The organism is Streptomyces sp. NPDC059909 (assembly GCF_042730885.1).
GTDB lineage: Bacteria > Actinomycetota > Actinomycetes > Streptomycetales > Streptomycetaceae > Streptomyces.
The window spans coordinates 48,140-104,353 of record NZ_JBHWKX010000024.1 but is presented as its reverse complement, the minus strand read 5'-3'; the positions used below and the strand labels follow the sequence as shown (position 1 = coordinate 104,353).

General features: G+C 69.8%; 58 protein-coding genes, 1 tRNA gene and 1 pseudogene (1 of these 60 running past the window's edge). 49 read left to right on the top strand and 11 right to left on the bottom strand.

Going from position 1 to position 56,214, the window contains the following annotated elements; genetic code table 11:
- On the bottom strand, window positions 1–613 hold the 5' portion of the coding sequence (locus ACFV9O_RS18590; protein WP_385418984.1) for an AAA family ATPase. The gene continues 401 nt to the left of window position 1, outside the view; only the first 613 of its 1,014 coding nucleotides appear in the window; the start codon lies at window positions 611–613; its stop codon lies beyond the left edge, outside the window.
- 233 nt (window positions 614–846) lie between these two features.
- Window positions 847–1,230 (bottom strand): GntR family transcriptional regulator, encoded by a 384-nt coding sequence (locus tag ACFV9O_RS18585; RefSeq protein ID WP_385418981.1) that lies wholly within the window; start codon window positions 1,228–1,230, stop codon window positions 847–849.
- 444 nt (window positions 1,231–1,674) lie between these two features.
- On the opposite strand from ACFV9O_RS18585, the gene ACFV9O_RS18580 reads away from it, so the two are divergent.
- From ACFV9O_RS18580 to ACFV9O_RS18505, 16 genes are all read left to right on the top strand, one after another.
- A complete protein-coding gene (locus ACFV9O_RS18580; protein ID WP_385418979.1) occupies window positions 1,675–1,974 on the top strand; it encodes a hypothetical protein in 300 nt (99 codons plus the stop codon).
- A complete protein-coding gene (locus ACFV9O_RS18575; protein WP_385418976.1) occupies window positions 1,971–2,297 on the top strand; it encodes a DUF6303 family protein in 327 nt (108 codons plus the stop codon). The genes ACFV9O_RS18580 and ACFV9O_RS18575 overlap by 4 nt, the downstream gene beginning before the upstream one ends.
- Window positions 2,294–3,253: a DUF2637 domain-containing protein gene (locus ACFV9O_RS18570; protein WP_385418974.1), complete on the top strand. Its 960-nt coding sequence runs from the start codon at window positions 2,294–2,296 to the stop codon at window positions 3,251–3,253. The genes ACFV9O_RS18575 and ACFV9O_RS18570 overlap by 4 nt, the downstream gene beginning before the upstream one ends.
- Complete coding sequence (locus ACFV9O_RS18565) at window positions 3,250–3,903, top strand: GGDEF domain-containing protein (protein ID WP_385418973.1); 654 nt, start codon at window positions 3,250–3,252, stop codon at window positions 3,901–3,903. Before ACFV9O_RS18570 ends, ACFV9O_RS18565 begins: the two co-directional genes overlap by 4 nt.
- Window positions 3,903–4,289, top strand: a complete 387-nt coding sequence (locus tag ACFV9O_RS18560) for an RRQRL motif-containing zinc-binding protein (protein ID WP_385418971.1) — start codon at window positions 3,903–3,905, stop codon at window positions 4,287–4,289. The genes ACFV9O_RS18565 and ACFV9O_RS18560 overlap by 1 nt, the downstream gene beginning before the upstream one ends.
- Window positions 4,290–4,382: 93 nt before the next feature.
- Window positions 4,383–6,581, top strand: coding sequence for a cell division protein FtsK (locus tag ACFV9O_RS18555; protein ID WP_385418969.1), 2,199 nt, complete (start codon window positions 4,383–4,385; stop codon window positions 6,579–6,581).
- 141 nt (window positions 6,582–6,722) lie between these two features.
- A complete protein-coding gene (locus ACFV9O_RS18550) occupies window positions 6,723–6,974 on the top strand; it encodes a hypothetical protein (RefSeq protein WP_385418967.1) in 252 nt (83 codons plus the stop codon).
- 163 nt (window positions 6,975–7,137) lie between these two features.
- Window positions 7,138–7,326 (top strand): hypothetical protein, encoded by a 189-nt coding sequence (locus ACFV9O_RS18545; RefSeq protein ID WP_385418964.1) that lies wholly within the window; start codon window positions 7,138–7,140, stop codon window positions 7,324–7,326.
- A 14-nt stretch (window positions 7,327–7,340) separates the two neighbouring features.
- Entirely contained in the window at window positions 7,341–7,541 is a 201-nt protein-coding gene (locus ACFV9O_RS18540; RefSeq protein WP_385418961.1) for a hypothetical protein, read from the top strand.
- Window positions 7,538–7,795, top strand: a complete 258-nt coding sequence (locus ACFV9O_RS18535; RefSeq protein ID WP_385418959.1) for a hypothetical protein — start codon at window positions 7,538–7,540, stop codon at window positions 7,793–7,795. Before ACFV9O_RS18540 ends, ACFV9O_RS18535 begins: the two co-directional genes overlap by 4 nt.
- Window positions 7,796–7,883: 88 nt before the next feature.
- Window positions 7,884–8,615 carry a DNA methylase gene (locus tag ACFV9O_RS18530; protein WP_385418956.1) on the top strand — a complete coding sequence of 244 codons (732 nt, stop codon included), beginning with the start codon at window positions 7,884–7,886 and terminating at the stop codon, window positions 8,613–8,615.
- Window positions 8,612–9,508, top strand: coding sequence for a bifunctional DNA primase/polymerase (locus tag ACFV9O_RS18525; protein WP_385418953.1), 897 nt, complete (start codon window positions 8,612–8,614; stop codon window positions 9,506–9,508). The genes ACFV9O_RS18530 and ACFV9O_RS18525 overlap by 4 nt, the downstream gene beginning before the upstream one ends.
- The gene (locus ACFV9O_RS18520; protein ID WP_385418950.1) at window positions 9,505–9,864 is read left to right on the top strand and encodes a hypothetical protein; all 360 of its coding nucleotides are present in this window, start codon (window positions 9,505–9,507) and stop codon (window positions 9,862–9,864) included. The genes ACFV9O_RS18525 and ACFV9O_RS18520 overlap by 4 nt, the downstream gene beginning before the upstream one ends.
- Window positions 9,861–11,039, top strand: coding sequence for a DUF3631 domain-containing protein (locus ACFV9O_RS18515; RefSeq protein WP_385418948.1), 1,179 nt, complete (start codon window positions 9,861–9,863; stop codon window positions 11,037–11,039). Before ACFV9O_RS18520 ends, ACFV9O_RS18515 begins: the two co-directional genes overlap by 4 nt.
- 217 nt (window positions 11,040–11,256) lie before the next feature.
- The gene (locus ACFV9O_RS18510; protein WP_385418945.1) at window positions 11,257–11,448 is read left to right on the top strand and encodes a helix-turn-helix transcriptional regulator; all 192 of its coding nucleotides are present in this window, start codon (window positions 11,257–11,259) and stop codon (window positions 11,446–11,448) included.
- On the top strand, window positions 11,445–12,878 hold the full coding sequence (locus ACFV9O_RS18505; RefSeq protein WP_385418942.1) for a tyrosine-type recombinase/integrase: 1,434 nt from the start codon (window positions 11,445–11,447) through the stop codon (window positions 12,876–12,878). The genes ACFV9O_RS18510 and ACFV9O_RS18505 overlap by 4 nt, the downstream gene beginning before the upstream one ends.
- Window positions 12,879–12,940: 62 nt before the next feature.
- Here ACFV9O_RS18505 and ACFV9O_RS18500 read toward each other — a convergent pair whose 3' ends face one another.
- Both ACFV9O_RS18500 and ACFV9O_RS18495 read right to left on the bottom strand, forming a co-directional pair.
- On the bottom strand, window positions 12,941–13,597 hold the full coding sequence (locus tag ACFV9O_RS18500; RefSeq protein ID WP_385418940.1) for a DUF4145 domain-containing protein: 657 nt from the start codon (window positions 13,595–13,597) through the stop codon (window positions 12,941–12,943).
- Between the two features lie 188 nt (window positions 13,598–13,785).
- A tRNA-Arg gene (locus ACFV9O_RS18495) sits at window positions 13,786–13,857 on the bottom strand.
- A 340-nt stretch (window positions 13,858–14,197) separates the two neighbouring features.
- Here ACFV9O_RS18495 and ACFV9O_RS18490 point away from each other — a divergent pair.
- The 27 genes from ACFV9O_RS18490 (at window position 14,198) to ACFV9O_RS18360 (ending at window position 42,827) form a co-directional block, all read left to right on the top strand.
- On the top strand, window positions 14,198–14,641 hold the full coding sequence (locus ACFV9O_RS18490; RefSeq protein ID WP_385419013.1) for a response regulator: 444 nt from the start codon (window positions 14,198–14,200) through the stop codon (window positions 14,639–14,641).
- Between the two features lie 93 nt (window positions 14,642–14,734).
- Window positions 14,735–15,715 (top strand): ArgS-related anticodon-binding protein NrtL, encoded by a 981-nt coding sequence (gene nrtL / locus ACFV9O_RS18485; RefSeq protein ID WP_385418937.1) that lies wholly within the window; start codon window positions 14,735–14,737, stop codon window positions 15,713–15,715.
- Window positions 15,716–15,734: 19 nt separating this feature from the next.
- Window positions 15,735–17,126 carry a diaminopimelate decarboxylase gene (gene lysA / locus ACFV9O_RS18480; RefSeq protein WP_385418934.1) on the top strand — a complete coding sequence of 464 codons (1,392 nt, stop codon included), beginning with the start codon at window positions 15,735–15,737 and terminating at the stop codon, window positions 17,124–17,126.
- A gap of 98 nt (window positions 17,127–17,224) precedes the next feature.
- Entirely contained in the window at window positions 17,225–18,514 is a 1,290-nt protein-coding gene (locus tag ACFV9O_RS18475; RefSeq protein WP_385419011.1) for a homoserine dehydrogenase, read from the top strand.
- Between the two features lie 6 nt (window positions 18,515–18,520).
- Window positions 18,521–19,588 carry a threonine synthase gene (gene thrC, locus ACFV9O_RS18470; RefSeq protein WP_385418932.1) on the top strand — a complete coding sequence of 356 codons (1,068 nt, stop codon included), beginning with the start codon at window positions 18,521–18,523 and terminating at the stop codon, window positions 19,586–19,588.
- Window positions 19,589–19,903: 315 nt separating this feature from the next.
- Window positions 19,904–20,821 (top strand): homoserine kinase, encoded by a 918-nt coding sequence (gene thrB / locus ACFV9O_RS18465; protein ID WP_385418929.1) that lies wholly within the window; start codon window positions 19,904–19,906, stop codon window positions 20,819–20,821.
- A gap of 391 nt (window positions 20,822–21,212) precedes the next feature.
- A complete protein-coding gene (gene rho / locus ACFV9O_RS18460) occupies window positions 21,213–23,231 on the top strand; it encodes a transcription termination factor Rho (RefSeq protein WP_385418926.1) in 2,019 nt (672 codons plus the stop codon).
- A 230-nt stretch (window positions 23,232–23,461) separates the two neighbouring features.
- A complete protein-coding gene (locus tag ACFV9O_RS18455) occupies window positions 23,462–25,126 on the top strand; it encodes a trypsin-like serine protease (RefSeq protein WP_385418923.1) in 1,665 nt (554 codons plus the stop codon).
- 281 nt (window positions 25,127–25,407) lie between these two features.
- Window positions 25,408–26,499: an LCP family protein gene (locus ACFV9O_RS18450; RefSeq protein ID WP_385418921.1), complete on the top strand. Its 1,092-nt coding sequence runs from the start codon at window positions 25,408–25,410 to the stop codon at window positions 26,497–26,499.
- 186 nt (window positions 26,500–26,685) lie between these two features.
- Window positions 26,686–26,910, top strand: a complete 225-nt coding sequence (gene rpmE, locus ACFV9O_RS18445) for a 50S ribosomal protein L31 (RefSeq protein WP_385418918.1) — start codon at window positions 26,686–26,688, stop codon at window positions 26,908–26,910.
- A gap of 97 nt (window positions 26,911–27,007) precedes the next feature.
- A complete protein-coding gene (gene prfA, locus ACFV9O_RS18440; RefSeq protein WP_385418915.1) occupies window positions 27,008–28,084 on the top strand; it encodes a peptide chain release factor 1 in 1,077 nt (358 codons plus the stop codon).
- Window positions 28,085–28,141: 57 nt separating this feature from the next.
- Complete coding sequence (gene prmC / locus ACFV9O_RS18435) at window positions 28,142–29,023, top strand: peptide chain release factor N(5)-glutamine methyltransferase (protein WP_385418913.1); 882 nt, start codon at window positions 28,142–28,144, stop codon at window positions 29,021–29,023.
- Window positions 29,024–29,054: 31 nt separating this feature from the next.
- Window positions 29,055–29,702, top strand: a complete 648-nt coding sequence (locus ACFV9O_RS18430) for an L-threonylcarbamoyladenylate synthase (protein WP_385418910.1) — start codon at window positions 29,055–29,057, stop codon at window positions 29,700–29,702.
- A complete protein-coding gene (locus tag ACFV9O_RS18425; protein WP_385418908.1) occupies window positions 29,699–30,367 on the top strand; it encodes a protein-tyrosine-phosphatase in 669 nt (222 codons plus the stop codon). Before ACFV9O_RS18430 ends, ACFV9O_RS18425 begins: the two co-directional genes overlap by 4 nt.
- Window positions 30,368–30,539: 172 nt before the next feature.
- Complete coding sequence (gene glyA / locus ACFV9O_RS18420; RefSeq protein WP_385418905.1) at window positions 30,540–31,802, top strand: serine hydroxymethyltransferase; 1,263 nt, start codon at window positions 30,540–30,542, stop codon at window positions 31,800–31,802.
- A 113-nt stretch (window positions 31,803–31,915) separates the two neighbouring features.
- Entirely contained in the window at window positions 31,916–33,265 is a 1,350-nt protein-coding gene (locus ACFV9O_RS18415; RefSeq protein WP_385418903.1) for an MraY family glycosyltransferase, read from the top strand.
- 277 nt (window positions 33,266–33,542) lie between these two features.
- Window positions 33,543–33,980 carry a hypothetical protein gene (locus ACFV9O_RS18410; protein WP_385418901.1) on the top strand — a complete coding sequence of 146 codons (438 nt, stop codon included), beginning with the start codon at window positions 33,543–33,545 and terminating at the stop codon, window positions 33,978–33,980.
- A 274-nt stretch (window positions 33,981–34,254) separates the two neighbouring features.
- On the top strand, window positions 34,255–35,025 hold the full coding sequence (atpB, locus tag ACFV9O_RS18405; RefSeq protein ID WP_385419008.1) for a F0F1 ATP synthase subunit A: 771 nt from the start codon (window positions 34,255–34,257) through the stop codon (window positions 35,023–35,025).
- Window positions 35,026–35,102: 77 nt separating this feature from the next.
- Complete coding sequence (gene atpE, locus ACFV9O_RS18400; RefSeq protein ID WP_109295689.1) at window positions 35,103–35,339, top strand: ATP synthase F0 subunit C; 237 nt, start codon at window positions 35,103–35,105, stop codon at window positions 35,337–35,339.
- A gap of 40 nt (window positions 35,340–35,379) precedes the next feature.
- The gene (locus ACFV9O_RS18395) at window positions 35,380–35,928 is read left to right on the top strand and encodes a F0F1 ATP synthase subunit B (RefSeq protein WP_385418897.1); all 549 of its coding nucleotides are present in this window, start codon (window positions 35,380–35,382) and stop codon (window positions 35,926–35,928) included.
- A complete protein-coding gene (locus tag ACFV9O_RS18390; RefSeq protein ID WP_385418895.1) occupies window positions 35,925–36,740 on the top strand; it encodes a F0F1 ATP synthase subunit delta in 816 nt (271 codons plus the stop codon). Before ACFV9O_RS18395 ends, ACFV9O_RS18390 begins: the two co-directional genes overlap by 4 nt.
- A 130-nt stretch (window positions 36,741–36,870) precedes the next feature.
- Window positions 36,871–38,469, top strand: coding sequence for a F0F1 ATP synthase subunit alpha (gene atpA / locus ACFV9O_RS18385; RefSeq protein ID WP_385418892.1), 1,599 nt, complete (start codon window positions 36,871–36,873; stop codon window positions 38,467–38,469).
- Window positions 38,470–38,489: 20 nt separating this feature from the next.
- The gene (locus ACFV9O_RS18380) at window positions 38,490–39,407 is read left to right on the top strand and encodes a F0F1 ATP synthase subunit gamma (protein ID WP_385418888.1); all 918 of its coding nucleotides are present in this window, start codon (window positions 38,490–38,492) and stop codon (window positions 39,405–39,407) included.
- Window positions 39,407–40,849, top strand: coding sequence for a F0F1 ATP synthase subunit beta (gene atpD / locus ACFV9O_RS18375; RefSeq protein WP_385418886.1), 1,443 nt, complete (start codon window positions 39,407–39,409; stop codon window positions 40,847–40,849). Before ACFV9O_RS18380 ends, atpD begins: the two co-directional genes overlap by 1 nt.
- Window positions 40,850–41,119: 270 nt before the next feature.
- Window positions 41,120–41,491: a F0F1 ATP synthase subunit epsilon gene (locus tag ACFV9O_RS18370; RefSeq protein ID WP_385418883.1), complete on the top strand. Its 372-nt coding sequence runs from the start codon at window positions 41,120–41,122 to the stop codon at window positions 41,489–41,491.
- Between the two features lie 134 nt (window positions 41,492–41,625).
- Window positions 41,626–42,072: a DUF2550 domain-containing protein gene (locus ACFV9O_RS18365; RefSeq protein ID WP_385418880.1), complete on the top strand. Its 447-nt coding sequence runs from the start codon at window positions 41,626–41,628 to the stop codon at window positions 42,070–42,072.
- Between the two features lie 5 nt (window positions 42,073–42,077).
- Complete coding sequence (locus ACFV9O_RS18360; RefSeq protein WP_385418878.1) at window positions 42,078–42,827, top strand: 4'-phosphopantetheinyl transferase family protein; 750 nt, start codon at window positions 42,078–42,080, stop codon at window positions 42,825–42,827.
- Window positions 42,828–42,830: 3 nt separating this feature from the next.
- Here ACFV9O_RS18360 and ACFV9O_RS18355 read toward each other — a convergent pair whose 3' ends face one another.
- The 3 genes from ACFV9O_RS18355 to ACFV9O_RS18345 all read right to left on the bottom strand — a co-directional run bounded on the left by ACFV9O_RS18355 (window position 42,831) and on the right by ACFV9O_RS18345 (window position 46,714).
- Window positions 42,831–44,672, bottom strand: coding sequence for a glycosyl hydrolase family 18 protein (locus tag ACFV9O_RS18355; RefSeq protein ID WP_385418876.1), 1,842 nt, complete (start codon window positions 44,670–44,672; stop codon window positions 42,831–42,833).
- 159 nt (window positions 44,673–44,831) lie between these two features.
- Window positions 44,832–45,488 (bottom strand): response regulator, encoded by a 657-nt coding sequence (locus ACFV9O_RS18350; protein WP_385418873.1) that lies wholly within the window; start codon window positions 45,486–45,488, stop codon window positions 44,832–44,834.
- Window positions 45,485–46,714, bottom strand: coding sequence for a sensor histidine kinase (locus ACFV9O_RS18345; RefSeq protein WP_385418868.1), 1,230 nt, complete (start codon window positions 46,712–46,714; stop codon window positions 45,485–45,487). The genes ACFV9O_RS18350 and ACFV9O_RS18345 overlap by 4 nt, the downstream gene beginning before the upstream one ends.
- A 150-nt stretch (window positions 46,715–46,864) precedes the next feature.
- Here ACFV9O_RS18345 and ACFV9O_RS18340 point away from each other — a divergent pair.
- Window positions 46,865–47,458, top strand: a pseudogene (locus tag ACFV9O_RS18340) (hypothetical protein); the annotation flags it as partial.
- Window positions 47,459–47,527: 69 nt separating this feature from the next.
- On the opposite strand, the gene ACFV9O_RS18335 reads toward ACFV9O_RS18340, so the two are convergent.
- The 3 genes from ACFV9O_RS18335 to ACFV9O_RS18325 are packed head-to-tail and all read right to left on the bottom strand — an operon-like array spanning window position 47,528 to window position 49,671.
- Window positions 47,528–48,100 (bottom strand): cob(I)yrinic acid a,c-diamide adenosyltransferase, encoded by a 573-nt coding sequence (locus tag ACFV9O_RS18335; RefSeq protein ID WP_385418866.1) that lies wholly within the window; start codon window positions 48,098–48,100, stop codon window positions 47,528–47,530.
- A 29-nt stretch (window positions 48,101–48,129) separates the two neighbouring features.
- Window positions 48,130–48,879, bottom strand: coding sequence for an ABC transporter permease (locus tag ACFV9O_RS18330; protein ID WP_385418864.1), 750 nt, complete (start codon window positions 48,877–48,879; stop codon window positions 48,130–48,132).
- A 9-nt stretch (window positions 48,880–48,888) separates the two neighbouring features.
- Window positions 48,889–49,671 (bottom strand): ABC transporter ATP-binding protein, encoded by a 783-nt coding sequence (locus ACFV9O_RS18325; RefSeq protein WP_385418861.1) that lies wholly within the window; start codon window positions 49,669–49,671, stop codon window positions 48,889–48,891.
- A gap of 80 nt (window positions 49,672–49,751) precedes the next feature.
- Here ACFV9O_RS18325 and ACFV9O_RS18320 point away from each other — a divergent pair, with 80 nt between their 5' ends.
- The 4 genes from ACFV9O_RS18320 (at window position 49,752) to ACFV9O_RS18305 (ending at window position 54,578) form a co-directional block, all read left to right on the top strand.
- Complete coding sequence (locus ACFV9O_RS18320; RefSeq protein ID WP_385418859.1) at window positions 49,752–50,390, top strand: TetR/AcrR family transcriptional regulator; 639 nt, start codon at window positions 49,752–49,754, stop codon at window positions 50,388–50,390.
- Between the two features lie 128 nt (window positions 50,391–50,518).
- Window positions 50,519–51,367 carry a 3-hydroxyacyl-CoA dehydrogenase family protein gene (locus ACFV9O_RS18315; protein WP_385418857.1) on the top strand — a complete coding sequence of 283 codons (849 nt, stop codon included), beginning with the start codon at window positions 50,519–50,521 and terminating at the stop codon, window positions 51,365–51,367.
- A 225-nt stretch (window positions 51,368–51,592) separates the two neighbouring features.
- Complete coding sequence (locus tag ACFV9O_RS18310; RefSeq protein ID WP_041984301.1) at window positions 51,593–51,916, top strand: STAS domain-containing protein; 324 nt, start codon at window positions 51,593–51,595, stop codon at window positions 51,914–51,916.
- A 220-nt stretch (window positions 51,917–52,136) separates the two neighbouring features.
- Entirely contained in the window at window positions 52,137–54,578 is a 2,442-nt protein-coding gene (locus tag ACFV9O_RS18305) for an ATP-binding protein (protein ID WP_385418855.1), read from the top strand.
- Between the two features lie 84 nt (window positions 54,579–54,662).
- Here ACFV9O_RS18305 and nucS read toward each other — a convergent pair whose 3' ends face one another.
- Window positions 54,663–55,325 carry an endonuclease NucS gene (nucS, locus tag ACFV9O_RS18300; protein WP_385418852.1) on the bottom strand — a complete coding sequence of 221 codons (663 nt, stop codon included), beginning with the start codon at window positions 55,323–55,325 and terminating at the stop codon, window positions 54,663–54,665.
- A 283-nt stretch (window positions 55,326–55,608) separates the two neighbouring features.
- Between nucS and ACFV9O_RS18295 the strand changes: the two genes are divergently transcribed.
- Window positions 55,609–56,001, top strand: coding sequence for an SCO5389 family protein (locus ACFV9O_RS18295; protein WP_385418850.1), 393 nt, complete (start codon window positions 55,609–55,611; stop codon window positions 55,999–56,001).
- The last annotated feature ends 213 nt before the right edge of the window (window positions 56,002–56,214 follow it).

Here is a 56,214-nt window from a genome sequence, read left to right as displayed (position 1 = left end):
CGGAGCTTCGGTCGTGCGCTTCGCCGCCGAGTGCAATCAAGAGCTGGTCCACCAGGGGGCGTGTCAATGAGTCCTTGTCGAGAATGGGCCAGCCTGTAAGACCGCCGAGAAATTTGGCGAACTCTGACTTACCTGACCCGGCGAATCCGCCGACCAGGACGACGGACGGGCCATCGAGACTCCCTCCCGTGCTGCGACGGCTCCACGCGTCAATGACGCGATTGCGCAGAGCTTCGCTGTCCACGTCGTCAGTACCTTCGCGGATGCTGCTAAGTGCCTGTCGCACTGCTTGCGGTTGGTCAGGGAGCTTTCGCGTTGTGGAAGCGGGCGCCGGGACGGACACGGGGGCATCCTCTCCGGGCAGAGCTCGACGGAAGCCGAGTTCGGCTTCGTTGCGCCGATAGAGGCGGCAATACGCCCGGCGGTAATGCGGACCGGGGTAGACCGAACCCTTCTCGTGGCCCCAGATTGTCTGGAAGTTCGCGGCGATATTGAAGCCGTGACGCTCAGCGATTTCGCGGAGCTTTTCCCCTGTGTCTTCCAGAGTGAGCCCTATCTCTTCCCTGTGCTTTCGAAGAAGATCGGGCTGCCAATCCGGGTGCTTCCGAGCCATCTGCCCCTCCTAGATAGCTAGTCAGAGCCGCGAGTGTAGCGGTCCGAGTAGTCCCATGGAAATCCGTGATAGCGCATGTGTAAGCGGATGTATAAAACCGCCGGAGAAATCTCAGGTAGCGAAACGTGATACTGGTTTTCCGGCCGTAGCGGTGAACTGGAGCACATCCGAACGGGAGGGTGCTCATGCGTCACTACGCGGCCACGATGGTCCGGTTCAGGCTCGCCGGCGCCTCACTCGCCAGCACGCGGCGTGAGGGATACGCGCTCCGCCTCAAGCTGCGCAAGCCGCTCCGAGAGGTCATCCAGTCGGGCCGTGGCGTGCCGCATCTGCTCTTGGAGGTCGCGGAGGCTCGCGGCTGCTTGCTGAACCGACGGTTCGCCTTCCTTTACGTCGACCACGTAGGTCCCGCTGCCGGGACGTCCTTCGACCAATCCGTCTTCAGCAAGCTGGCGGTACGCGCTCTGGACCGTCATGAGCGCTACCCCCAGCTTCTTGGCGAGGCCCTGCGCGCCGGGCAGTCGTGCGCCTGGGCCGTAGGCGCCGACCGCGATCTCGGTTCTGTAGTGGGCCGCAATGTCCTTCGCGGTCGGGGGTGTCTCCGACTTCCAGTCCATGACTAGAGCGTATCCAACCTAGGTCGCTTTGAGACCGACGCACGCCCCCCTTGACGCTCCAAAGCTACCTAGGTAGTTTCTGGACCAGCCAAACAACCTAGGTTGTTTGATGGTGGTGCTGACGAGTCCCGTGCAGACGGGAGCCCTGACCAGGGGCTACCGCACTCGTCAGGAGCCGCCGTTCCTTGACAACTGAATGGGGATCACGCCGCCTCTCCTCGGCCAAGTAGGCGGCCACGCGGTCTCCGCGTGATGCACAGCGCAACCCCGACCATTCGCGGCGCCTGCCGCGGCCGGTTGCCTCCTCCGCCCGTCCGGCACGTCGTGCTGCGCGGGCGGGGCTGAGGGGAGCCGGAATCCCTGGTTTCCAACGGCGCGCGGCCCCGGTGCTCGAACACCGGGGCCGCTGTTCGGGCCGTTCCCACCTGATGAGGAGCACGACCCATGAAGAACATCGTTGCTGGTCATGTGGCTGTTACGGCCACCGAGTTCGTTGAACTCGCCCTCGGTACCCCGGTTGAGCTGTGGCTGGGTGTGGAGGGCGAGAGCGAGATGGAGCGCGCGGCCCGGCTGGACGCGGCGCGAGACATCCTCGCCGACCACCCGAGCCTGCCCGACGACGTGTCCCGGGTCGCCGCTGAGGCGATCGAGGCGTTCGCGCCGGAACTGTTCAACGTCGCCCCGCTGGTGCGCCGCCCCATAGCCCGGCGCCGGACGCGTGGTCGCAAGGCGGTGGCGGCGTGAGCGGGCCGGTGCTGCGGGCGCAGATGAGTCTGCGCTGCTGCGGGACGACGGTCCCGGCCCGGACTGCCGGGCCGTGCTGGCAGTTGTTCGTGGCCCTGCCCGGGCTGGTGAGCGAGTGGCCCACCTTCACGTGGCCGACGTTGACGGAGATCCCGAGCGTGGGGGAGCGGGCGGAGGTCCTGGCCTCGCTCGGCTACGTCCTCGAGGACGGTGCGGACTGGGAGTGGACCGAGGACACCGGTCCGGGATACCACCCGCATCCGGTGCGGGTGACCGTGACGGCCGCGGCGAAGATCCGGCCGCTGGACGAGGGGGCGGCATGACGACCACGACAAGCACAGAGTGGCCGGCGGTTCCGCCGCTGACGCGCCCGGAGATGGGGCTTGCCGGTGTCGGCGCGCTTGCCGCGGCTGGCGTTGGCGCCCTGGGGCTGGTCGCGTCGTTCGACGCCGTGTCCGAGGCTGCGGCCCGGTGGGGGTTCAGTTCGCCGTGGATGCTGCCAGTCGGGATCGACGTGGCGATCCCGGTGTTCACAGTGGCCAACCTGCTGCTGATCCGGATGGACATGGCGCTCGCGTGGGTGCGGTTCGTGCCCTGGGTCCTGACGCTGGTGACTTGCGGGCTGAACGTCGCCGCCGGGCACGGCATGTGGGCGAAGGTCGCCCACGGCACGATGCCGCTGCTGTGGGTCGTGTTCTCCGAGATCGGCGCCCACATCTACGCCGTCCGCATCGGGGCTGCGACCGGCCGACGGATGGACAAGATCCGGTTCGGCCGGTGGCTGCTCGCCTTCCCCTCCACGTTCGCGCTGTGGCGGCGGATGACGCTGTGGGAGATCACCTCATACACCGAGGCGCTGGAGCGGGAGAAGGAACGGCAGCTTGCCCGCGCCGAGCTGCGCGAGACGTACGGGCGCCGGTGGCGCAAGCACACCCCGCACCGCACCCGCGTCCTGCTCAAGCTCGGGGACCTCACCCCGGCCGCGGTCGACGCCGACCCGACCACGGAGCCGCAGCCCGAGGCGTCGAACGACGTGGCGCCCAAGCCGCGCCGGAGCCGGAAGCCGAGCACCAAGGCGAAGGCCACACGCACGGCGGCTGAACTGCTGACCGCGGCGCGGGAGGCCACCGCCACATGGCCGGATGAGGCGATCAACGCCGAGAAGATCCGGACCGCGCTGCGCTGCTCGGCTGCCAACTCCCGCACCGTGCGGGATGCGCTCCTCGCCGAGCGGACAGAGGCGCGGCGCCCCGTCGAGTTCGAGGGGGCGGCGGCATGAGCAGCACCCTCTTAACCGTTCTTGCTGCTGCCGGGCCGCTCGCGGCTGGGTGGACCGTGCACGCCCGGTGGCTGCGCCGGAGCCTGCACACCGCTCGCCGTGACCCGCTCACCGGGCTGCGGACCCGCGAGGGCTTCACTCGCCGCGCCACCGTCCTGCTGCGCGATCCGCGGGCGGTGGTCGTCCTCGCGGACGTCGACCGCTTCAAGCAAATCAACGACACCCACGGCCACGCCGCCGGAGACGCGCTCCTTCGAGCGACCGCGGAACGGCTGGCCCACTACGTCGGCACGGATGGTGTGGTGGGGAGGCTCGGGGGCGATGAGTTCGCCGCGGTCGTCATCGACCGGCACGGCACCGTGGGCGACCTTCTCGCGGTCCTGCACGGCGTGCTCGCCCGCCCCGTCGACGGCCAGGACCCCGCGGCGCGCACCACGGTGTCGCTGGGCTGGGTGCGGGCTGCGGACTTCCCGGGCGAGGACCTGTCCGCGCTGCTCGGGCGGGCGGATGAGGCCATGTATGCGGCGAAGCAGGGTCGTGCCGGCGTCCGCCGGGCGGGGCTCGGCAGGCTGTTCGCCACCGTCACCGGTCGGCGTTCGGGACGTCGGGGCGCCCGCACCACCCCGCCGCTGGTGGGGAGGGCCGCCTGATGTCCCCGGCCTACGGTCCGTGCTACGACCCGACCGGCGCCCGCTACGGCATCCCCACCTACCCGTGGCGACTCGCCCCCGAGGGCTACGCCACCCGCCGCCAGCTCCGCGCCCGCGGGCTGCGGCCCGGCGGACAGCCCGTCGCCGCGCAGCTCATGCGCCGCTCGACTCGGCGCAAGACCGGGGTGATGGTCGCTCACCTGTACCGGGTCGACCTGGCGAAGCCGGTGCGGCCGATGACGTCGCGCAAGTGGGGTGCGCTCGCCCTGGCGATGCTCGCCCGCCGCACCTGCCCGGCCTGCCGCCGGGATGCCGGATACGTCATCCCGCCCACGCTCGGCATCTGCGTCCCGTGTGCCTATCCCGAGGAACAGCGCGCCGCTTGACCCCGCACAACGTCGCGAGTCGGGCCCGGATGCCTGCCGTCCAAAGCGCCGTCCGGGCCCGCCCCAACCCCTTGTCCCAGGGAGGGACGTTCAGTGAATCACGACGATGAGAACGAACTCTTCAACCGACTCGAAGCCGACATGGCCGCCGACCGGTCGGCCGACTCGGGGGCGGATGTGGTCGACCTGAGCAAGGCGCGGTCGGCCCGTGCGGGGTCGGTCGACTCCGACCCCGACCCGACCGCGGACTCGTCGGGTGACCCGACTGCGCGGGTGATGGTCGACGAGCCGACTGCGGTCGCGGCTGGTCCGGGGTATCTGGGTCGGCTGATGGGCGCCCGCCGTCGGGACGTCGTTCCGGTGTGGCTGCGGTCGAGGGCGGAGCTGAAGACTGCGGCTGGGTGGGTAGCCCGGCACTACGCGCACGCGGCCGGGTATCACGCGCTGCGCGCTCCCATCTATGCCGCCCGCCTCGCGCTCCAGTCGCCGGCCGGTGTCGCCCGGTTCATCGGGGGGACGATGCGGTGGGTGGCCGACCGCGAGGGCGAGCCGGTCCGACTGGCCGCCGTCCGTCGCGAGGACGCGGCCGAGTACCTGAAGCTGTCGCGGCAGCGTGACGGCCGGGTGCGGCTGCGGACCCTGATCACGGTGCTGTCCTTGTTCGTCGGTCTCGGGGCGGCGCTCGCCATCTACGTGCTCGCCCCCGGCTGGCTTCAAGCCCTGTCGGTCAGCGCGCTGGTGATGGCGCTCGGGTTCAACGGCCGGCAGGCGGATGCTCCGGTCATCCACCGGGCCGTGGACATGCCCAAGGCCACCAAGCTGACCAGTGACATCGTGCTGCGCGCGCTCGGCGCGCTCGGCATCCCCGCCATCAACCAGGCACAGTCCAAGGGGCGGGACGGGTTCGAGTTCACCGCGCCGATCACCCGGGACGGGCCCGGCTGGCGCGCGGAGGGCAACCTCCCCTACGGCGTAACGGTCACGGACATCATCGAACGCCGCGAGCGGCTCGCCTCGGGTCTGCGCCGTCCGTTGGGCTGCGTGTGGCCGGAGGCGGTACCGGATGAGCACACAGGGCACCTGGTGCTGTGGGTCGGCGACCAGGACATGTCCCGCGCCAAGCAGCCCAAGTGGCCCCTGCTCAAGTCGGGTTCGGTGGACCTGTTCAAGCCGGTCGCCTACGGCACCGACCAGCGCGGACGCTGGGTCGAAGCCACGCTCATATACATCGCGGGCGTCATCGGCGCCATCCCGCGCATGGGTAAGACGTTCCTGCTCCGCCTGCTGCTGCTGATCGCGGCCTTGGATCCGCGGGCGGAGCTTCACACCTACGACATGAAGGGCACCGGCGACCTTGACCCGGTCGGGGATGCCGTCTCGCACCGGCATGCCGCGGGCGACGACGACGAGTCCATCGGGTACTGCCTGAACGACTTCCGGGCTCTGCGCGAGGAGCTGCGCCGCCGTACTAAGGTGATCCGCTCCCTGCCGAGGGACATCTGCCCGGAGTCCAAGGTCACCTCAGCTCTTGCGGACAAGCGGTCGCTGGGGCTGCACCCGATCGTGATCGGTGTGGATGAGTGCCAGGTCCTGTTCGAGCACCCTGAGCACGCCAAGGAGTTCGAGGAGATCGCCACCGACCTGGTCAAGCGCGGTCCGGCCACCGGCATCGTGCTGCTGCTCGCCACACAGCGGCCGGACGCCAAGGCCCTGCCGACCGGCATCTCGGCGAACGCGTCGGCCCGTTGGTGCCTGAAGGTCATGGGCCAGCTGGAGAACGACATGGTGCTTGGCACCTCCGCGTACAAGCGCGGGGTCCGGGCGACCATGTTCGCCTGGGGCGACAAGGGCATCCACTACTTCGTCGGTGAAGGCTCCGATGCCCGGATCGTGCGCGCCATCTACATCGACGGCCGCGACGCCGAAGCCGTCGGCGCCCGCGCCCGGCGACTGCGCGAGGAAGCAGGCACCCTGTCCGGCCACGCGCTCGGGGAAGCCCCCGAGCCCGCCGGGCCCGCCTACGACCTGCTCGCCGACATCCTCGCCGTCGTCCCCGCCAAAGAGGCCAAGGTGTGGTCCGAGACCGTCGTCGCGCGGCTCGCGGAGCTGCGGCCCGAGGTCTACGACGGCTGGGAGCCCGACGCGCTCGCCGCCGCGCTGAAGCCGCACGGCATCACCACCATCCAGGTCGGCCGCCGCGTGGACGGGAAAGTGGTCAACCGGCGCGGCATCGACCGCTCCCACATCACCACGACGATTGCGGAGCGTGACGGAAAGCGGGACGCGGGCTGAGGCTCCGGGGCCGCTAGCGCTAGCGGCACACCCCGCTAACGTTAGCGGCTCCGCTAGCACCCCAAACCGCACCTGATCAGGTCGCTAGCGGATAGCGGCCCACCTGCGAAAACCTCTGGAAACCGCCTGGGAGGGCCCCTCATGACCCCTGCCCTGTTCGCTATCGCCTGCCTGTTTGCCGTCACTGTCGGTTACGGCGGGCTGTGTGCGGCCGCGCCGTTCGGTGACTGCCGCAAGTGCCGCGGCTTCGGCCACGCGATCAAGCACGACCGCAAGGGCCGCATGAAGCGCGGCAAGGACTGCCGCCGCTGCCGCGCGACCGGCAAACGCATACGCGTCGGCCGCCACCTCTACAACGTCGCCGCCCGCATCCACCGCGACGGCACCCGCTGACCCGGACACAAAGCGGCCGACGGTGCCCGTCATGAGACGTACCCCGCTCCGAGCAGGAGTTAGGCGGGCGCAACCGTCGGCCAAACCCCCGAGCTTGCCAGCACCCGAGGGTGCCCGCAGCTTAGCCAGCCCTCCCGACACACCGTCAAAGGAGTTCCCTGTCGTGGTCGTCACCGTCTCGCTCGTCGCCCTGTTCGGGCTTGTCCTGTTCTTCCTTCTGCGCTCCAACTCCCTCGGCTACGGCAGCGCGTTCACCGCCGTCGGATTCGGCTTCTTCCTCGCCTCTACTGGCGCCTCCGGACCCATCAACGAACTCGCCACCGCCGTCATCAATGCCCTCGGCAACCTGTAAGGGAGGTACCGACCATGGCCGATCGCATCGCGCTCATGGCCGCCGGCGAACTGCGCACCGCGCTGGAGGCCACCGCCCGCGGGGACCTCGCCACGGCCGCCGCCGCGCTCATGAGTATCGATCCCGCCTCCTGGCAGGCGATCGAACACCGCCTCACCGTCCTCGGCGGCTCGCTCCCCGAGCTGCTCGCCACCGTCGGAGGCGATGCCGCGTGAACGGTGAATTCATCACTGCAGCCGTCCTGTTCACCCCGGCCGCCGCCACCGTCTCGGTCTGCCTGGCAGGCCACCTGCGCGCCCGGCGGGCCGATGACGCGTTGGCCGCCGCGTTCGCTGAGTTCCGGGTCACCGAGCCCAGCGGCACCGAGCCCCCGCCGAACGGACGCGAAGCGGCCCCGCAGCCTACGCCCGAGCCGGTGCGGCTGGCCACGGTCATCGACTTCCCGGTCCGGCGCCGCGACGCGGCCTAGAGACGCCCGGGGCGACCGCCCCTTCTCGCCAAAGAAACGCGGTCGCCCCGGCAATCCAGCTCAACCCAAGGAACTGGAGACATCCAGCATGACCCAACCCATCCACATCCGGCGAGCAGGCGGCCCGCGGCCGTTACTGCTCGACGTCTACTCCTGCGCCGGCGGCGCAGGCATGGGCTACCACCACGCCGGGTTCGACGTGCACGGCGTCGACATCGCGGAGCGTCCGAACTACCCCTTCCCGATGCACCGGGGCGACGCGCTCGAACGCCTCGCCATCCTCATCACCTCGGGGGAGATCGAGAAGTACGCGTTCGTGCACGCCTCCCCGCCCTGCCAGGACAAGTGCGCGCTCACCGTGGGCACGAACCAATCCCAGGGCTGGGGCGGTGCACACGAAGACCTCGTGGCACCCACCCGCGAACTGCTCGACAAGACCGGTCTGCCGTACGTGATCGAGCAGCCCAACGGGCGCGCACAGATCCGTAAGGACCTGACCCTGTGCGGCGAGATGTTCGGGCTCGGAGTGATCCGTCACCGCAACTTCGAGCTGGGCGGCTGGACCGCTTTGCGGCCGGTGCACGTGGCCCATCGCGGCCGGGTGCGCGGCTACCGGCACGGCCGGTACTACGCCGGCCCCTACGTTGCCGCCTACGGCAACGGCGGCGGCAAGCCCACCATCGGCGAGCTGCAGGAGGCCATGGGCATCACGTGGACCGACGTCCGCGAGGAGCTGACCGAGGCCATCCCGCCCGCCTACAGCGAGTGGATCGGCCGCGCCTTCCTCGCCGGCGCCCGCACCCTGGGGGTGGCGGCATGAACCGTCACCTCCTGTTCGCCGCGCTGGACGCGGCCGAGCGCGGCTGGCACGTTCTCCCGCTCCGTCCCGGCGACAAGCGGCCTGCCCTGCACGGGGAGGCGGTCTGCCCCGGCATCGGGGACTGTGCGGGCGGGCACCGCAAGTGGGAGGAGCGTGCCACCATCGACCCGGACCGCATCCGCCGGGCCTGGGGTGACCTCCCCTTCAACATCGGCATCGCCACCGGACCCTCCCGGCTGCTGGTGGTGGATCTCGACATGCCCAAGCGCAAGAGCAAGGGCAGTGCGGACACGCCTTGCGGCGTGGCGACCTTCAGGGCGCTCTGCGAGCGCGCCGGGCAGGCCGTGCCCAGCACCCACATGGTGCGGACCGCGAGCGGGGGAGTGCATCTGTACTTCACCGCCCCCCGTGGTGCGCGGCTGGCGAACACCGCGGGCAGGCTCGGCAGGCTGATCGACACCCGCGCATGGGGCGGCTACGTCGTCGCCGGCGGAAGCACCACATCCGCCGGTCACTACACGGTCGTGGACCCCACCCCGCCCGCGCCACTGCCGGATTGGCTGCAAGCGCTTCTGACGCCCCGTCGGGGTTCGCGGGGACTGATGGCTGTGCCGTCGTCGTCCCGGGCCTCCCGCTACGCCGCAGCGGCACTCCGGGCGGAAACGGCGAGCGTGCGGGACGCGCCGCAGGGCGAGCGCAACGCCACGCTGCTCGCGGCGGCCAGGGCGCTCGGGCGGTTCATCGCGTGGGGCGACCTTCCGCGCGATGTGGTGGAGGAGGCTCTTCAGTCGGCAGGGGAGTGCGCCGGCCTGTCGGAGCGCCAGTGCCGCTCGACCGTGCGCAGCGGTCTGAACTGGTCCATCGCCCACAACCCGCAGCGGAGGGCGGCATGACCACCCGCCCGCATCCCCCAATGAAGAGCCTCCCCGGCACCACCGACCAGCCGTCCGCCGCCACACAGGGCAAGGCCCCGACGGCCGTGGGCGCCCCGAAGGGCGCCGCCCGCAAGGGCGTCCCTTCTGCTCTTCGCACTGACCCGCACCCGAGCGACGGCCGCCACATCGTGGCGTGGCTCCACATCACCGCACCCGGCCGCAGCACGGTGCCCACCGCCACCTCGACATGCGCCTGCGGCAGGGACCGCAGCGCCGTCGGACACCGCCGGGCGCTCGCCCTGATCCAAGACCACGAGCAGCACCGGGACGTGTGCCCGCTCCGCACCTCTCAGGAAGGGAGGAACGCAGCATGACCAACACCACCACGGAGCAGACCAGTCAGCCCGGCACGGACGGGGCGACGCTGCTCGATGAGGTCGAAGCCTTCCACCGCAGGTTCAACGTGTTCCCCATCAACGCGGCCTACGTCGCGGTGACGCTGTGGGACGCGCACGCGCACCTGCTGGACTGCTTCGACGCCACCCCGCGCATCGCGTTCCTCTCCCCGGAACCGGGCTCGGGGAAGTCCAGGGCGCTGGAGATCGTGGAAACCCTCGTCCCGAAGCCGCTGGTGGCCGCGAACGCGTCCGCCTCGGTGCTCTTCCGCGCGGTGTCCACGCTGGAGACCAGGCCCACGATCCTCTTCGACGAGGTGGACACCGTCTTCGGCCCCAAAGCGGGCGACAACGAACCCCTGCGGGGATTCCTGAACGCCGGGCACCGCCGCGGGGTCGGCATGTGGCGCTGCGTCGGCGACGGGGCCAATCAGCAGGTGCAGGAGTTCCCCTCCTATTGCGCCGTGGCCATGGCCGGACTCGGCTCCCTCCCGGACACGATCCTCACCCGCTCGGTCATCATCCGCATGCGCCGCCGCGCGAGGAACGAACGCGTGGAGCCCTACCGGCAGCGCATCCACGAGAAGGAAGGCAACGCGCTGCGCGATCGGCTCGCGAACTGGGCCATCAGCGTCAGCCACCTCGTGGACGGGGTCTTCCCCCTGCTGCCGCCGGAGGTGACCGACCGGCCGGCCGACGTGTGGGAACCGCTCATCGCCGTCGCCGACGCGGCAGGAGGCCACTGGCCCAAGCGGGCTCGGGCCGCGTGCGTCGAGCTGGTCAACGCAGCCAAGGAGGGCGACAAGGGCAGCATCGGCATCCGGCTGCTGATCGATCTGCGGGACTACGTCTTCAACGGCATCGACCGCCTGCCCACCGTCGCCGTCCTCGACCGGCTTCACAGTCTCGAGGAGGCGCCGTGGGCGGACATGAGCGGCAAGCCGCTCGATGCCCGGGGGTTGTCGCGGATGCTGCGGGAGTACATGACCGAGGACAACAAGCCCATCGCGGCCCGGAACATCAAGAGCGGCACCAGCGTGATGAAGGGCTACTACGCGGCCGATCTCCACGACGCGTGGGCGCGCTACTGCCCCCCTCCCCCTGAGAGTCCGCTACTTCCGCTACCTCCGCTACCGCGCAGGTCAGAGCCCTGAAAACGGTAGCGGCAAGCGCGGATTCATCCGCTACCTGACCGCCACATCCGCTACCGGCCCGCCTGCCCACGGCCGGGCCGGTAGCGCACCTATCCGCTACCGCTACCCCTAGCCGCTACCACGATCATGCCCCTGACCAGGGCGGTAGCGGAGGTAGCGGAAGTAGCGGACCTGACAGGAAGGGGCAACGAGGCCCCACCCCGGCCGAGGAGACATCGTGGCCAAGCCCCGCGACGAGATGTTGACCATCCCTGACGTCATAGAAGAGATCGGCGTGCCGCGAGCGACGTTCTACCGCTGGCGCGCCTGCAAGAAGGGTCCGAAGTCCATCAAGCTCCCGAATGGTGCCGTCCGAATCCGCAGGTCCGAGCTGAGCCGGTGGCTTGAGTCGTTGGAGGAAAGCGCGTGACGAAAGGCGCTAACCCGGGGGCCGGGCACAACCGCCCGGCCCCGGAGGGGTTCTCCTTGGACGTACGCCTCTGGAAGGTGACCAAGGCGCAGAGCAAGACCCGCCCGCATCAACTCCGTTGGAAGGTCGGCGGCAAGGTCAGCAGCGCCACTTTTTCCACGGTGGCACTCGCCGAGAGTCGTAGGTCTGAGCTGTGGCAGGCCATGCGCCGTGGCGAGGCATTCCGGATCATCGACGGCCTACCTGAGTCCGAGGTCAGAACTGCAGAGGCAGTGGCTCGGGAAGAGTTGTCCTGGTTCGCCTTCTGTCGCGAGTACATGGGGCTCCGTTGGCCGACCGCGGCAGCCAAGACCCGAGAGGGAATCGCCGACGGGTTGGCTGCCGTGACGCTGGCCATGGTGGAGCAGGAACAGCGGATGCCTTCCTCGGAAGATCTGCGTCTTGCGCTCCGTTGGGCAGTCATTCCCAAGAACGCTGGCCAAGAGCCGCCGGCGGACATCGAAGACGCTTACGGGTGGATTTCCAAGAAGTCCCTCCCTGTCTCATCCCTGGAAGACCCGAAGATCCTGAGAGATGTGCAGTACCGGATCTACTTCAAGCTGGACGGCGCACCTGCAGCGGGGGAGACCTCTCGCCGTCGGCGCCGCGCCCTCAACACCGCTGTGGAATACGCCGTTGAACGAAAGCTCCTAACGGAGAATCCGCTAGCTGCCATCAAGAATGTGAAGAGTTCCGCTTCGGATCGCGTGGACCCGCGGGTTCTCGTGAACAAGGTCCAAGCGGCTCAGTTGCTTGCCGCGGTCTCGTACGTCGGGACATGGCATCGGCGGAAAGGGCGTCGCCTCGTGGCGTTCTACGCGGTCATGTACTTCGCGGGGCTCCGCCCGAGTGAGGCGGTGGGCCTCAGGAAGTCTGACTGCTATCTCCCAGAGCAGGGGTGGGGTGTTCTGACGCTTCACGACACGCACCCCGTGTCGGGCAAGCAGTGGACAGACAGCGGAGAGCGCCATGACAAGCGGGGCCTGAAGTCGAGGGAGGCCAAGGAAGACCGGCCGGTCCCGATCCCCCCGCCACTCGTGGCCGTGCTCCGCGCCCACTTGGAGGAGTTCGGCGCGGCCAAGGACGGACGGCTCTTCACAAACGAGCGTGGCGGTCTCGTGGGTAGCAGTACCTATTGGCGCGTGTGGCGGGACGCTCGGGAGTACGCGCTCCCGCCGGACCTTCAGGCGTCCATCCTCGGGGGACGGCCGTACGACCTGCGGCACACCTGCATCACGACATGGCTGAACGCCGGCGTGCCCGTGGCCGAGGTCGCCCGGAGGGTCGGCAACTCTCCAGAGGTGATCCATCGCGTGTACGAGGGATGCATCTATGGCCAGGAAGAGGCCATGAACAAGAAGATTGAAAAGGAACTCGGCTGGCCGGGCTAAGCATGGTCACGGCTCGCTTGGCGATGCCTGGGGCGCCACGCGCGTCCCAGGCGCCACGTCGTTCACTGCGAGGAGCCCTTGTCGCCCTCTTGATTGTCCTTAGCTCGTCGCGCCTTGAAAGCGTCGAATTGAGCTGAGAGGACGTATAGATAGTCGAGGAGGGCCTCCGCTAGCGCCAGCCCATCCTCTGCGTCTTGGCGGCTCACTTCTGTACCTGTGAAGTGAGCAGCTTGATTGCCGAGGACACGCAGCTCTTGCGCCCACTCGAAGAGACGACCATCGATCTTCCCGTCGTTCTTCATCTGCTCCAGCATCTTGAACAGCGGGGGTCGGCGTCCACTGTTGGATATGCCCTGATCGAGACACACGCCTTCAAGCGTGCGGCGGACCATCACAGCCGTGGCTGTGTACGCCTTGGACGAGAAGCATTGGAGGGCTTCTTCATGCTCACGTCGTAGGGCCTCGGGCACCTTGAAGCTGAGAGGTCGCCGCTTCTGTGGCCAAAGGATGACAGGGTCTCCGTCCCAGCCCTCGCCAAAGTCCTCTTCGACCATCATGAAGGGGTCCTGACAATGGCCGCATCGAGCTAGTTCCAAGAGGTACGGCGGCTCTTGGTGACCACCTCCGCTGGCCGCACTGGTGACCGTGGCAAGGGTCGGCTTCTCACAGTGGGGGCAGACCAGCGGAAAGGTCGCTCCGGCTCTGCTCTCGTCGCTCATGCGACTGGACGCTAGCGGCCACACCCGCGCGGAGAGGTGCGAACAGGTAAACGAGGCAGCTCTATCGCAGCTCTATCGCGATCAGCGCGAACCAACGACAAAGAGCGGGACCCAGTGAGACTGGGTCCCGCTCTTCACGTTGGGCATCTGCGCTGGTCAACCGCATGATTGTGCTGGTTGAGGCGAAGTGCCCCCGGCAGGATTCGAACCTGCGCACACGGCTCCGGAGGCCGTTGCTCTATCCCCTGAGCTACGGGGGCGTTCGCCGCTCTCGGCTGCGACGGGTAGAACCCTACCAGCTCCTGTGGGGTGGCCGTGAACAGGTATTTCCAGGCTGTCACGGGTGATGGTTTCTGCCCAGGTCCCGCACCGGTTCCGGAGCCGGTGCGGGCGGGACGCGGGCCGCCGCAGGGCGGGTCCCACTCGGAGGTCACTCGCGCGCCGCACAGGGTCACATGCGCCCGCCACGCCGACCCCCACCCAGCCCGTCATCCCGGCACCGCCAAGGCCCCCTCACCCCCGCGTCCCCCGCACGGGTCAGAAGTGGGGAAAACCCGGACGCAGCCCCGCCCCGGGTCCTACTCTCGAGTTGTGTCAGGCGTGTCCGGCCGGGTGCTTGTTGTCGATGACAACAAGGTCATTCGGCAGCTGATCAGGGTCAATCTCGAGCTGGAGGGCTTCGAGGTCGTGACCGCGGCCGATGGTGCCGAGTGCCTGGACGTCGTGCACGAGGTGGGGCCGGATGTGATCACGCTCGATGTGGTGATGCCGCGGATCGACGGGCTGCGGACCGCCGCGCGGTTGCGGGCCGATCCGCGAACCAGGAATGTGCCGGTGGCGATCATCAGTGCGTGTACGCAGTACGAGGTGGAGACCGGTATCACCGCCGGGGTCGACGCCTTTCTCGCCAAGCCCTTCGAGCCGGCCGAGCTGGTGCGGCTCGTGCGGCGGTTGGCGCACCGGGAGCGTGGGGAGCACAGGGAGGGCCCGCCGTCAGTTGACGGCAGGCATGGTGCCGGGCGGGCGGGGAGCACGCGGGGCTGAACCTGTGGGCCCCGCGCCAGTGCCGACGCGCGGGCTGCCCGCATGGCGAAACCGGTTCGCGATCACACCCCCTTCCTCCCATACGCTTGTCCCGTGACCCCCGCAGAGCTCTCCCGTACCGTGCTGGGCGCCGTGCGCCGTGCGGTCGAGGAGGGTGCCCTCGGGGTACAGGTGGCGGTGCCGGACGGGGTCAAGGTTGAGCGGCCACGGCCCGGTGGGCGTGGGGACTACGCCACGAATGTCGCGCTCCGGCTGGCCGGGCCCGCCGGGCGGCAGGCCCGTGAGGTCGCGGAGATCCTGCGGGCGCACATCGACGGCGCCCCCGGCATCGCGCAGGTCGAGATCACCGGGCCCGGATTCCTGAACTTCACCCTGGGGCAGGGTTCCGCCGCCGCGATGGTCCGTGCCGTACGCGAGCAGGGGCTGCGGTACGGCCACGGCGACGGTCTCGCCGGGACCCGCATCGTCTTCGCGCCCGCCGGTGAACTCCGCGCCGACGTCATCACCGACACCGTCGTACGGCTGCTGTGCGCCCAGGGCGCCGATGCCCGCGTCGAGCCGGACGGTGAGGAGCGGATCACGGTCGTTCCCGTACGCGACGACGGGCTGTTCGCGCGGCTCGGTCCCGACGCCGCCCGCTGGGCCCTGCTCCGTGCCGCCGCCCACGACCAGGCGCACACCGGTGCCGACCTCCTCGTACAGGGGGAGGGGAACCCGCTCTTCCGGGTGCGGTACGCGTACTCCCGCAGCCGGGCCCTCACCCGCGCCGCCGCGCAGCTCGCCCTCACCGCGGAGTACGTCGAAGACGTCGACGTCGCGGCCCTCCTCGCCGCCATAGGAGACCACGCGGCCGTCCTTGCCTCCGCCGCCCGGCTCCGCGCGCCCGACCGGCTCGCCCGGCACCTCGAGACGACCGCCGACGCACTCCTCGGCTTCCAGCACACCGTGCTGCCCCGCGGCGACGAGAAACCCTCGGCCGCCCACCGTTCCCGGCTCGCACTCGCCGAAGCCGCCGGGACGGTGCTGGCCGGCGGCCTGTCCCTGCTCGGCATCAGCGCACCCGAACACTTGTAGTGGATGTGAGAGAGACAGCATGAGCCGTTCCGCGCACCCCGCCGGGCCCCGTCACGGAGACGTCCTGCCCGAGGGGCACTACACCCCGCCGCCCGCCGACCTCAACGCCCTCGACGAGAAGGTCTGGGCCCGCACCGTCCGCCGTGACCAGGACGGCGTCGTCACCGTCGGCGGGATCGATGTCGCAACGCTCGCCGAGGAGTTCGGCACGCCCGCCTACTTCCTCGACGAGACCGACTTCCGCGCCCGCTGCCGCGCCTGGGCCGACGCCTTCGGCAAGGACGCCGACGTGTTCTACGCCGGGAAGGCCTTCCTCAGCCGGGCCGTCGTGCGCTGGCTGAAGGAGGAGGGGCTCAACCTGGACGTGTGTTCCGGCGGCGAGCTCACCACCGCACTCGACGCCGGAATGCCCGCCGAGCGCATCGCCTTCCACGGCAACAACAAGAGCGCGGAGGAGATCCACCGCGCCGTCGAGGCCGGCGTCGGACGCATCGTCCTCGACTCCTTCCAGGAGATCGTCCGCGTCGCGCACATCGCCCGGTCGCTCGGCAAGCGCCAGCGCGTCCAGATCCGCGTCACCGTCGGCGTCGAGGCCCACACCCACGAGTTCATCGCCACCGCCCACGAGGACCAGAAGTTCGGCATCGCACTTGCCGGCGGCGAGGCGGCGGAGGCCGTGCGCCGCGCGCTCCAGCTCGACGGGCTCGAACTCATCGGCATCCACTCCCACATCGGCTCGCAGATCTTCGACATGGCCGGCTTCGAAGTGTCCGCCCGCCGTGTCGTCCAGCTGCTCGCGGCCGTCCGCGACGAGCACGGCGTCGAGCTGCCCGAGATCGACCTCGGCGGCGGTCTGGGCATCGCGTACACGTCGGACGACGACCCGCGCGAGCCCCACGAGATCGCCAAGGCGCTCGGCGAGATCGTCACCCGGGAATGCGAAGCGGCGGGTCTGCGGACACCCCGGATCTCCGTCGAGCCGGGCCGCGCCATCGTCGGGCCGACCGCGTTCACGCTGTACGAGGTCGGCACGATCAAGCGCCTCGAGGGGCTGCGTACGTACGTCAGCGTCGACGGCGGCATGTCCGACAACATCCGCACCGCGCTGTACGACGCCGACTACAGCGTCGCGCTCGTCTCGCGCACGTCGACCGCCGAGCCGATGCTCGTCCGCGTCGTCGGCAAGCACTGCGAGAGCGGCGACATCGTCGTACGCGACGCCTTCCTGCCCGCCGACCTGGCGCCGGGCGACCTGATCGCGGTGCCCGCCACCGGCGCCTACTGCCGGTCGATGGCCAGCAACTACAACCACGCACTGCGCCCGCCCGTCGTCGCGGTCAGGGACGGCGAGGCGCGCGTGATCGTCCGGCGCGAGACGGAGGAAGATCTCCTGCGTCTCGATGTCGGTTAGTGAAATATATGTCTCACGATCCGGACGGGGGACAGAAAGCCCCGTCCGGTGAGTGAGACTGGTTCGCACCCTGCTTGATGGAGAAACGAGGTCGGATGATGCGTACGCGTCCGCTGAAGGTGGCGCTGCTGGGCTGTGGAGTGGTCGGCTCAGAGGTGGCGCGCATCATGACGACGCACGCCGACGACCTCGCCGCGCGGATCGGCGCCCCCGTGGAGCTCGCCGGGGTCGCCGTCCGCCGCCCCTCCAAGGTCCGTGAGGGCATCGACCGCGAGCTCATCACCACCGACGCCAAGGGGCTCGTCTCGCGCGGCGACATCGACGTCGTGGTCGAGGTCATCGGCGGCATCGAGCCCGCCCGCGCCCTCATCACCAGCGCCTTCGAGCACGGCGCCTCCGTCGTCTCCGCCAACAAGGCGCTGCTCGCCGAGGACGGCGCCACGCTGTACGCGGCCGCCGAGAAACACGGCCGGGACCTCTACTTCGAGGCCGCCGTCGCCGGTGCGATCCCGCTGATCAGGCCGCTGCGCGAGTCGCTGGCCGGCGACAAGGTCAACCGCGTCCTGGGCATTGTCAACGGCACCACGAACTTCATCCTCGACAAGATGGACACCTCCGGTGCCGGCTACTCCGAGGCCCTCGACGAGGCCACCGCCCTCGGGTACGCGGAGGCCGACCCGACCGCCGACGTCGAGGGCTTCGACGCCGCCGCCAAGGCCGCGATCCTCGCCGGAATCTCCTTCCACACGCGTGTGCGCCTCGACGACGTGTACCGCGAGGGCATGACCGAGGTCACCGCCGCCGACTTCGCCTCCGCCAAGCAGATGGGCTGCACCATCAAGCTGCTGGCGATCTGCGAGCGGGCTGCGGACGGGAAGTCCGTGACGGCCCGCGTCCACCCCGCGATGATCCCGCTCAGCCACCCGCTGGCCTCCGTGCGCGCGGCGTACAACGCGGTCTTCGTCGAGGCCGAGGCCGCCGGGCGGCTCATGTTCTACGGTCCCGGCGCCGGCGGTGCCCCGACCGCCTCCGCGGTCCTCGGCGACCTCGTCGCGGTCTGCCGCAACAAGCTCGCCGAGGCCACCGGGCCAGGCGAGTCCGTGTACACGCAGCTGCCCGTGAGCCCCATGGGCGAGGTCGTGACGCGGTACCACATCAGCCTCGACGTGGCCGACAAGCCGGGCGTGCTCGCCCAGGTCGCGACGGTCTTCGCCGAGCACGGCGTATCCATCGACACGGTGCGCCAGACGGGCAAGGACGGCGAGGCATCGCTCGTCGTCGTCACCCACCGCGCGCCCGACGCCGCCCTCTCGGGGACCGTCGAGGCGCTGCGCAATCTCGACACCGTGCGTGGTGTCGCCAGCATCATGCGGGTTGAAGGAGAGTAAGCACCCATGAGCACTCGCACTCACCAGTGGCGCGGCATCATCGAGGAGTACCGGGACCGGCTCCCCGTCACGGACACGACGCCGGTCGTCACGCTCGGCGAGGGCGGCACGCCGCTCGTACGCGCCCAGACGCTCTCCGAGGCCACCGGCTGTGAGGTGTATCTCAAGGTCGAGGGCGCGAACCCGACCGGGTCCTTCAAGGACCGCGGGATGACCATGGCGATCACCAAGGCCAAGGAGGAGGGTGCGAAGGCCGTCATCTGCGCCTCCACCGGAAACACCTCCGCGTCCGCCGCGGCGTACGCCGGGCGGGCCGGCATGGTCTCCGCCGTGCTGATCCCGCAGGGCAAGATCGCGATGGGCAAGCTGGGCCAGGCGCTGGTCCACGGCGCGAAGATCCTCCAGGTCGACGGCAACTTCGACGACTGCCTGGTGCTGGCCCGCGGCCTCTCCGAGAGCTACCCGGTGGCGCTGGTCAATTCGGTCAACCCGGTGCGCATCGAGGGCCAGAAGACCGCGGCCTTCGAGATCGTCGACGCGCTCGGCGACGCCCCCGACATCCATGTGCTGCCGGTCGGCAACGCCGGCAACATCACGGCGTACTGGAAGGGTTACAAGGAGTACGCGGCGGACGAGCTGGCCACGCACACCCCCCGCATGTGGGGCTTCCAGGCCTCCGGCTCCGCGCCGATCGTGCGTGGCGAGGTCGTCAAGGACCCGTCGACCATCGCCACCGCGATCCGGATCGGCAACCCGGCCTCCTGGGAGTTCGCGCTGGCGGCCCGGGACGAGTCGGGCGGCTTCATCGACGAGGTGACCGACCGTCAGATCCTGCGCGCCTACAAGCTGCTGGCCTCGCGCGAGGGCGTCTTCGTCGAGCCGGCATCGGCGGCTTCGGTGGCCGGTCTGCTGAAGGCCGCGGAGGAGGGCCGGGTCGAGCGCGGGCAGAGGATCGTCTGCACGGTCACCGGCAACGGCCTCAAGGACCCGGACTGGGCGGTCGCCGGAGCGCCTCAGCCGGTCACGGTGCCGGTCGATGCGGCGGCCGCGGCGGAGCGTCTCGGGCTCGCCTAGGGACCGACGGCTCGGGCTCGCACAGAGCCAGGGCCCGCCCGCGCAGGGCCCGGGCGCGTACGTGCCCTCCTACGTGTCGCACGCGTATGCGGCAACGCCTCCCATCTCCGCACAGAAGGAGCATGGGAGGCTTGCGACACGCATCGTGCGCCTCCCATGCGCCCTATGTCGCCGCTCAACCATCCTTCGATAGGCTGTACCGACCCGCCCCGCCGCATCTGCCGCGGTGTTGCTGCCGTCGCAGCCCACGGGTCTTCGTACATCGTCACAACCTCGTCATCCCGCCGAATCAGAATCAAGGAGTGTCGTCGAGCGATGGCCGGTCCTGCGTTCCGCGCCGCCGCCGTCCGGGTGCGCGTCCCCGCCACCAGCGCCAATCTCGGGCCGGGCTTCGATGCCTTCGGCCTGTCGCTGGGGCTGTACGACGACGTCGTCGTCCGGGTCGCGGACTCCGGTCTGCACATCGACATCGCCGGCGAGGGTGCCGAGACGCTGCCCCGCGACGAGAGCCATCTGCTCGTACGCTCGCTGCGCACGGCCTTCGACCTCCTCGGCGGACAACCCCGCGGCCTCGAGGTCGTCTGCGCCAACCGCATCCCGCACGGCCGCGGCCTGGGCTCCTCGTCCGCCGCCATCTGCGCCGGCATCGTCGCCGCCCGCGCGGTGACCATAGGGGGCGACGCCCGGCTCGACGACGCGGCGCTGCTGGAGCTCGCCACCGAGATCGAGGGGCATCCCGACAACGTCGCCGCCTGTCTCCTCGGCGGCTTCACTCTTGCCTGGACCGACGCCGGTGCGGCGCGCGCGATCAGGATGGACCCGTCGGATTCCATCGTTCCGGTGGTTTTCGTACCGTCGAGGCCGGTGCTCACCGAGACCGCGCGCGGACTGCTGCCGCGTACGGTCCCGCATGTCGACGCAGCGGCCAACGCGGGCCGTGCCGCACTGCTCGTCGAGGCGCTGACCAGGCGCCCCGAGTTGCTGCTGCCCGCCACCGAGGACCGTCTCCACCAGGAGTACCGCGCCCCCGCGATGCCGCAGAGCGTGGAACTGGTCAACCGACTGCGCGCGGACGGCGTCCCAGCAGTCATCTCCGGTGCGGGCCCCACGGTGCTCGCGCTGGCCGAGGGCGATGCGGCCGACAAGGTCGCACGGCTGGCGGGCGAGGGCTGGGCGGCGAACCGGCTGGCCCTCGACGCAGCGGGGGCGAGTGTTCTGCCGCTCGCCTCGTAGCGACACGGGATTGCCGGTGATGGAGAGGGGGAATGTTTGTTGGAGCCGGTAGTGTTAACCTCAAGTACGCAGCCCACATTCTTGTGGTGCGGTGCTTCGTGTCCCCTTCCGGGACCACCCATTCTTCCGGGAGCCTCCCCAACTGCCTGAGCAGCCTGCCTGAGCAGTTTCGAGCACGCTCCGGAACCGGCACGACACCCCTCGCTTTCCCAGGAGAGGGCCGAGCAGGGGGAACTCGGGCCGGGCCTTGCACGTACATCTCTTCCGCCGTACCCGGCGGGACCACCGCCCCGACTTCGGTCCGCGATCCGAAAGATCAAAGACCGCCGTCGGACAGCACAACCGGTCGCCGAGCCAGAAGGCCGACGTCCGCTCCAGGGAAGGACCCTTCGTGAGCGACACCACCGATCTGATGGGCGTGACTGCCGACAGCAACGTCGACACCACCGCGCCCGCCGCAGGTGCTGCCACTGGCACCACCTCACGGCGCCGCCGCTCCGGCACCGGCCTCGAGGGCATGGTCCTGGCCGAGCTGCAGCAGGTCGCGTCCGGCCTCGGCATCAGGGGCACCGCGCGTATGCGCAAGAGCCAGCTGATCGAGGTCATCAAGGAGGCGCAGGCCGGAGGCAGTGCCGCCCCGGCGAAGAGCGCCGACGCGGGTGAGGCCGAGGCCAAGCCGAAGCGGCGTGCCACCTCCAAGGCCCGCGCGGGCGAGGAGAGCGCCGCGGCAGCCGAGCCGAAGGCCGAGAAGGCCGTCGCCCAGCAGCAGATCGACATCCCCGGCCAGCCGGCCAGTGAGGACGCCCCGGCCGGCGAGCGCCGTCGTCGCCGTGCCACCGCCCCCGCCGGCAGCCCCGAGGGCGAGGCCGTTCAGGCCGAGCCGAAGGGCGACGTCAAGACCGAGGTCCGGGCCGAGGCCAGGAGCGAGGCGCAGCCGGAGGCCAGGGCCGAGGCCGCCACGGACACGGCGGAGGGTCGCCGTGGCGACCGCCAGCGTGACCGGGGCGAGCGCGGCGAGCGCGGCGACCGTCAGCGTGACGGCCGGCGCGACCGTGACCGTGACCGCCGCGGCGGCAAGGGCGACGACCAGCAGGGCGGCCAGCGCCAGCAGCAGGGCGGCGGCCAGCAGCAGCGCCAGGGCGGCGGCCCGCAGGACGACTTCGACGACGAGAGTGGCCGGCGCGGACGCCGTGGCCGGTACCGCGACCGCCGTGGCCGTCGCGGCCGCGACGACTTCGCGAGCGGCGAGCCGCAGGTCTCCGAGGACGACGTCCTGATCCCCGTCGCGGGCATCCTGGACATCCTCGACAACTACGCGTTCATCCGGACCTCCGGCTACCTGCCTGGTCCGAACGACGTGTACGTGTCGCTGGCCCAGGTCCGCAAGAGCGGCCTGCGCAAGGGTGACCACGTCACCGGCGCGGTGCGGCAGCCCAAGGAGGGCGAGCGCCGTGAGAAGTTCAACGCGCTGGTCCGCCTCGACTCCGTCAACGGCATGGCGCCCGAATCCGGCCGTGGCCGCCCGGAGTTCAACAAGCTGACCCCGCTCTACCCGCAGGACCGGCTCCGTCTGGAGACCGACCCGGGCGTGCTGACCACCCGCATCATCGACCTCGTGTCGCCGATCGGTAAGGGCCAGCGAGGCCTGATCGTGGCCCCGCCGAAGACCGGCAAGACCATGATCCTGCAGGCGATCGCCAACGCGATCACGGTCAACAGCCCCGAGTGCCACCTGATGGTCGTCCTCGTCGACGAGCGTCCGGAAGAGGTCACCGACATGCAGCGGTCGGTGAAGGGCGAGGTCATCTCCTCGACCTTCGACCGCCCCGCCGAGGACCACACCACGGTCGCCGAGCTGGCCATCGAGCGCGCGAAGCGTCTCGTCGAGCTGGGTCACGACGTGGTCGTCCTGCTGGACTCGATCACCCGTCTGGGCCGCGCCTACAACCTGGCGGCCCCGGCCTCCGGACGCATCCTGTCCGGTGGTGTCGACTCGACCGCGCTCTACCCGCCGAAGCGCTTCTTCGGCGCCGCGCGCAACATCGAGGACGGCGGCTCGCTGACCATCCTGGCCACTGCGCTGGTCGAGACCGGCTCGCGCATGGACGAGGTGATCTTCGAGGAGTTCAAGGGCACCGGCAACATGGAGCTCAAGCTCGACCGGAAGCTCTCCGACAAGCGCATCTTCCCGGCGGTGGACGTCGACGCGTCCAGCACCCGCAAGGAGGAGATCCTGCTCGGTGCCGACGAGCTCTCCATCGTCTGGAAGCTGCGCCGGGTGCTGCACGCGCTCGACCAGCAGCAGGCGATCGAGCTGCTGCTCGACAAGATGAAGCAGACGAAGTCGAACGCCGAATTCCTGCTCCAGATCCAGAAGACGACGCCGATGCCGGGCAACGGCAACGACTGATTCTGGACAACCCTGCATAATTGAGGGCCCGTTCCGTTACGCAAGTGACGGAACGGGCCCTCTGTTTGTAGTATCGATCAGCCGTTCCCCACTAACGGCCACTCTCACTTCACCAGCCGTTCCCCCACGCGGCCTCCTTTGCCGGATTTACCCATACCCTGGAGACACGCGTGCGCGCATCGCGCCATGGCAGACCCGTTCACCGGGTCCGCAAACTCATAGCGGCCGGCGTGGCCGCACTCTCCCTCGCCGCCGGTGCCTTCGCATTCAGCGCCCAGGCGGACGAGACCGAACCGAAGTTCCTGCCCCCCAAGGGCTACAAGGTCGCGGACGCCTCGTCGACGTCGGGGACGCCGTCGCCGCGCATCATCGGCGGCACGACCACCTCGTTCAGCAGCGCGCCGTACATGGTGCAGCTGCTGTACGACTTCTACGACGACGGCTACCTGTACTTCAACTGCGGCGGCACGCTGGTGGCCCCCAACAAGGTGCTCACCGCCGCGCACTGTGTGACCGACGAGTTCGGCAACCCGCTCAACTTCGCGCGTGACGGCCTGATCCTCGCCGGCACCTCGAAGCTCGTCGGCGGCCCCACCAACTCCGAGGGCACCGCGGTCAACGTCAGCCGCCAGTGGGTCCACCCCGGCTACAGCACGGAGACGTTCAGCAACGACCTCGCCGTCCTGACGCTCTCCAAGCCGCTGCCGTACAAGCCGCTGCCGCTCGCCGGCCCCGGCGACCTCGCGTCGTACAACGCGGGCACCAACGGCATCACGCTCGGCTGGGGTCTGACATCGTCGGACGCCGACACCGCCACGCTCGCGTCGACGCTCCAGCAGGTCGTGCTTCCGCTGCACTCGAACCAGGAGTGCGTGGAGAACCTCAACCCGTTCTTCCAGGACAACGGCACCATGTTCTGCGCCGGTCAGGCCGGTACGGGCAGCGACGCCACCGGCAAGACGCCCTGCCCGGGTGACTCCGGCGGTCCGGTCCTGGTCAAGGGCAAGGTCGTCGGTGTCGTCTCCTGGGGCATCAACTCCGAGGACGGCCAGCAGCTGTGCAACGTGGTCGGTGCCTACGAGGCGTTCGCCCACGTCGCCAACCTGAAGCCGGCCGCCCAGCCGCGGATCGACGACACGGACCTCACCCGTGACGGCCGCGCCGACCTGTTCGCCCGTACGTCCGCCGGTGCGGACTACAGCTTCACGTCCAACGGCGTCGGCTTCACCACCAAGACCGCGTTCTCGGGCACGTACTCCGGCTACAACGTCGTGGCGCAGACCGACCTCAACCGGGACGGCTACCAGGACTTCGTGGTCCGCCAGACCTCCACCGGCGAGCTCCGCTGGGTCCGGCGCAGCGCCACCTCGTCGTCGTACGTCTCCGGCCGCATCGCCACCGGGTTCGGCACCTACCGCGCGATCCTCGCCCCCGGCGACGTGACCGGCGACGCCCTCCCCGACGTGGTCGGCGTCTCCTCGTCCGGTGCGCTCGTGGTCCTGCCGGGCAACGGCGCCGGCGGCGTCGGCACCCTCAAGGTGATCGGCTCCGGCTACCAGAAGTACAACGCGGTCCGCGGCCACGGTGACTTCAACGGCGACAGCCGCACGGACCTGCTCGTGCGCAACAGCAGCAGCACCGCGCTGTATCTGATCCCGGGCACCGGCAACGCCACGGCCCCGTTCGGGACGCCGGTCCTGCAGGCCTCGTCGTGGGGCACGTACAACGTCATCGTCACCCCCGGTGACGTCTCCGGTGACGGCAAGCCCGACGTGGTGACCCGTACCTCCAACGGCGCGCTCCAGCTCCACCGGGGCAACGGCACCACCACCGGCACGCTGCGCGCGCCGATCCAGGCCGGCACCGGCTTCGGCAGCTACAACCTCTTCGGCTGATCCGGCCGGAGCGGGAGCCCGACAAGAGATCCCGGTCACACCCACGGCCCGGCAGGGCAGGGCGTCGACCGAGACGAAACAGCAGGTGAACGAGGGTTCGTGCCCACCGTGTCCGACACGGTGGGCACGGCCCTTTTCTCACTGACTTCTCAGGGACCTGTGCAACCCTTCCGGGCACTCCGCCGTCTCACAAGTGGCGTAACAAAGCTTGACAGGGTGGGCAAACCGTGCCTGAACACCACGGCCGGGGGGCAACAGAACCTACGAGGGCTTGGGGAGATATGGCCGACCAGACCAAGGGCAGTCGAATACGGGCCACGGGCACGCGCCGCAAGCAGCGCTCCGGGGGGAACCGCGCCGCCACCGTCGCCGCCTGGTCCGCGGCCCTTCTCGTGCTCATCGGCGGTTCGGGAGCCGGCTACGTCTACTTCAAGCTCAACGGCAACATCCAGACCGTCGACATCAACGCCCAGCTTGGCAAGGACCGCCCCGACAACGTCGACAACGGCTCCATGGACATCCTCGTCCTCGGCTCCGACTCCCGCTCCGGGGCCAACGGCAAGTACGGGGCAGACGGCGGCGGCGCCCGCTCCGACACCGCGATGATCGTGCACGTCTACGAGGGCCACAAGAAGGCCGCGGTCGTCTCCGTGCCCCGCGACACCCTCATAGACCGGCCGCAGTGCGCCGACGGCGACGGCAAGGCGGTCGACGGCGAGAGCCGCGCCATGTTCAACACGGCGTACGAGGTCGGCGGCCCCGCCTGTGCGGTCAAGACCGTCGAGAAGATGTCCGGCATCCGCATGGACCACTACGTAGAGGTCGATTTCACCGGCTTCAAGAAGATCATCGACGAACTCGGCGGCGTCGAGATCACCACCACCGAGGCGATCAAGGACTCCAAGAGCCATCTCGATCTCGAGCCCGGCACCCGCACCCTCGACGGCGAGCAGGCCCTCGGCCTCGTCCGCACCCGCAAGTCCGTCGGCAACGGCAGCGACCTCGGGCGGATCCAGCTCCAGCAGGCCTTCATCAAGGCGCTGATCCAGCAGGTCAAGGACGTCGGGGTGTTCAGCAGCCCGAACAAGCTGTACGGCCTGGCCGACAGCGCGACCAAGGCGATCACGACCGACTCCGAGCTCGACTCGGTGAAGGAGCTCGTCGGATTCGCGAACGGGCTGAAGGGCCTCGGCGCGGACAGCGTCACCATGGTGACGATGCCGGTCGAGTACGACAAGATCGACCCCAACCGTGTCGTGCCGCTGAAGAAGCAGGGCAAGCAGGTGTGGACCGCCCTGAAGAACGATCTCCCGATCCCCGCGTCGGCGACCAAGGACACCGCCGACGGCCTGGCCAAGGGCATCGTCCGGTAGCCGGCGGCGGCCGGGGAAGCCCCGGGAAACCGCCGGACATACCCCGTGCGGCAGCCAGGAATACCTGAGGACCGACCCCGGTTTTGGGAGATACGGCCAGTCCTGGCAGACTGGTACGTCGGCCCCGGTTCACGTTCGCGCATCCCGCGCGTGCGACCCGGTGCCCTCCCGAAACTAGGAGACACCTTGAAGCGCGACATCCACCCCGAGTACGTCGAGACCCAGGTGAGCTGCACCTGCGGCGCGTCGTTCACCACCCGTAGCACGATCCAGGGCGGCACCATCCGCGCCGAGGTCTGCTCCGAGTGCCACCCGTTCTACACGGGCAAGCAGAAGATCCTCGACACCGGTGGCCGTGTGGCCCGCTTCGAGGCCCGCTTCGGCAAGGCTGCCGGCTCCGCCAAGAAGTAGCGAGCCACTGCGCCGGTCTTCGGCTGCCCCTGTGCGGGGCGGCCGGGACCGGCGCTTTGCCGTCCCTGCCGTTAGTACAGAAACCAGGAGCCCCCCGATGTTCGAGGCGGTCGAGGAACTGATCGGTGAGCACGCCGATCTCGAGAAGAAGCTCGCCGACCCTTCGGTCCACGCGGACCAGGCGAACGCGCGCAAGCTCAACAAGCGGTACGCAGAGCTGACCCCGATCGTCACCACGTACCGCGCCTGGAAGCAGACCGGGGACGACATCGGGACGGCCCGGGAGCTCGCCCACGACGATCCCGACTTCGCCGCCGAGGTCAAGGAGCTGGAGAAGCAGCGCGAGGAGCTCACCGAGAAGCTCCGGCTGCTGCTCGTCCCGCGCGACCCCAGCGACGACAAGGACGTCATCCTGGAGATCAAGGCGGGCGCGGGCGGCGACGAGTCGGCGCTGTTCGCCGGCGACCTGCTGCGGATGTACCTGCGCTACGCCGAGCGCGTCGGCTGGAAGACCGAGATCATCGACGCCACCGAGTCCGAGCTGGGCGGCTACAAGGACGTCCAGGTCGCGGTGAAGACCAAGGGCGGCAACGGCGCCACCGAGCCCGGGCAGGGCGTGTGGGCGCGGCTGAAGTACGAGGGCGGCGTGCACCGTGTGCAGCGCGTGCCGGCCACCGAGTCGCAGGGCCGTATCCACACCTCCGCGGCCGGTGTGCTCGTCACGCCCGAGGCGGAGGAGGTCGATGTCGAGATCAACCCCAACGATCTGCGCATCGACGTCTACCGCTCGTCGGGTCCCGGCGGCCAGTCCGTGAACACGACCGACTCCGCCGTGCGCATCACGCACCTTCCGACCGGGGTCGTCGCCTCCTGCCAGAACGAGAAGAGCCAGCTCCAGAACAAGGAGCAGGCCATGCGTATCCTGCGCTCCAGGCTGCTCGCCGCGGCCCAGGAGGCGGCCGAGCAGGAAGCCGCGGACGCCCGCCGCAGCCAGGTCCGGACGGTCGACCGCTCCGAGAAGATCCGTACGTACAACTTCCCGGAAAACCGGATCTCGGACCACCGCGTCGGATTCAAGGCGTACAACTTGGACCAGGTGCTCGACGGTGAACTGGATTCCGTGATCCAGGCCTGCGTCGACGCCGACTCCGCCGCGAAGCTCGCCGCAGCGTAGGCCGCGCACCGCGGTACCGCGTCCATCGAACAGCCCTGCTCAGCCCGGAGGACCAGCGTGCAGTCGCTCCCCGGGGGACGACCCCCGTACCCCCGATCCTTGCTGCTTGCCGAGGTGGCCCAGGCCACCCAGCGGCTGGCCGATGCCGGCGTGCCCTCACCCCGCTTCGACGCGGAGGAACTCGCCGCGTTCGTCCACGGCGTCAAGCGCGGCGAACTGCACCTGGTCAAGGACGCGGACTTCGACGCGCGGTACTGGGAGGCCGTCGCCCGCCGTGAGGCCCGCGAGCCGCTGCAGCACATCACCGGACGCGCCTTCTTCCGCTATCTGGAGCTGCAGGTCGGCCCCGGCGTCTTCGTGCCGCGCCCCGAGACCGAGTCGGTCGTCGGCTGGGCCATAGACGCCGTGCGGGCCATGGACGTCGTCGAGCCGCTCGTCGTCGACCTGTGCTCCGGCTCCGGGGCCATCGCCCTCGCCATCGCACAGGAGGTGCCGCGCTCGCGCGTGCACGCCGTGGAGCTGTCCGACGACGCGATCGGCTGGACCCGGAAGAACGCCGAGGGGTCCAGGGTCACCGTCCACCACGGCGACGCCCTGGGCGCCCTTCCCGAACTCGACGGCCAGGTCGACCTGGTCATCTCCAACCCGCCGTACATCCCGCTCACCGAGTGGGAGTACGTCGCACCCGAGGCCCGCGACCACGACCCGCAGATGGCCCTCTTCTCCGGCGAGGACGGCCTCGACACCATCCGCGGCATCGAACGCACCGCCCACCGGCTGCTGCGCCCCGGCGGCCTCGTCGTCGTCGAGCACGCCGACACCCAGGGCGGCCAGGTGCCGTGGATCTTCAACGAGGAGGCGGGTTGGGCGGATGCCGCCGACCATCCCGACCTGAACAACCGGCCGCGGTTCGCGACCGCGCGCAAGGCCATGCCGTGACTACCCGCACTGTGTACCAGGAGGCCCGCTGATGGCTCGGCGATACGACTGCAACGACGCGACGGATCGCATCACCGGCCTGCGTGAAGCCGCGTCGGCCGTCCGCCGCGGCGAGCTGGTCGTGCTGCCCACCGACACCGTGTACGGCATCGGTGCGGACGCGTTCAGCTCGGAGGCCGTCGCCGATCTGCTCGCGGCGAAGGGGCGCGGCCGCAACATGCCCACCCCGGTGCTCATCGGCTCGCCGAACACGCTGCACGGCCTCGTCACCGACTTCTCGGAGCAGGCGTGGGAGCTCGTCGACGCGTTCTGGCCGGGCGCGCTGACCCTCGTGGCCCGGCACCAGCCGTCGCTCCAGTGGGACCTGGGCGACACCCGGGGCACCGTCGCGATCCGCATGCCGCTGCACCCGGTCGCGATCGAGCTGCTCACGGACGTCGGCCCGATGGCCGTGTCGTCCGCCAACCTCACCGGGCACCCGGCGCCCGAGGACTGCGACGCCGCGCAGGACATGCTCGGCGACTCCGTCTCCGTCTACCTCGACGGCGGCCCCACGCCCGGCATCGTGCCGTCCTCGATCGTCGACGTCACCGGCAAGGTCCCGGTCCTGCTGCGCGCGGGCGCGCTGGACGCGGAGGAGCTCCGGAAGGTCGTACCCGACCTCGAGGTGGCCAATTGACAGCCCCTGAGGGGCGTGGCATAGGCGGCACGGAGCACAACACCTTCCGCATCCTCCACGTCAGCACCGGCAACGTCTGCCGCTCACCGATCACCGAGCGGCTGACCCGGCATGCCCTCAGCCACCGCCTCGGCGACCCTCCCCCCGGCTACGCCGGGGGGACCCCCATCGGTGGGCTGATCGTGGAGAGCGCCGGTACCTGGGGGCACGAGGGCGCCCCGATGGAGGCCAACGCCGAGACGGTCCTCACCGACTTCGGCGCGGACCCGAGCGGCTTCGTGGGCCGCGAGCTGCTCGACGAGCACGTCATCCGCGCGGACCTGGTGCTGACCGCGACCCGTGACCACCGTGCGCAGGTCATCTCCATGGGCCACTCGGCGGGCCTGCGGACCTTCACCCTGAAGGAGTTCACGCGCCTCGTCCGGGCCATAGACCCGGCGACGCTGCCGGACCCCCTGGACGACGGCGTCGTCGAACGCGCCCGCGCACTGGTCCGTGCGGCCGCCGCTCTACGCGGGTGGCTGCTGGCGCCCAGCGCCGACGCGGACGAGGTGTACGACCCGTACGGGGCGCCGATCACCTTCTTCCGCTCGATCGGAGACGAGATCAGCCAGGCCCTGGACCCCGTGGTCACGGCCCTGACGGGCGTCCCCGCACGCCGCTGACCCGCGGCCGCGCCCCTGGGGCCATGAGGGACGCCCGGGATCCGGGGCGTGAGGCCTCCGGAAAAGACGGGATGCGGGAAGCACGCCGCGCAGCGTGCGGACACCGGGCGTGGCGGCGGTCACCGGCCTACATTGGAGGGGCCGTAACCCGACGCGAGGCCCGGAGCCCACGATGCCGGTCAGTGCTGCACCCACCACGGCCGCCGCTGCGGCCCCCGCGGACTTCGACGCCCTGCGCCGGCAGGATCCGGAGATCGCCGAGGTGATCCTCGGCGAGATCACCCGGCAGGCCGACAGCCTGCAGCTGATCGCCGCCGAGAACTTCACCTCGCCCGCCGTCCTCGCCGCCCTCGGCTCCCCGCTCGCCAACAAGTACGCCGAGGGCTACCCCGGCGCCCGCCACCACGGCGGCTGCGAGCTGGTCGACGCCGCCGAGCGCATCGCCGTCGAACGCGCGACCGCGCTGTTCGGCGCGGAGCACGCCAATGTGCAGTCGCATTCCGGCTCGTCCGCCGTGCTCGCGGCGTACGCGGCGCTGCTGCGGCCCGGCGACACCGTGCTGGCGATGGGGCTCGCCTTCGGCGGACACCTCACGCACGGGTCCCCCGCCAACTTCTCGGGCCGCTGGTTCGAGTTCGTTCCGTACGGCGTCGACGCCGAGACCGGTCTCCTCGACTACGACCAGGTCCGCAGGCTCGCCCGCGAGAACCGGCCCAAGGCCATCGTGTGCGGCTCGATCTCGTACCCCCGCCACATGGACTACGCCGCGTTCCGGGAGATCGCCGACGAGGTGGGCGCGTATCTCATCGCCGACGCGGCTCACCCGATGGGCCTGATCGCCGGGGGAGTGGCGCCGAGCCCCGTCCCGTACGCCGATGTCGTCTGCGCGACGACCCACAAGGTGCTGCGCGGTCCCCGCGGCGGAATGATCCTCTGCGGCAGCCATCTGGCCGAGCGCATCGACCGGGCGGTGTTCCCCTTCACCCAGGGCGGCGCCCAGATGCACACGATCGCCGCCAAGGCCGTCGCGTTCGGCGAGGCGTCCACACCCGCCTTCACGACGTACGCCCGCAGGGTCGTCGCCAATGCGAGGGTCCTCGCCGAGGGGTTGGCCTCGGAGGGGTTCGCGATCACCACCGGCGGCACCGACACCCACCTCATCACCGCGGACCCCGCCCCGCTGGGTGTGGACGGCCGCACGGCCCGCGGCCGGCTCGCGGCCGCCGGGCTCGTCCTGGACACCTGCGCGCTGCCCTACGGGGACGGCCGCGGAATCCGGCTCGGCACCGCCGCGGTCACCACCCAGGGCATGGGCGAGGCGGAGATGGCCCGGATCGCCGTGTTCTTCGGCACGGCGCTGCGCGCGGAGGGCGACGACATCCGCCGTGTACGCGAAGAAGTGCGTGAACTGGCCGGGCGATTTCGACCGTATTGAGGCCGGACGGGGACCGCGTGCAACCGTCTGCGTGCTTCGGATGTCCTCATGCATGTGGCCAACAAAGCTAGGGTGTGGGGCTGAGATGGCCAGCGATTCCTGTGGGGCAGCCCGTGCGTGATTACCTGCTGACGCTCTGTGTCACGGCTGCGGTGACCTATCTGCTGACCGGTCCGGTGCGCAAGTTCGCCATCGCGGCCGGCGCGATGCCGGAGATCCGCGCCCGAGACGTGCACCGAGAACCGACACCGCGGCTCGGTGGCATCGCCATGTTCTTCGGACTGTGCGCGGGCCTGCTGGTCGCCGACCATCTGCGCAATCTCAACAGCGTCTTCGAGCTCTCCAACGAGCCGCGGGCGCTCCTCTCCGGCGCCGCCCTGATCTGGCTGATCGGCGTCCTGGACGACAAGTTCGAGATCGACGCCCTGATCAAGCTCGGCGGCCAGTTCATCGCCGCGGGCGTCATGGTCGTGCAGGGTCTGACGATCCTGTGGCTGCCCATCCCCGGCATCGGTACGGTCTCGCTCACCCAGTGGCAGGGCACGCTGCTCACCGTCGCCCTGGTCGTCATCACCATCAACGCCGTGAACTTCGTGGACGGGCTGGACGGCCTCGCCTCCGGCATGGTGTGCATCGCCTCCGCGGCGTTCTTCCTCTACGCGTACCGGATCTGGTTCGGATACGGCATCGAGGCAGCCGCCCCGGCCACGCTCTTCGCGGCCATCCTCATGGGCATGTGCCTGGGCTTCCTCCCGCACAACATGCACCCTGCGCGGATCTTCATGGGCGACTCCGGCTCGATGCTGATCGGCCTGGTGATGGCCGCGTCCGCGATCTCGGTGACGGGACAGGTCGACCCTGACGCCCTGAAGCTGTTCGAAGGCGGCACCCGCGAGGCCACGCACGCCGCACTGCCGGTCTTCATCCCGCTGCTGCTGCCCCTGACGATCATCGCCATCCCGGTCGCGGACCTGCTGCTCGCGATCGTCCGGCGTACGTGGAACGGAAAGTCGCCGTTCGCCGCCGACCGCGGCCACCTCCACCACCGACTCCTCGAGATCGGGCACTCGCACAGCCGGGCCGTCCTGATCATGTACTTCTGGTCGGCGCTCATCGCCTTCGGCATCGTGCTGTACTCGGTGCACAGCGCGTCCATGTGGATCGTCTTCGCGATCGTCGTGCTGAGTGCCGTCGGTCTGGTCCTGCTGCTGCTGCCCCGCTTCACCCCGCGCGCGCCGCGCTGGGCGGAGGCCTTCGTACCGCCGCGCTACCGCCGCAGGCGCCCGCAGGAGCCGGTGCCGGCGCTCTCGTACGAGGACGACGGCAACGTCATGGACGACGTGATGGCCGACGCGGCGCCGGGGGAGGAGCGGATTGCGGTGCCGGCCGGCATCAATGGAGCGACCGCGATCGGCGCGCGTGCGCGATTCACGGATCGGCGTAAGGCCGGAACGCCCCGTTGACGCCGGCCTGAGGTGAGGCCGCATTCACCCCCAATACCAGGCAAACTCGTACAGCTTCCTGCACACACGCGCAGGGTCACTCTCATGTGTGACGGTTGGCACACCCAGTGGGTAAAGACCTATTCAAATAGTTTGTGATACCGTTCACGAGAGCCGGAGACAGAGCCGAAAGACCGTAGTGCGACGGTCTCTTGGCCCGCGAGACACACCTCGGACCGGTTCTACGCTCGTCCATGACGACACCACTGCCCCCACCCACGTAAGCGGAGCTGCCGCCATGCCGTCCAACGACGCCCGCACTCTCCTCCAGGCCGCCGTGCCCACTGCCGCCGTCGGCGCTGTCGCCGCCGTGATCAGTGGAGTGGTCGCCGGCGGAAAGGGAGCCGTCGGCGCTGTCGTCGGCACCGTGGTGGTCATCCTCTTCATGGGTGTCGGCATGATCGTGCTGCAGCGCACCGCCAAGCAGTTCCCGCAGCTCTTCCAGGCCATGGGCCTGATGCTCTACACGACCCAGTTGCTGCTGCTCTTCATGTTCATGGCCGTGTTCAAGGACACGACCCTGTTCAACCCGAAGGCTCTGGCCTTCACCCTGCTCGCGGCGACCATCATCTGGGTGGCCGCGCAGGCGCGTGCCCACATGAAGGCCAAGATTCTCTACGTCGAACCCGAGTCCTCGAAGGCCGAAAAGCCCGAGAAGACAGGGTCGACGGCATGAGAGGTAGGGCCGGGATAAATGCCCGATCGGGATCCTGCTATCGTCCGGTGCCAACTGCGGCACTGCTGGCGCGGGCATCCGAGCTGACGCCTGCTCGATCGCGAGGCCTTGATGCCTGACCGCCGCTCCCACATCCGAAACACCAGTCCGGTGCCGACTCGCGGCTGCGCGCCGCGCCGACACAACGAGGTTGCCGAACCCATGCGTCACGCCGAAGGAGCCCGCGGTGAGTGCTGAACAGACCACGCTCGCCTTTGACTGGAGCTGCCGCATCATGGCCGAGAACGGCTGTGGCTTTCCGGCACCGGGCCTTCATTCCTTCCTCTTCGCGCCGCTCTTCACCGTCAGCGGCTTCGAGTTCAACAAGGTGATGCTGCTTGCGCTGATCACCTCGCTCGTTGTCGTCGGCTTCTTCTGGGCGGCCTTCGGCAACGCGAAGGTGGTGCCCGGCAAGCTCCAGATGATCGGCGAGGCCGGCTACGACTTCGTGCGCCGCGGCATCGTCTACGAGACCATCGGAAAGCGTGAGGGCGAGAAGTACGTCCCGCTCATGGTCTCGATCTTCTTCTTCGTCTGGATCATGAACATCTGGTCCGTGATCCCGCTGGCCCAGTTCCCGGTGGCCTCGATCATCGCGTACCCGATGGTCCTGGCGCTCATCGTCTACGTGCTCTGGGTGTCGCTGACCTTCAAGCGCCACGGTTTCGTCGGCGGCTGGAGGAACATCACCGGCTACGACTCCACGCTCGGCCCCATCAAGTGGCTGGTGTCGTTCATCGAGTTCTTCTCGAACCTGCTCGTCCGCCCGTTCACGCACGCGGTGCGACTCTTCGCCAACATGTTCGCCGGTCACCTGATGCTGGTCATGTTCACGGTCGCCTCCTGGTACCTCTTGAACAGCTGGCTGATCCCCGCCGCCGGCGTCTCCTTCGTGATGACGATGGGCATGATCGGCTTCGAGCTCTTCGTCCAGGCCGTTCAGGCGTACGTCTTCGTACTGCTGGCCTGCTCCTACATTCAGGGCGCTCTCGCCGAGCACCACTGAGTCAAACCACGCCCGCACCACTCAGAACGTCCGGTGGCCAACCCCCACCGGTCCGTAAAGGAAAAGGAAGAATCAGCATGGCTGCCACTGAGACCCTCGCCGCTGTCTCCGGTTCGCTCGGTTCCATCGGCTACGGCCTCGCCGCCATCGGCCCCGGCATCGGCGTCGGCATCGTCTTCGGTAACGGCACCCAGGCTCTGGCCCGTCAGCCCGAGGCTGCCGGCCTGATCCGTGCCAACCAGATCCTCGGCTTCGCCTTCTGTGAGGCGCTCGCCCTCATCGGCATCGTCATGCCGTTCGTTTACGGTCCGTGATCCAGCACCTCACTGACCACTTTCGACGAAAGGCATTGATGTGATCGCCAACCTCGTTCAGCTGGCGGCCGGGGAGGAGCAGAACCCGCTCGTTCCCCCGGGCCCCGAGCTGCTCGTCGGTACGATCGCCTTCGCCATCGTCTTCTTCTTCCTCGCCAAGAAGCTCCTCCCGAACATCAACAAGGTTCTGGAAGAGCGCCGCGAGGCCATCGAAGGCGGCATGGAGAAGGCCGAATCGGCCCAGATCGAGGCCCAGAGCGTGCTCGAGCAGTACAAGGCTCAGCTCGCCGAGGCCCGTCACGAGGCCGCACGTCTGCGCCAGGATGCGACCGAGCAGGGCACCGCGATCATCCAGGAGATGAAGGCGGAAGGCCAGCGGCAGCGCGAGGAGATCATCGCTGCCGGCCACGCTCAGATCGAGGCCGACCGCAAGGCCGCCGCTCAGGCGCTGCGCCAGGACGTCGGCACGCTCGCCACCGAGCTGGCCGGCAAGCTGGTCGGCGAGTCCCTCGAGGACCACGCCCGCCAGAGCCGCACCATCGACCGCTTCCTCGCTGAGCTCGAGGAGAAGGCCGAGGCTGCGCGATGAACGGAGCGAGCCGCGAGGCACTGGCTGCCGCACGTGAGCGTCTCGACGCGCTGACCGACAACACGTCGGTCGACGCGGCGAAGCTCGCCGAGGAGCTGGCCGCCGTTACCGCGCTGCTCAACCGCGAGGTGTCGCTGCGTCGGGTCCTGACCGACCCGGCGCAGACCGGTGAGGCCAAGGCCGAGCTGGTCACGCGACTGCTGAGCGGTCAGGTGGGCGGCGAGACCGTCGACCTGGTCTCCGGCATGGTCCGTTCCCGCTGGTCGCAGTCGCGGGACCTGGTGGACGCGGTCGAGGAGCTGGCGGCCACCGCCGACCTCATCGTCGCCCAGCAGGCCGGCGCACTGGACGACGTCGAGGACGAGCTGTTCCGGTTCGGCCGGATCGTCTCCTCCAGCACCGAGCTTCGGGCCGCGCTGACCGACCGCTCCGCGACGGCCTCCGCCAAGGGCGAGCTGCTGCGCAGCCTGCTCGGCGGCAAGGTCCACCCCGTCACCGAGCGTCTCGTGGTCCGACTCGTGACCGCGCCTCGGGGACGTAGCCTGGAAGCGGGACTCGAGTCCCTCTCCAAGCTCGCCGCGGCACGACGGAACCGGATGGTCGCCGTCGTCACCTCGGCGGTGCCGTTGACGGACGAGCAGAAGCGGCGCCTCGGAGCCGTACTCGCGAAGCTGTACGGCCGCGAGATGCACCTGAACCTCGACGTGGACCCCGAGGTCCTCGGCGGGATCTCGGTGCGCGTCGGCGACGAGGTCATCAACGGGACCATCGCGGAGCGCCTCGAAGAGGCGGCTCGGCGAGTGGCCGGCTGACCAGCCACCAACACAAGACGCATGACCAACGGCCCGTGTTGGGCCGTGCAGAGATTGCAGAAGATTCCTGGGGGTCGCCCCCAGACCCCCAAAGAAACTTCGGGCCCAACAAGGAGAGCAGGGAACCCAGATGGCGGAGCTCACGATCCGGCCGGACGAGATCCGGGACGCGCTGGAGAACTTTGTCCAGTCGTACAAGCCGGACGCGGCCTCGCGCGAGGAGGTCGGTACGGTCAGCCTGGCCGGCGACGGCATCGCGAAGGTCGAGGGTCTGCCCTCGGCCATGGCGAACGAGCTGCTGAAGTTCGAGGACGGCACCCTTGGTCTCGCCCTCAACCTCGAGGAGCGCGAGATCGGCGCGATCGTTCTCGGCGAGTTCAGCGGTATCGAGGAGGGTCAGTCGGTGCAGCGCACCGGCGAGGTCCTCTCCGTCGGTGTCGGCGAGGGCTACCTCGGCCGCGTTGTCGACCCGCTCGGCAACCCGATCGACGGCCTCGGCGAGATCGCGACCGAGGGCCGTCGCGCCCTCGAGCTGCAGGCCCCTGGCGTCATGCAGCGCAAGTCGGTCCACGAGCCCATGGAGACCGGCTACAAGGCCGTCGACGCCATGACCCCGGTCGGCCGTGGCCAGCGTCAGCTGATCATCGGTGACCGTCAGACCGGCAAGACCGCCCTGGCCGTCGACACGATCATCAACCAGCGCGACAACTGGCGCTCGGGCGACCCGAAGAAGCAGGTCCGCTGCATCTACGTCGCCATCGGCCAGAAGGGCTCCACCATCGCGTCCGTGCGCGGCGCGCTGGAGGAGGCCGGAGCGCTCGAGTACACGACGATCGTCGCCGCCCCGGCATCCGACCCGGCCGGCTTCAAGTTCCTGGCGCCGTACACCGGTTCGGCCATCGGCCAGCACTGGATGTACGACGGCAAGCACGTCCTCATCATCTTCGACGACCTGTCGAAGCAGGCCGACGCCTACCGCGCCGTGTCCCTGCTGCTGCGCCGCCCGCCGGGCCGTGAGGCCTACCCGGGTGACGTCTTCTACCTGCACTCCCGTCTGCTGGAGCGCTGCGCGAAGCTCTCCGACGACATGGGTGCCGGTTCGATGACCGGTCTGCCGATCGTCGAGACCAAGGCCAACGACGTGTCGGCGTTCATCCCGACCAACGTCATCTCCATCACGGACGGCCAGTGCTTCCTGGAGTCCGACCTGTTCAACGCCGGTCAGCGTCCGGCCCTGAACGTAGGTATTTCGGTCTCCCGTGTCGGTGGCTCCGCCCAGCACAAGGCCATGAAGCAGATCTCCGGCCGTCTGCGCGTGGACCTCGCCCAGTTCCGTGAGCTCGAGGCGTTCGCCGCCTTCGGTTCCGACCTGGACGCGGCCTCCAAGGCGCAGCTGGAGCGCGGTCAGCGCATGGTCGAGCTGCTCAAGCAGGCTCAGTACCAGCCGATGGCCACGGAGGACCAGGTCGTCTCCATCTGGGCCGGCACCACCGGCAAGATGGACGACGTTCCGGTCAAGGACATCCGTCGCTTCGAGTCCGAGCTGCTGGCGTTCCTCCGCCAGAACAACTCGGGCCTCATGAGCTCCATCCGTGAGGGCGGCAAGATGTCCGACGACACGCTGCAGGCCGTCGGTGACGCCATCGCGGAGTTCAAGAAGCAGTTCGAGACCTCTGACGGCAAGTTGCTCGGCGAGGAAGCTCCCGCTGCCGTCAACGTCTCGAAGTGACGACGGAAGGGACCTGACTCATGGGAGCGCAGCTCCGGGTCTACAAGCGTCGCATCAAATCCGTCACCGCGACGAAGAAGATCACCAAGGCGATGGAGATGATCGCCGCCTCGCGTGTCGTCAAGGCGCAGCGCAAGGTGCAGGCGTCCACTCCGTACGCGACCGAGCTCACGCGCGCGGTCACGGCGGTGGCCACGGGTGGCAATGACAAGCACCCGCTGACCACCGAGGCGGAGAACCCGACCCGTGCCGCGATCCTGCTCCTCACGAGCGACCGCGGTCTGGCCGGCGCCTTCAACTCCAACGCCATCAAGGCGGCGGAACAGCTGACGGCGAAGCTGGAGGGCGAGGGCCGCCAGGTCGACGTGTACGTCGTCGGCCGCCGCGGCATCGCGCACTACACCTTCCGTGAGCGCAAGCTGGCCGACTCGTGGACCGGCTTCACGGACCAGCCGGAGTACGGGGACGCCAAGAAGATCGCGGCTACGCTCATCGAGGCGATCGAGCGGGACACGGCCGAAGGCGGCGTGGACGAACTCCACATCGTCTACACCGAGTTCGTCTCGATGATGACGCAGACGGCGGTCGAGGCCCGGCTGCTGCCCCTCAGCCTCGACGAGGTGGCGAAGGAGGCGGGCGCCACGGACACGCTGCGTCCGCTGTACGACTTCGAGCCGTCGGCGGAGGACGTCCTCGACGCCCTGCTGCCGCGCTACGTCGAGAGCCGTATCTACAACGCGCTGCTCCAGTCGGCTGCTTCCAAGCACGCCGCCACGCGCCGCGCGATGAAGTCGGCGACCGACAACGCGGGTGAGCTGATCAACACGCTCTCCCGACTTGCCAACGCGGCCCGCCAGGCCGAAATCACCCAGGAAATCAGCGAGATCGTCGGTGGCGCGAGCGCCCTGGCCGACGCGACCGCGGGGAGTGACAAGTAATGACGACCACTGTTGAGACGGCCGCCGCCACGGGCCGCGTCGCCCGGGTCATCGGCCCGGTCGTCGACGTGGAGTTCCCCGTCGACGCGATGCCGGAGATCTACAACGCGCTGCACGTCGAGGTTGCCGACCCGGCCGAGGAAGGCGCCAAGAAGACGCTGACGCTCGAGGTTGCCCAGCACCTCGGCGAGGGTGTCGCGCGCACCATTTCCATGCAGCCCACCGACGGCCTGGTCCGCCAGGCGGTCGTGACGGACACCGGGGCGGGCATCACGGTGCCGGTCGGTGACGTCACCAAGGGCCGCGTGTTCAACACGCTGGGCCAGATCCTGAACGAGCCCGAGGCCGAGTCGGAGGTCAGCGAGCGCTGGTCCATCCACCGCAAGGCCCCGGCGTTCGACCAGCTCGAGTCCAAGACCGAGATGTTCGAGACCGGCCTGAAGGTCGTCGACCTTCTCACCCCGTACGTCAAGGGTGGAAAGATCGGTCTGTTCGGTGGCGCCGGTGTCGGCAAGACCGTCCTCATCCAGGAAATGATCATGCGTGTGGCGAAGCTGCACGAGGGCGTTTCCGTGTTCGCCGGCGTCGGTGAGCGCACGCGTGAGGGCAACGACCTCATCGCCGAAATGGAAGAGTCCGGCGTTCTGGACAAGACCGCGCTGGTCTTCGGCCAGATGGACGAGCCCCCGGGCACCCGTCTGCGCGTGGCCCTGGCCGGTCTGACCATGGCGGAGTACTTCCGCGATGTGCAGAAGCAGGACGTGCTGTTCTTCATCGACAACATCTTCCGCTTCACCCAGGCCGGTTCCGAGGTCTCCACGCTGCTGGGCCGTATGCCCTCCGCGGTGGGTTACCAGCCGAACCTTGCGGACGAGATGGGCATCCTGCAGGAGCGCATCACCTCGACCCGTGGTCACTCGATCACCTCGATGCAGGCGATCTACGTCCCCGCGGACGACCTGACCGACCCGGCCCCGGCCACCACCTTCGCCCACCTCGACGCGACGACGGTTCTCTCCCGTCCGATCTCCGAGAAGGGCATCTACCCGGCCGTGGACCCGCTGGACTCCACGTCCCGGATCCTGGACCCGCGTTACATCACGCAGGAGCACTACGACGCCGCCACGCGCGTCAAGGGGATCCTGCAGAAGTACAAGGACCTCCAGGACATCATCGCGATTCTCGGTATCGACGAGCTGGGCGAGGAGGACAAGCTCGTTGTCCACCGCGCCCGTCGTGTCGAGCGGTTCCTGTCCCAGAACACCCACGCGGCGAAGCAGTTCACCGGCGTGGACGGTTCGGACGTGCCGCTGGACGAGTCGATCGCCGCGTTCAACGCGATCTGCGACGGTGAGTACGACCACTTCCCCGAGCAGGCGTTCTTCATGTGCGGTGGCCTCGAGGACCTCAAGGCCAACGCCAAGGAGCTCGGCGTCTCCTGAGTCCCGTGACTCGTGGAAGGGGGCGGGTTCCGTCCCGCCCCCTTCTCCACGCCCCCGGGGGGTGAACCCCTGGAATCCCCGGTCGAAAGACCTGGGGCGGGCCCGTGCGTTCCGGCGCGCGGACCCCTACGCCGCATTTTCCGGGGGCAACCCCCGGACCCCCGGCCGAAAGACCTGGGGCGGGCCCGTGCGTTCCGGCGCGCGGACCCCTACTAGACTTATGACCCAACACCCGGCACGACCGCCGGGTGGTGACCCGAGGAGCCACCCTTGGCTGCTGAGCTGCACGTCGAGCTGGTCGCTGCCGACCGCCAGGTCTGGTCCGGCGAGGCCACCCTGGTTGTCGCGCGCACCACGTCCGGCGACATCGGCGTCATGCCCGGTCACCAGCCGCTGCTCGGTGTGCTGGAGTCGGGCCCGGTGACCATCCGTACGAGTGAGGGAACGGTCGTCGCCGCTGTGCACGGCGGCTTCATCTCCTTCTCCGACGACAAGCTCTCGCTGCTGGCGGAGATCGCCGAGCTGGCGGACGAGATCGACAAGCAGCGCGCCGAGCGTGCGCTGGAGCGTGCAAAGTCGGAGTCCGACGCCGCCGCCGAGCGGCGCGCCGACGTCCGGCTGCGCGCGCTGGCGGTGCGCTGAGCGCGCACCGCGCCGATGATCACCCTCAGCCGCGGCTCGGGCTGGACTTCTCCAGACCGGGTCGCGGCTGAGGCAATGCAGGTGCAGGTGCAGGTTGTATTCCGCTACGGGACGAAGCGAGGAGGTTGGTGGAGATGTTCCTCGCTCTGCTCGTGAGCGGCTTGGTCGTCGCACTGGTGGTGATCGGGCTCTTCGTCTTCGGCTTGCGCCGCAGGCTGATCCAGCGCTCGGGAGGCACCTTCGACTGCAGCCTGCGCTGGAACGTGCCGGAGGAGAAGGATCACTCCGGTAAGGGGTGGGTGTACGGGGTCGCTCGGTACAGCGGTGACCGGATCGAGTGGTTCCGTGTCTTCTCGTACGCGCCCCGCCCCCGCCGGCTGCTGGAGCGCGCCGCGATCGAGGTGGTCGCCCGACGGCTGCCGGAGGGCGAGGAGGAACTCGCGCTGCTCTCCGACTCGGTCATCCTCGGCTGTCTCCACCGCGGCACCCGCCTGGAACTGGCCATGAGCGAGGACGCGCTCACCGGCTTCCTCGCCTGGCTGGAGGCCGCGCCTCCTGGGCAGAGGGTCAACGTGGCGTGAGTCGGGTGAGCAGCGACGGCACAGCCGGCATCGCCCTGGTGGGGCCGGGGGAGTGCCTCGTGTGGTCCGCCGAGGCCCACTGGGTGCCCGGGCTGCTCGACCTGCTCGACGAGGGCGAGCGCGAGCGCTGTGCGCAGTTCCGCCGCGAGGAGCACCGGGGGCTGTATCTGACCGCCCATGTCCTGGCCCGCCGGGTCGTCGCCGCGCAGCTGGCCGTCGATCCGCGCGACGTGACCTTCGTACCCGTCTGCAAGCACTGCACCGAGCCGCAGGGCAGACCGCACGGCAAGCCGACCCTGCCGGGTACCCCACTGGAGCTCTCGCTGTCGCACTCGGGGCGCCGGGTGATGGTCGCGTTGACGACGGCCGGGCCGGTCGGGGTCGACATCGAGGAGATCACCGGGCAGACGGACCTGCCGCTCGATGTGCTCTCCGCGCCCGAGCGGGATGAGCTGGAACGGCTGCCCGTGGCGGAGCGGGGCGCGGCCTTCACCCGCTACTGGGCCCGTAAGGAAGCCGTGCTCAAGGCCACCGGCGAAGGACTGATGGTCGACCCGGCGACACTGACGGTGACCGCGCCCGCCGCGCCCGCGCGGCTCGTCGAGTGGCGGGAACGCCCCGAGCCGCACCTTCCGGTGCGGCTCGAGGACCTTGACGCGGGTGAGGACTACCGGGCGGCGGTCGCCGTCGTGGGGGACGACGACCGCGTCCAGGTGGTGCAGCACTCGGACGTACGGGTCCGAGAAGACCCGTGACCGCTATCCGAGGCCGCTGTTGATGGCGCTGACCAGTTCACCGTTCGCCGTGTCACCGGAGAACTCCCAGAAGAACGCGCCTCCCAGGCTCTGGTTCTTCGCCCAGCTCATCTTTCCGTTGATCGTCGACGGGGTGTCGTAGCTCCACCAGTTCGAGCCGCAGTGCGCGTACGCCGTACCCGCGACCGTGCCGTTCGCCGGGCAGGAGTTCCTCAGGACCTTGTAGTCCTCGATCCCCTGCTCGTACGTGCCGGGCGCCGGTCCGGTGGCCGTGCCGCCGGGTGCCGACTGGGTCACGCCCGTCCAGCCGCGGCCGTAGAAGCCGATGCCGAGGAGCAGCTTGCCGGCGGGGACGCCCTGGGCCTTGAGCTTGGCGATCGCGTCCGCGGAGGTGAAGCCCTGCTGCGGGATGCCGGTGTACGAGGTGAGCGGCGAGTGCGGGGCGGTCGGACCGTCCGCGTCGAAGGCGCCGAAGAAGTCGTACGTCATCACGTTGTACCAGTCGGCGTACTGCGCGGCGCCGGCGTAGTCGGTCTTCTCGATCTTGCCACCGCTGCTGGCGTCGGCCGTGATGGCGGCCGTGACCAGGTTGTTCGCACCGAACCTGGCACGCATGGCCTGCATCATGTTCTTGAACGCGGCCGGGCCGCTGCTGTCGCAGGACAGACCGCAGGCGTTGGGGTACTCCCAGTCCAGGTCGATGCCGTCGAACACATCGGCCCAGCGCGGGTCCTCGACCAGGTTGTAGCAGGAGTTGGCGAACGCGGTCGGGTTCGCCACGGCCTGCGGGAAGCCGCCGGACCAGGTCCAGCCGCCGAAGGACCACAGCACCTTGATGTTCGGGTACGCCCTCTTCAGCTTGCGCAGCTGGTTGAAGTTGCCGCGCAGCGGCTGGTCCCAGGTGTCGGCGACGCCGTCGACGGACTGGTCGGCCGTGTAGGCCTTGTCGTAGTCGGCGTAGGCGTCACCGATGGTGCACTGGCCGTTCTGGACGTTGCCGAAGGCGTAGTTGATGTGCGTGATCTTCGACGCGGAGCCGGAGGTCACCAGGTTCTTCACGTGGTAGTTGCGGCCGTAGACGCCCCAGTTGGTGAAGTAGCCCAGCTTGACCTTGCCGCCGCCGCCACCGCCGCCGCCGGTGGTGTGGACGGCGCGGGCGCCGCTGACGGGGCCCGTCTGGTCGGCCGTGTCACGGGCCTGGACGGTGTACGAGTAGTCCGTGCCGGCGGTCAGCCCGGTGTTGGTGTACGTGAGGCCGGTGACCGTCGCGATCTTCGTACCGTCGCGGAGGACGTCGTAGTTCTTGATCCCGTTGTCGTCGGTGGCCGCGGTCCAGCTCAGCGTCACGGAGGTGTCGGTGATGTTGCTCGCGGACGGGGTGCCGGGGGCGGACGGCGGGTTGTCGCCGGGGATGGTGCCGCCGTCGCAGGAGCCGCCGTTGAGCTTGCAGTTGGACGGTGAGCCGGGGCCCGCGCCGTTGAAGCCGAACGAGACGGAGGCGCCGGGGGCGAGGGTGCCGTTGTACGACTTGTTCCTGGCGGTCCAGTGGGTGCCGGAGCTGGTGACGTCGGCGTCCCAGGCGGAGGTGACGGACGTGCCGGAGGGGAAGTCCCACTCGACGGTCCAGGAGGAGATCGAGGTGGTGCCGGTGTTCTTCACCGTCCACTTGCCCTCGAAACCGGTTCCCCAGTCCTGGACCTTGGCGTAGGTGGCGGTGGCGGACGTGGCTGCCTCGGCGGGGGTCGCCAGGCCGACCATCGCGGCGAGGGGGAGCAGCAGGGCGGTGAGTCCCGCCGTCGCTCTGGATCTGAATCTGCTTCTGATGCGGGGGGTACTCGTGCTCAAGGGTGCTCCTCGAGTTGCGGACGGACAAAGCGGGGGGTCGGTCCGTGCACAGCACTCCGCGGGCTCACCGCGGCATGCCGTGCGGTGAGAGTAGGAAGGTCTGGACCAATCGTCAATAGGTCCAGACCAAAGTCGAACGAGGGTACGCGCCGAGCGCGCTCAGATCCCCAACTCCTGGGCAAGCACGGCTGCTTGGACCCTGCTCCGCAGTTCAAGCTTCCCCAGCAGCCGGCTCACATGCGTTTTCACGGTCGCCTCCGCCATCTCCAGCCGCACGGCGATCTCGGCGTTCGACAGCCCCTGCCCCAGGCAGGCCAGCACCTCACGCTCCCGCCGCGTCAGCGCGTCGAGCACCGCGGGGTCCGGCGCGTCCGGGGAGCGAACGGGCGTGCGCGCCGCGAACTCCGCGATCAGCCGCCGCGTCACGGCCGGAGCGATCAGCCCCTCGCCGCGCGCCACCGTCCGTACGGCCTCGATCAGATCCTTGGCGTTTGTGTTCTTCAGCAGAAAGCCCGCGGCCCCGGCGCGGAGCGCCCCGAAGACGTACTCGTCGAGATCGAACGTCGTCAGGACGAGAACGTCGGCGAGGCCCTCGCCGACGACCTGCCGCGTCGCCGACACCCCGTCGAGCCGGGGCATCTGCACATCCATCAGCACCAGATCCGGCCGCAGCTCCCGGGCCTGGCGCACCGCCTCCTCGCCGTCCGGGGCCTCTCCGACCACCTCGATGTCGGGGGCGCTGCCCAGGATGAGGACCAGCCCCGCCCGTACGGCGCTCTGGTCCTCCGCGACCAGGACGCGGATGACCCCGCTCATGCCGACGGCTCCCTGTCGTTCTCCACGGGCAGGACCGCCCGCACCTGCCACACCTTCGCCGGTCCGCCGGGCGGCCCCTCGACCGGACCTGCCTCGAACGTCCCGCCCAGCAGCGCCACCCGCTCCCGCATACCCACCAGACCGGCGCCGGAACCGGGCGCCCGCGGCCCCGGCCGGCTGCCGAACGGGCTGGTCACCGTCACCGTCAGCGCCTTCCCCGCCTTTTCCGCCGCCCCCGCGAGGCGCACCGCGACCTCGCCGGGATCCGCATGCTTCAGCGCGTTCGTCAGCGACTCCTGCACGATCCGGTACGCCGCGAGCTCGACCGGCGCCGGCAGGGCCGGGGCCTCGTTCCCACCCTCGGGCCTGGCGTCCTCCAGTACGAAGCGGAACCCGCCGGCCTCGCCGTTCGTGCGGGCCTTGGCGATCAGCGCGTCGAGCCCCGCGAGCGTGGGCGAGGCGGCCGGCTCCGCATCCCCGCTGCTGTCGCGCAGCAGTCCGATCAGCCGGCGCATCTCGGACAGGCCCGCCACGCTGTTCTCGCGGATGACCGTGAGCGCCTGCCGGGTGGTCGCCGGCTCGTCGAGGGAGAGCGCGGCGGTGGAGTGGATCGCGATCGCCGACAGATGGTTGGCGACCATGTCGTGCAGCTCGCGGGCCATCCGGGCGCGTTCAGCGGTCACCGCCTGCGTGCGGTCCATCTCGGCGAGCAGCGCGGTCTGCTCGGCGCGCAGCCGGGCCGCGTCGGCGGCGTCGCGGTGGTTGCGGACCAGCGCGCCGGTCGCGGCCGGGCCGAACGACACCAGTCCGACGAGCAGCCCGAGCAGCAGCGCGACGGGCTCCCGGAGCCACACCAGGAACCCGATCGTCGCCGCGACCGTGACCATCCCGGTCGTGTACGGGATACGACGGGCCGCGGCGGGCGTCCCGTACACGACGGCGGCGTACACGATGTCCGTGAACATCAGGGCCGTCGCGATGCTGCCCGGCGTGAACTGATCCGCGACGATCGCGACCGTGCCCACGACCAGCGCGGTCTGCGGCCTGGTCCGCCGCAGCAGCTCCATCGCCGCCATCACGACGAGCGGCCCCAGCGTCACCCAAGGACCGGACAGCGGGCGGCCGTCGTCCTTGGTGTGCACCCCGAGCGACCACAGGAGCAGACCGCCGGCGAGCCCGGCGGCTGCGATGAGGACATCGTCGCGGTGGGGGCGGGGGAGTCTCACGCCTTCATCCAACACGGTGCGGCGGGCCGCGACGTCCTCGTACCGGCCGATACGGCACTACATCGAACGATGCAGTCACGGTTCGTCACTGATGACGACGATCCACGGCGAGGGGGCCGGGAGCCTGGAGGGAACGAAGGGAGTACCGCCGTGATCGTCACGCTGATCGTGATCTGTGAGGTCGGCTTCTGGGTGCTGCTGGCCGCGGGGCTGGCCGTGCGCTATCTGCTCGGGATGCCGCGGGCGGGTCTCGCGCTGCTGCTGTGCGAGCCGCTGCTGGAGGTCGTGTTGCTGGTCGTCACGGCCCTCGACCTCAAGAACGGCGGCGAGCCGAGCTGGAAGCACGGTCTCGCCGCGCTCTACATCGGCTACACCGTCGGCCACGGCCATCGCACCATCAAGTGGCTCGACGGCCACGCCGCCCACCGTTTCGGGGGCGGCCCGCCGCCCGTGAAGCCGCCCCGCTACGGCATGGCCCGCGCCCGGCACGAGGTCCGCGTGTGGCTCGGCACGGCCGTGGCCGCCGCCGTCGCCACGGTGCTGCTCCAGATCGCGCTCCGGTACGTGGACGACCCGTCCAGGACCGGCCCTCTGACGATGTGGACGTACGGCGCGTGGCGGGCGGCGGGCATCCACGGCCTGATCGCGCTCAGCTACGCGATCTGGCCCAAGAGGGGGCCCCGGGAACCGTCAGCGCTCTCCGCCCGGCACCCGGAGGATGTCGCCGACCGCCTTGCTGGCCGTCCGGGCCAGGATGCTGTATTTCCCGGGGGGCCACCCCCGGACCCCCGGCAGGGGTCGGCGGGTGCCGGGTCAGCGCTCTCCGCCCGGCACCCAGAGGACGTCGCCGACCGCCTTGTTGGCCGTCCGGGCCAGAATGAACAGCAGGTCCGATAGCCGGTTGAGGTACGTCGCCGTCAGCGCGTTCATCGTCTCGCCGTGCACCTCCATCGCCGCCCACGTCGAGCGCTCCGCCCGGCGCACCACCGTGCACGCCTGGTGCAGCAGCGCCGCGCCGGGGGTGCCTCCGGGCAGGATGAAGGAGCGGAGCTTGTCCAGGTCCTCCAGGAAGCGGTCGCAGTCCGCCTCCAGCTTGTCGATGTACGACTGCTCCACCCGCAGCGGCGGGTACTTCGGGTCCGCCACGACGGGCGTCGAGAGATCCGCGCCGACGTCGAAGAGGTCGTTCTGGACCCGGACGAGGACCCTCACGACCTCCTCCGGCAGCCGGCCGAGCGCGATGGCCGTGCCGATGACCGCGTTGGCCTCGTTGGCGTCGGCGTACGCCGAGATGCGCAGATCCGTCTTGGCCGTGCGGCTCATGTCGCCGAGTGCCGTCGTGCCCTTGTCGCCGGTGCGCGTGTAGATGCGCGTCAGATTGACCATGTGGCCAGCCTAATTACGCCGCCGCCCGATCACGCGCCCGCCGTCCGGAAGACCCGTGTGCCCGCCGTCACCCCGAGCGCCGCGAAGCCGACCGCGACGAGCACCCCGTACAGCATCGGCGCCGTCGCGTACGCGCCGATGTACGCGTCCCGCATCGCGTCCACCAGGTACCGGAAGGGCATGACGTGCGACAGGGCGTCCAGCCAGCCGGGTGCCAGCGCCATCGGCAGCATCAGCCCGGACAGCAGCATCGACGGCATGGTCACCACGTTGACGACGGGTCCGAACTCGTGCGGCGTGGAGACCTTCATCGCCAGCGCGTACGACAGCGACGCGAGCGCGACCGTCAGCACGGCGAGGAAGCCGAAGCCGATGAGGATCCCGCCGAGCGGCGCCCGCAGCCCCATCACCAGCGCCGCCAGCACCAGCAGCACGGCCTGGAAGAGGAGGGCGGCGGCATCGCGCAGCACCCGGCCCAGGAGCAGCGCGAGCCGGCTGACGGGGGTGACCCGCATCCGCTCGACGACGCCCGTGTGCTTCTCGGCGATGATGGCGAACCCGGCGAACGAGGCACCGAACAACCCCAGTTGGAGCAGCAGGCCCGGCACCAGCATCTGCCAGGAGTCGCCCCGGGTGCCGAGCGGCAGGCCGGTGAGCAGCGGCCCGAAGAAGAACAGGTACAGCAGCGGCATCAGCACGCCGAAGAGCATCTGGAACCTGGAGCGCAGGGTCTGGCGGGCGTACCGGCCGAAGACCAGCGCGGTGTCGTGCATCAGCACAGGGAACTCCTAGGCGGCGACGGGTGCGGTGTCCACCGGCGCGGCACCGCGTCCGGTGATGGCGAGGAAGGCGTCCTGCAGGGAGGCGTCCGCCGACCCGGCGTACCGCTCCTTCAGCGCGGCCGGGGTGCCCTCGGCGACGACGGTGCCCTTGTCGATGACGACGAGCCGGTCGGACAGCTCGTCCGCCTCGTCGAGGTAGTGGGTGGTGAGGAACACGGTGGTGCCGTACGCGTCGCGCAGCTGACGCACCAGCTTCCACAGATCGGCGCGGCTGCCCTGGTCGAGTCCGGTGGTCGGCTCGTCGAGGAAGAGGACGTCGGGCCGGTGGGTGAGGGCCATCGCGATGTCGAGGCGGCGCCGCTGGCCCCCGGAGAGTGCGGCGCAGGGGCGGTCGAGGAGCTCGGCGAGGTCCAGGTCGCGCGCAAGATCCTCGGTGCGGGCGGCCGCATCGGCCTTCGAGAAGCGGTAGAGCCGGGCCTGGGTCACCAGCTCCTCGCGCATGGTGATGGCCGGGTCGACGCCGCCGGACTGGGCGACGTACCCGATCTTCTCCCGTACGCCGGCGGGGTCGGTGGTGAGGTCGCGGCCCGCGACGGTGGCGGTGCCGCCCGTCGGCGGCAGCAGCGTCGTGAGCATGCGCAGGGTCGTGGTCTTGCCCGCGCCGTTGGGGCCGAGGAAGCCGAGGATCTCGCCGCGCTCTGCGGTGAGGTCGGTGCCGCGGACCGCTTCGACGGGTCCGCTCTTCGTGGTGAACGTCCGGGTCAGGCCGGAGGTCGTGAGGACTGCCATGCTCCAAGAAAAACAGAGGCACTGAAAATTTGCAACGACTCCAAAAATCAAGAATGCCCAATGAGGGCTACGATGAAGGCATGGCTGAGGGGCTCAGGGAGCGGAAGAAGCGTCAGACCAGGCAGCACATCTCGGACGTGGCCACCGGTCTCTTCGTCGAGCGCGGCTTCGACGCGGTGACGGTCGCGGAGATCGCCCAGGCCGCCGATGTCTCCGTGAACACCGTCTACAACTACTTCCCGGCCAAGGAGGACCTCTTCTTCGACCGTGAACCCGGACTCGTCGACCGGCTCGCGCGCTGGGTCCGCGCACGGGAAGCGGGGGAGTCGGCGGCCGCAGCCGTGCTGCGCGAGCTGCGCGCCGAGGTGGAGGCCGTGTCCCCACAGGTCGGCCTGATGGACGGATACGACCGTTTCCTCCGCGTCATCCACGGCGCCTCCACCCTCCAGTCGCGGGTGCTGACCTTCCAGCGGCAGATCGTCGAGAGCCTCGCCCGGACCCTGCGCGAGGAGACCGGCGCCGCCCCCGGCGACCCGATGCCGTCCCTGATGGCGGGTCAGATCAACTGGGTCTACGAGACCGTGATGGGCGTCATCGGCCGGGAGATGATGGCCGGCCGCAGGCCCGTCGAGGTGTCCCGGGAGGTCCTCGGTCTCATCGACCAGATGGAGGATCTGCTCAGCGAGCGGGTCCTCGGCTATGCGGTCCGGCTCACCTGACGGCCCGTACCGGTGTGATGTCCGTCATCTGAGACGTGACGCGCATCTCTTCACCGCCACACGGCCGCTCACGGGCGCTAACCTCCGGCAGAGATCCGATAGGTAAACGTGTGTTAAGGGGTGCAGCAGTGGCCGGGAAGCTCGCCGTCATCGGGGCCGGACTCATGGGGTCCGGAATCGCGCAGGTCTCCGCTCAGGCGGGCTGGGACGTCGTCCTGCGTGACGTCACCGATGCGGCCCTGACGCGCGGCACCGACGGCATCAAGGCCTCGTACGACAAGTTCGTCGCCAAGGGCAAGCTCGAAGCTGCGGACGCCGAGGCGGCGTTGGCGCGCATCACCACGACCACCGACCTGGACGCGGTCGCCGACGCGGACATCGTCGTCGAGGCCGTGTTCGAGAAGCTCGAGGTCAAGCACGAGATCTTCCGGGCCCTCGACAAGCTCGTACGGGACGACGCGGTCCTCGCCTCCAACACCTCCGCCATCCCGATCACGAAGATCGCGGCCGTGACGGAGCGTCCGGAGCGCGTCGTCGGCGCCCACTTCTTCTCGCCCGTCCCGATGATGCAGCTCTGCGAACTCGTCCGCGGCTACAAGACCAGCGACGAAACCCTCGCCACCACGCGTGAGTTCGCCGAGTCGGTCGGCAAGACCTGCATCGTCGTCAACCGCGACGTCGCCGGTTTCGTCACCACCCGCCTCATCTCGGCGCTCGTCGTCGAGGCCGCGAAGCTGTACGAATCGGGCGTCGCGACCGCGGAGGACATCGACATCGCCTGCAAGCTCGGCTTCGGTCACGCCATGGGCCCGCTGGCCACCGCCGACCTGACCGGTGTCGACATCCTGCTGCACGCCACCAGCAACATCTACACCGAGTCGCAGGACGAGAAGTTCGCGCCGCCGGAGCTGATGCGCCGGATGGTTGACGCCGGTGACATCGGGCGCAAGAGCGGGCAGGGCTTCTACAAGCACTGATCGTCGCGCCGGTCGTGCGCGGACCCGTGCCGACCGTACGGGCCTGCGCACTATCACCCCACAGGGTGAATTCGGTATCGGTTCGCTTACAGGCGGCAACTTCTCCGCCCGTACGGCAGTCAGTTGTTGCACAAAGAGACCGCGCGAGCACGGAGCACGGCCGGCAGCCGCAACAGAAGCAGCAGCAGAACACCTGACGGACAAAAGCACTCTCGGGGAGCGCATATGCACATCAGGGGCGACCACGCCGAGCTGGTCGTCGGGGGCCGCCTCGACGTACGCAGCGCGGCGGACGCCCGCACCGTCCTGCACTCGGCCGTCGACGACGGAGTCGGCGACCTGGTGCTCGACCTGACCGACCTGGACTCCTGGGACGCCACCGGACTCGGTGTCATCATGGGCGCCCACCGGCGGGCGGGCCGCTGCGGCCGACGGCTCGTCCTGCGCGGCGTACCCCCGCAGATGCAGCGCCTTCTGGTGGCCACCCGACTGCACCGGATCCTGGCCATCGAGGGCGGAATCGCCGCAGAGTCCCTGCCTCGGGTCTGAACGGACCACACCGGCAGGGACGCACAATCCTCACGAGATTGTGACGTCCTGGGCGGCCCGGCACCCCGGCTGTTCCCGGATACTCGGCGAAGGTCTAGGGTGCGGTCGCCTGCCGATTCACATACCCATTGCGGCGGGCACCGGACCAGAAGCGACAGCGGAGCGTGCAGACAGGCCGGGAGGGGCTTCCGCACGAGACGCCATCTGGGGGCTTTGACCTATGGACCCGATGAACCGGGGCCCGGAAGAGTACGGCCACGACAACGACCGCTTCGACGACGGCGAGCGCGAGCGCGACGGCGCCGCTGTGCAGCGGCCGCCGCGCGACGCGGTGACGGTGACTCCCGAGTTCGCTCAGAAGACGCCCGTGCCCGCCCGCACGGCCCGCATCGTCTCCGGTGACCTCCTGCTCACCGTCAACCCCGTCGACGGCAGCGAAATAGAGCCCTGCCCGCCGGGACAGCGGCCCACCGCGCCCGCGCGGCACAGCACAGCCGAGCGCAAGGAGCTGCGCCGGGCCGGCCGGCCGCCGGTGCCGCCGGGGCCCGCAGCCCCTCCGCTGCCGCTCCTGGAGCGCGAGGAGGAGCGCGAGCGGCTCCTACGCCTCCTCGGGCGCGGCCGATCGGTCCGGCTCACCGGGCCCGCCGGTTCCGGCCGCACCACCCTGCTCGACATCGTTGCCGCCCAGTGCACGGACCTCGCGCCCGACGGCGTCGTACGCGTCTCCGGCCACCACCGCACGCCCACCGAGCTGCTGTACGAGCTCTTCGCCGCCGTACACAGCGCGCCGCAGCACCGCCCCGACCGGTCGGGACTGCTCGAACTGGTCCGTGGCATCGGCGCCGTCGTCATCGTCGACGACCTCGAATTCGGTGGCAGCGCGCTCGACGAGCTGCTCGACGCCACGCCCGAATGCGCCTTCCTGCTCGCCGCGACGCCCGATGTCAGCGCGCCGTCACCCGACTCCCACCTCGAAGAGGTGTTCCTCAAGGGACTTGGCCGCAGCGCCGCGCTGCAGCTGCTCGAGCGGGCCGTGGAGCGGTCGCTCACCGACGAGGAGGCGAACTGGGCTGGTGACCTCTGGTTCGAGTCGGAGGGGCTGCCGCTGCGCTTCGTCCAGGCGGGAGCACTGCTGCGGCAGCGTGACGCGCTGCGCGTCCCGGACGCGGAGCCGGACCCGGACGACGACGGCGACAACGTCTTCGCCGACGGCCACGACGCACCGCTGCCGACGCTCGGGGAGGGCGCGGCGCCCGCCGCGCTGCTCGCCTCACGGCTCAGCGAATCGGCGCGCGACGCACTGCGGTTCGCTGTCGCGCTCGGCGGCGAAGTGCCGCACCAGGCCCATCTGCCGGCGCTCGTCGGGGACACGCACGCGGACGCCGCCCTCGGCGAGCTGACGAGCTGTGGGCTGCTCACGCCGGTGGGCTCGCGCTACCGGCTGGCGGCAGGGGTCGCCGCGCAACTGGAGGCCGCGGGGTACGGCGAGGGTGCGGTGGAGCGCGCCCACACGGCCGCTCAGCACTACGCCTGGTGGGCCGGCCACGCCTCGGTCTCGCCCGAGCGGGCCGCGGCCGAGGCGGACGCCGTCCTCGCGTCCATGGCCGCACTGGTGCCGGGGCGCGATCCGGGACACCCGAGCGCCGCCGTGCTGCTCGCCCGCAGTGCCGCGCCCGCCTTCGCGTCCGGACTGCACTGGGGCGCCTGGGAGCGGGCCCTGCGGACCGGGCAGGAGGCGGCCCGTATCTCGGGCGAGGTCGCCGAAGAGGCGTACTTCCACCACGAACTCGGCGTACTTGCGCTGTGCGCGGGGAACCTGGACCGGGCGCGCGCGGAGCTCGAAGCCTCCATCGCGATGCGCGGCGCGCTCGCCGACAAGCGCGGAACGGTCGCCGGGCGGCGGGCCCTCGCGCTCGTCGCCGACCGCGCGGGTGGTCTCGTCCCCGGCGGGCGCACGCCCGCGGCCGAGGAGGTACCGGCCGCGCGCCACGAGGAGTCGGCGTCCCCGCTCGGAGGAATCCCCGCGATCGTGCCACGGGAGGAGCCCCTGGTCACCCGCAGCGACACAGCGGAGCCCCTGGCCACGAAGCTCCGTCGCACGGTCCTCACGGGCGCCCGCCGCAATGTGGTCGCTGCCGGCGCAGGAGCGCTGCTGGCCGCGGTCCTCGGCACGGTGGTGACCCTCGGCGCGACGTCCAACCCCGAAGACCCCGCGGACCGGGTGACGAACGAGCAGTCGGCGAACGAGGACGACGGCGAGGACGGCCTGAATGCCGACGAGCCGACCCAGGCCTCCACGAACCGGCCCTCGGGCGCCCCCGCCCCCAGCAATTCCAGCACGCCCACGGACTCGGGTGCGTCGGACACTCCCGCCGCCCCGGCCCCGACGACCCCCACCGACGACCCGACGGACACGGGCCGCCCGACCTCGCCGGGGAGCCCGCGCCCGACGACGAGCCCGACCCCGAAGCCGACGCAGACGCCGCCGAGGCCCACGGGCAGCACGCCGACGCCCACCCCGACCACGCCGACCACCCCGCCGACCTCGACGACACCCACGCCTACCGAGACCTCCACCACCGGCGGTTCGAACAGCCTCAGCAACTCCGCCTCCGCCTCCCTGTCGACAGCTCCCTCCAGCAGCGAGTCCGCCACCGTCTGAGGCACTGAGGCACCCGTACAACGGGTACGGCCCCGGGCGCGCTCCTCGCGCACCCGGGGCCGTAGCCGTGCTTCCGCGGCCGCCCTAGAACAGCCGGAGCTTGTCGTCCTCGATGCCGCGCAGGGCTTCGTAGTCCAGGACCACGCAGCCGATGCCGCGGTCCGTCGCCAGCACGCGGGCCTGGGGCTTGATCTCCTGGGCCGCGAAGAGGCCGCGGACCGGGGCGAGATGGGGATCGCGGTTCAGGAGTTCCAGGTAGCGCGTGAGCTGCTCGACGCCGTCGATCTCGCCGCGGCGCTTGATCTCGACCGCCACCGTCGCGCCGTCGGCGTCGCGGCACAGGATGTCCACCGGGCCGATCGCCGTGGGGTACTCGCGGCGGATCAGGCTGTAGCCCTCGCCGAGTGTCTCGATCCGATCCGCCAGGAGCTCCTGGAGGTGTGCTTCCACGCCGTCCTTGATGAGGCCCGGGTCGACGCCCAGTTCATGGGACGAGTCGTGGAGGATCTCCTCCATCGTGATGATCAGTTTCTCGCCCGCCTTGTTCACCACGGTCCAGACCTTGTCGTCCCCCTCCTTCAGCGTGCAGGGAGGGGACATCCAGTTCAGTGGTTTGTACGCCCGGTCGTCCGCGTGGATGGAGACGCTGCCGTCGGCCTTGACCAGGATCAGCCGGGGGGCGGAGGGCAGGTGGGCGGTGAGCCGGCCCGCGTAGTCGACGGAGCAGCGGGCGATGACGAGACGCATGGTCGGCAACGCTACTCGACGGACCCCGGTCCGCGCGATTCGCGCTCGTCACCGCGGGCGGCCGTGGCCGAGACCCTTCGGGTCGCCCCTCTTGTCCGCAATCGTTATTGGCCGGTTGTGTTCCCATTCTCCTGGTGCAGGCCAGACAGCACGCCTAACGTGGAAGCAGGAGGTTGTCGGCCGTGCACTCTGCGTCGTCGTAATCGACGGTGCTCAGTCATGCCCGGCGCCCTCCTTCCCTGCCCGTAAGACCCCGGCCTCCGGGGTCGCGAGAGGAGAACCCATGTCGCTCGACGTCTCACCGGCGCTGTTGGAACAGGCCGAGCGAGGCGAGGTCGACGAAGCTGCATTCGTCGACTGCGTCCGGACCTCCCTGCCCTACGCATGGGAGATGATCAGTTCTCTGGTGGCTCAGCTGAAGGTGGACGGCGGCGAGTTCGCCGACAACCAGACGCCGCCGCCGGACGAGCAGGCACGTGGTCAGCTGTTGCGCGCGCTCGCGAGTGACGCCATCCGGGGGGCCCTGCAGCGGCACTTCGGTGTACGGCTCGCATTCCAGAACTGCCACCGCGTCGCGGTGTTCCCGCTGGACCCCTCGGTGGACGAGCGGCTCGCCCGCTTCACTTCCGTAAGGGCCCAGCTGCTCAATCAGTCGCCCGAACTGCGCGACTGCTGATGTCTTTTGCTGCCGCTCCGCATCACCGGAACCATCCCCTTGAGCACGGATGCCGGGGCGGCAGCATTCGCCGGAACGACGGGCCGGCGCGGGGAGTGGGGGGGGGGGGGGGGAGGGGGTGGAAGAGGCTAGCGGAAATGCTGGAGGGGGCCACGCCCGCATCAACAGGAGATGGCCCACCGTTTTGCCAGCTTTCCCGGAGACCTCACAAAG

Bases quoted from the DNA above. Each gene is read 5' to 3' on its own strand.
- ACFV9O_RS18335 (WP_385418866.1), bottom strand. From the start codon at position 48,100: ATGGTCAATCTGACGCGCATCTACACGCGCACCGGCGACAAGGGCACG.
- ACFV9O_RS18450 (WP_385418921.1), top strand. From the start codon at position 25,408: ATGGCCGACCAGACCAAGGGCAGTCGAATACGGGCCACGGGCACGCGC.
- atpA (WP_385418892.1), top strand. From the start codon at position 36,871: ATGGCGGAGCTCACGATCCGGCCGGACGAGATCCGGGACGCGCTGGAG.
- prfA (WP_385418915.1), top strand. From the start codon at position 27,008: ATGTTCGAGGCGGTCGAGGAACTGATCGGTGAGCACGCCGATCTCGAG.
- ACFV9O_RS18530 (WP_385418956.1), top strand. From the start codon at position 7,884: ATGACCCAACCCATCCACATCCGGCGAGCAGGCGGCCCGCGGCCGTTA.
- thrC (WP_385418932.1), top strand. From the start codon at position 18,521: ATGAGCACTCGCACTCACCAGTGGCGCGGCATCATCGAGGAGTACCGG.
- ACFV9O_RS18430 (WP_385418910.1), top strand. From the start codon at position 29,055: ATGGCTCGGCGATACGACTGCAACGACGCGACGGATCGCATCACCGGC.
- ACFV9O_RS18350 (WP_385418873.1), bottom strand. From the start codon at position 45,488: ATGAGCGGGGTCATCCGCGTCCTGGTCGCGGAGGACCAGAGCGCCGTA.
- ACFV9O_RS18580 (WP_385418979.1), top strand. From the start codon at position 1,675: ATGAAGAACATCGTTGCTGGTCATGTGGCTGTTACGGCCACCGAGTTC.
- atpD (WP_385418886.1), top strand. From the start codon at position 39,407: ATGACGACCACTGTTGAGACGGCCGCCGCCACGGGCCGCGTCGCCCGG.
- ACFV9O_RS18380 (WP_385418888.1), top strand. From the start codon at position 38,490: ATGGGAGCGCAGCTCCGGGTCTACAAGCGTCGCATCAAATCCGTCACC.
- ACFV9O_RS18365 (WP_385418880.1), top strand. From the start codon at position 41,626: ATGTTCCTCGCTCTGCTCGTGAGCGGCTTGGTCGTCGCACTGGTGGTG.
- ACFV9O_RS18410 (WP_385418901.1), top strand. From the start codon at position 33,543: ATGCCGTCCAACGACGCCCGCACTCTCCTCCAGGCCGCCGTGCCCACT.
- ACFV9O_RS18560 (WP_385418971.1), top strand. From the start codon at position 3,903: ATGTCCCCGGCCTACGGTCCGTGCTACGACCCGACCGGCGCCCGCTAC.
- atpB (WP_385419008.1), top strand. From the start codon at position 34,255: ATGGCCGAGAACGGCTGTGGCTTTCCGGCACCGGGCCTTCATTCCTTC.
- ACFV9O_RS18585 (WP_385418981.1), bottom strand. From the start codon at position 1,230: ATGGACTGGAAGTCGGAGACACCCCCGACCGCGAAGGACATTGCGGCC.
- lysA (WP_385418934.1), top strand. From the start codon at position 15,735: ATGAGCCGTTCCGCGCACCCCGCCGGGCCCCGTCACGGAGACGTCCTG.
- atpE (WP_109295689.1), top strand. From the start codon at position 35,103: ATGGCTGCCACTGAGACCCTCGCCGCTGTCTCCGGTTCGCTCGGTTCC.
- ACFV9O_RS18295 (WP_385418850.1), top strand. From the start codon at position 55,609: ATGTCGCTCGACGTCTCACCGGCGCTGTTGGAACAGGCCGAGCGAGGC.
- ACFV9O_RS18475 (WP_385419011.1), top strand. From the start codon at position 17,225: ATGCGTACGCGTCCGCTGAAGGTGGCGCTGCTGGGCTGTGGAGTGGTC.
- ACFV9O_RS18520 (WP_385418950.1), top strand. From the start codon at position 9,505: ATGACCACCCGCCCGCATCCCCCAATGAAGAGCCTCCCCGGCACCACC.
- ACFV9O_RS18325 (WP_385418861.1), bottom strand. From the start codon at position 49,671: ATGGCAGTCCTCACGACCTCCGGCCTGACCCGGACGTTCACCACGAAG.
- thrB (WP_385418929.1), top strand. From the start codon at position 19,904: ATGGCCGGTCCTGCGTTCCGCGCCGCCGCCGTCCGGGTGCGCGTCCCC.
- ACFV9O_RS18550 (WP_385418967.1), top strand. From the start codon at position 6,723: ATGACCCCTGCCCTGTTCGCTATCGCCTGCCTGTTTGCCGTCACTGTC.
- ACFV9O_RS18525 (WP_385418953.1), top strand. From the start codon at position 8,612: ATGAACCGTCACCTCCTGTTCGCCGCGCTGGACGCGGCCGAGCGCGGC.
- ACFV9O_RS18500 (WP_385418940.1), bottom strand. From the start codon at position 13,597: ATGAGCGACGAGAGCAGAGCCGGAGCGACCTTTCCGCTGGTCTGCCCC.
- ACFV9O_RS18310 (WP_041984301.1), top strand. From the start codon at position 51,593: ATGCACATCAGGGGCGACCACGCCGAGCTGGTCGTCGGGGGCCGCCTC.
- ACFV9O_RS18305 (WP_385418855.1), top strand. From the start codon at position 52,137: ATGGACCCGATGAACCGGGGCCCGGAAGAGTACGGCCACGACAACGAC.
- ACFV9O_RS18390 (WP_385418895.1), top strand. From the start codon at position 35,925: ATGAACGGAGCGAGCCGCGAGGCACTGGCTGCCGCACGTGAGCGTCTC.
- glyA (WP_385418905.1), top strand. From the start codon at position 30,540: ATGCCGGTCAGTGCTGCACCCACCACGGCCGCCGCTGCGGCCCCCGCG.
- ACFV9O_RS18570 (WP_385418974.1), top strand. From the start codon at position 2,294: ATGACGACCACGACAAGCACAGAGTGGCCGGCGGTTCCGCCGCTGACG.
- ACFV9O_RS18320 (WP_385418859.1), top strand. From the start codon at position 49,752: ATGGCTGAGGGGCTCAGGGAGCGGAAGAAGCGTCAGACCAGGCAGCAC.
- nucS (WP_385418852.1), bottom strand. From the start codon at position 55,325: ATGCGTCTCGTCATCGCCCGCTGCTCCGTCGACTACGCGGGCCGGCTC.
- ACFV9O_RS18515 (WP_385418948.1), top strand. From the start codon at position 9,861: ATGACCAACACCACCACGGAGCAGACCAGTCAGCCCGGCACGGACGGG.
- ACFV9O_RS18565 (WP_385418973.1), top strand. From the start codon at position 3,250: ATGAGCAGCACCCTCTTAACCGTTCTTGCTGCTGCCGGGCCGCTCGCG.
- ACFV9O_RS18540 (WP_385418961.1), top strand. From the start codon at position 7,341: ATGGCCGATCGCATCGCGCTCATGGCCGCCGGCGAACTGCGCACCGCG.